This window comes from Spirosoma oryzae, from assembly GCF_003002825.1.
GTDB classification, from domain to species: Bacteria; Bacteroidota; Bacteroidia; order Cytophagales; family Spirosomataceae; genus Spirosoma; species Spirosoma oryzae.
In genome coordinates, this window is sequence record NZ_PVTE01000032.1 from 1 (window position 1) to 56,045 (window position 56,045).

Here is a 56,045-nt window from a genome sequence, read left to right on the forward strand (position 1 = left end):
TGGTCTCAGGGTGTTGAGTCAGGCAGTGGAGCGTTTTTATTTCATCAAACTAGGTTATGGACTCAATCCGAATTAAAACCCCTACAAGATTAGCCTGAAGGGGGAGCATTCCGCAAATGAAATGCACCCCCTTTAGGGGGCTGGGGGGTAGATGAACCGAAGGAAATTTACCTATTATCAGCGCTAAATTAAGAACTTAACGGCCCTGCCCTTTAGGGAATTTAGGGGTAGACCGCAATGACTATGTACTGACCATCTGTTTTCTGTACCGCCCCACACTGCAATGTCCGCTCCTGGCAACTATCCATCCGACGAGCTTCTCTGGGAAGCATTCAAACGGGGCGACCGGCTAGCGTTTCGGCAGATCATTGCGACCTATTATACCTCCCTCTTCCGATTCGGTTCGCGCTACAGCAAAAGCTCCGCCTTCGTTGAAGACTGCCTGCACGACCTGTTCGTGTACCTATGGGACCGGCGGGAGTACGTCGGCCCGACCAACTCCATTCGCAAATACCTGTTCACGTCGTTCCGGCACAAGTTGCTACTGGAACTGCAACGTACGCACCGGCGCGGCTGGGTCGACGAAGAAGAAGCCCAGGACGTCGCACCCGATCAAACCATCGAAGACTTTTTTGTTTACATCGAAACAGAGCAGCTGTCGGCACAAAAGATCAAGTGCCTGATCGATCTGTTACCGCAACGTCAGCAGGAAGCCTTGTATCTGCGCTACTACGAAAGCATGGACATCGACCAGATTGCGCATGTTATGAATATCAATCGACAGTCGGTTTCCAATCATCTGCACAAGGCGCTTTCCTTTTTGCGGGAGAGTTGGTAAGAAAATGTCAAAAAAATCTTGAAAAGGTAGGGTATCAGCGACGAACTGGCTCATTATACCAGTACAGCTGCCCGCAAATAGTCCTTTTCAATGAAATCATTTGACCATTCTGATCTACATGATTTTCTAGGTGACCCGTCTTTTCGCGACTGGGTATACGGACGGGCTACCCCCGACGAGGACGACTGGTGGCAGTTGTACACGATGCGTCACCCGGAAAAAGCAGCCTTGCTGGGACAGGCCCGGGAAACGCTGCTGGCTCTTGAACAAACAACGGTTCTGCCTGATACCGACCGGATCGATAGCGCCATCGACAACATCATGGCGGCTACCGAACCCACGCTGTCGCCGGATTCCGTTGCCCACACAACCTGGCAAACGGGTTGGGCCGTAGCGGCCACACTGCTGCTACTCCTGCTGGCCGGCTGGGGCTGGCACCTCAATCAGCAACGGCCCGTAACGGTTTACAAAGCATTGGTTGCCGATGCTGCGGTTCCGATGCAGGAAGTGCACAACGACGGGCCGAAAAGCCGGCTGGTTTTGCTGGCCGACGGCAGTTCGGTCGTTCTGCAGCCCGACAGCCGGATCAGCTACCCCACCAATTTTACGGCGCAGCGGAATCGCGAGGTATACCTGACCGGCGAAGCTTTTTTTGAAGTCGCCAAGAATCCGCATCGTCCCTTCCTGGTCTATGCGGATAAGCTTATTACCAAAGTGCTGGGCACCAGTTTTACCGTGCGCGCTATGGACAAAGAAGCTGTCGAGGTACTGGTAAAAACGGGTCGGGTGTCGGTGTTCACGCATGATGACGAACAGCGAACCGATAAAGTGGCGTCGCTGCAACTGACAGGGCTGGTATTGGCCCCGAATCAGCAGGTTCATTTCAACCGTGCAGATGGTCATTTGATGCGTACGCTGGTCGACTCACCCGCCCGACTCGACATGGTCATTCAGCGACCGGTCTTCGACTTCAACAATACCCCCGTCAGTGCTGTGTTCGACGCGCTGACTAACGCTTATGGTGTCGAAATCATTTACGATGCCGACGTCATGAAGAACTGCTATCTGACAGCCTCGCTGGACGACGAGCCGCTCTTCGAGAAACTGAACATGATCTGCCGAACGCTCGATGCTCAGTACGAGCAGATGGACGGCAAGCTCATCATTTCCAGCAAAGGTTGCCCCTAAAACTACTTAACACCAACGCGACATCTATGGTATAAAAAAAGAACTAGATCCAATAAAAAAGAGTCAGCCGTGCGCCAACACAACTGACTCCTAAGTAACTCCCCCACAGCTTTCTACCACAAAAGCACCCCCATTGCCGGGGTAAGGGAATTTTTTTGCCGTTCTGAACCGACAATTATTTCAAAAGTATGACAAATCGAATACAAATGCAGCATCGGCTGCTCAGATTCATGCGAATAAGCTGCTCTCTGTTTCTGGTCGTGACGGCCTTCGCCACCGTTGTTCGGGCGAGTGATGGCTACGGTCAGGAATTACTCAATCGGCGTGTCAGCCTCGACCTGACTAACCGGTCGCTGGAACAGGCGATCAGTCAGTTGGGGAAGCAGGCCGATGTGAAGTTCATGTACAACCCACGCATCTTCGGCGCGCAACGGGTGCAGTCGATCGCCATCACCAACGAAAAACTTTCGACCGTACTCGATCGCCTGCTTGCTCCCGCGCAGATCGGCTATGAGATCGATGGGAAAACGATTATCCTGAAACGAGTCGCCACCGCAACCCCCACGGTTGTCAGCCCAAACGGCGAAAAACCCGTCCCGCCCATTACCGTCACGGGCCGGGTTCTCGATGAAAACGGCGTGGGTCTACCCGGCGCGACGGTACTGGTGAAGGGTACGGCGAATCTCGGTACGGCCACTGACGCCGAAGGTCGCTATTCGCTCAATGTTCCCGACGGCAACGGTACGCTGGTTATCTCGTCGATCAGCTATACCGCGCAGGAAGTGCCGATCAATAACCGGACAACTATCCCGGACGTGCGGCTGGTGTCCGACGTCAAATCGCTCAACGAAGTGGTTGTCGTCGGCTACGGTACGCAGCGCAAGAAAGATCTGACGGGCGCAGTGGCCGTGGTCAACGTGGCGGAATTGCAGCAGCAACCAACCGCGCAGATCACCAATCAGTTGCAGGGCCGGGCATCGGGGGTAACCGTGCTGGGTTCAGGACAGCCGGGCGAAGCGCCACAGGTCCGCATCCGGGGGCTGAACACGTTCGGCAACAACCAGCCGCTGTACGTGGTCGACGGCGTACCGACGCAGAATATCAACGACATCAACCCCAACGATGTCGCGTCGATGCAGGTACTGAAAGACGCTGGTTCGGCGTCGATCTACGGATCGCGGGCCGCCAACGGGGTCATCATCATCACGACACGACGCGGTACGGGCAAGGTAAAGGTGCAGTATGATGCCTACTACGGTGTACAGATGCCGAAAGGCGGGAATGTCTGGAACCTGCTGAACCCGCAGGAAACGGCGCAGCTGAAGTTCAACGCGCTACGCAACGCCAACCCGAATGCGGTTATCAACGATCCTCTATACGGCAGCGGAGCAACGCCGACACTTCCCGATTACATCGTACCACAGGGCGCTAAAGAAGGTGACCCATCGGTCGATCCGTCGCGGTACAACGTAAACCCGAACTACACCAGCGCCGAGCAGTACAACGCTTTCTACCGGATTACGCGGGCCAACAAGACGGGCACCGACTGGTTTCACGAGATCTTCAAACCGGCACCGATCACCAGCCATAACCTGGCCGTCAGTGGTGGAGGTCCGCAGGGCAACTACCTGTTCTCGTTCAACTATTTCAACCAGCAGGGTACGCTGATCAATACCTACCTGAAACGGTATACGATTCGCTCGAATAGTCAGTACAATATCCGCGAGAACATCCGGGTGGGTGAAAATCTGGCCTTTTCGGTGACCGATAACCCACGGATCAACGCGCTACAGGAAGGTAGCGCCATCGGTATGGCGTTCCGGGAACAGCCGATTATTCCGGTCTACGACATTGCCGGCAACTACGCGGGTGGCTTCGGCCAGGGACTGGGTAATGCGACGAACCCGGTCGCCGTTCAGCAGCGGACCCGCAACAACAAGGGACTCAGCAACCGGCTCTTCGGAAATATGTACGCCGAAGTCGACTTCCTGAAAGATTTCACGGCGCGCAGTAGTTTCGGAGGTGAACTGTTCATGGGCAACTTCAACACGTTCGCCTATCCGACCTACGAGAACCAGGAAAACACGACGACGAACGCGTACACCGAAAACACGTACAGCGGCAACAACTGGACCTGGACCAACACGGTGCAATACCAGCACAACTTCAACAACACGCACGACCTGAAAGTACTGGTCGGTACGGAAGCGTACCAGAACCGGGGCCGGAACGTGGGGGGCACCACCCAGAACTACTTCTCGTTCGACCCTAATTTCACCAACCTGTCGACGGGTTCGGGAACGCCGACCAACTACAGCAACCGCTATTCCGACGCGCTCTTCTCGCTGATCGGTCGGGTCGATTACAACCTGAAAGACAAGTACCTGTTCGGCGCAACGATCCGGCGCGACGGTTCGTCCCGCTTCCTGAATTACCAGTACGGCTGGTTCCCGGCGGTGAGTGCAGGCTGGCGTATTTCGCAGGAGTCGTTCATGGGTGGCCTGACCTGGCTCAATGACCTGAAAATTCGCGGAGGGTACGGCGTTATGGGTAATCAGCTGAACGTCGATCCGGCGAATGCCTACACGACCTACGGTGGCGACCGGACCTCGTCGTACTACGCTATCACCGGCTCGAATTCGACGAACGCACTGGGCTTCCAGCGGACGCGCATCGGTAACCCGGATGCCCGCTGGGAGAAAAACATCAACGCCAACATCGGTTTCGACGCCAGCCTGTGGAAAGGCAAGCTGGACCTGACGGTCGATTACTACAACAAAGAAGTACGCGATCTGCTGTATACGCTCGAACTGGCCGGTACGGCGGGGCTGGGAACGCCCCCGGCGATCAACATTGCCAAGATGCGTAACCAGGGTCTCGACATCGCAGCGTCCAGCACCGTCGACGTATCGAGCGACCTTCGCCTGACGGGTACGCTGACGTTCACGACCTACAACAACAAGATCGTGTCGCTGGCTGAAGGTGTCGATTACTTCGATCAGGAAGGACGCCGGTTCAACGGGAGCAACATCGTACGGAACGCGGTTGGCCACTCGATCGGGCAGTTCTATGGTTATAAAACGGCGGGCTTCTGGAATTCGCAGGAAGAAATCAACGCAGCGAATTCACAGGCGCAACAGGCCACCGGTAACGCGTCGGCCGTGTACCAGAACGACGTAGCCGTGGGCCGCTTCCGCTATGCCGACGTCAACGGCGATGGCCGTATCACTGACGCCGACCGGACATACCTCGGCAATCCAAACCCGAAATTCAGCTACGGCCTGAACCTGGGCGCGACCTATAAGAAGTTCGATTTCAGCATCTTCTTCTACGGTACGCAGGGGAACGATATCTGGAATAACGTCCGCTGGTGGACCGATTTCAACGCCAACTTCCAGGGGGCCAAAAGCCAGACGGCACTGTATAATTCTTGGACACCCGAAAACCGCGACGCGAAAGCGCCGATTCAGGAAACGGTGGGTTCGTTCAGTTCGGCCAACGTGCCAAACTCGTATTTCGTCGAGAACGGCTCGTACCTGCGGGCGAAAAACGCGCAGATTGGCTACACGCTACCCGCCAGCACGCTGAAACAGGTGGGTATCGACCGGATGCGGGTGTACGTACAGGCAGCTAACCTCTTTACCATCACCAAATACTCCGGTCTCGATCCCGAAATCGGCACGACGGCCAACACCAACAACAGCTCGGGTGGTAGCCTTAACCAGTCCTATTCGACCAGCACGTCGTTCGGTATCGATGAGGGCGTTTACCCCAACCAGCGCCAGTTTCTGTTCGGCCTGAATGTCACATTCTAATGTCAGTATACGGTTTTCGGTATACGGTGTACAGTGCTGGTCGTTGCCTGCCAACTACTGAAAACCGAAAACCGTGTACCGAAAACCTTAAACCAATAGCTAAATGAAACTACCTCATTATATACTGGCGATGCTGGCGTTTACCACGACTGGCTTAACGCTCGACGCTTGTACGAATAGTCTGGACATTCCGGCGCAGGGTGCCCTGAGCGATCAGGTACTAGCTACACAAAGCGGTGTCGATGCGCTGCTGACGGGGGCGTACGCAGCGCTCGACGGACAGTACAACAACGGTTCGGCACTCAACCTGGCCGGGGGTAATGCCTGGGAAGCCTCGCCCAGTAACTGGACCTACGGCAGTATTGCCGGGGGCGACGCCCACAAGGGAAGCGACGGTAGCGACCAACCCGCCATCGACGCGATTGCTAAGTTCACGGCCGATCCTAGCAACGGCTATTTCAACAGCAAATGGCGGACGGTCTACGAAGGCGTCAACCGGGCTAACTCGACCCTACGTCTGCTGGCGGCCGCAACGACGATCTCCGATGCCAACCGAACCAGCTTTGCCGCGCAGGCCCGCTTCCTGCGCGGTCACTACTATTTCGAGTTGAAGAAGATGTTTAACCGGGTGCCCTGGATCGACGAAACCATCGAAACGGCTGCTGCCAGTGCACAACCCAACACCGAAGACATCTGGGCACGCATCGAAGCCGACTTCCAGTATGCCTACGACAACCTGCCCGCTACACAGTCGGACCTGGGCCGGGTCAACAAATGGGCTGCGGCTTCGTATCTGGCCAGAACCTATATGTACGAAAAGAAGTACAGCCAGGCCAAAACGCTGTATGACCTGATTACAACGCAGGGCGTTACGACCAGTGGGCTGAAATACGCGCTGACCAGCCGATTCCACGATAATTTCGACGCGGCTGCGGAGAACAATTCGGAAGCCGTATTTGCGATTCAGATGGTGGCCAACGACGGCACGAACACAATTGCCAGCGCCAATCAGGGCGACATGCTCAACTTCCCGTATGGCAACAGCCCTTTCCGCTGCTGCGGCTTCTTCCAGCCATCGCAGGACCTGGCCAACTCGTACCGTACCGACGCAACGGGCTTGCCCTATGTCGACACGTACAATAGCTACCCCGTGAAAAACGATCAGGGTGTCGCGTCGAATCAGGCGTTTACACCCGACGCCGGCAACCTCGATCCGCGCATCGACTGGACCATCGGCCGGCGGGGACTGCCTTACCTCGACTGGGGGCTACATCCCGGTGCCGACTGGATTCGGAGCCCGGGCCAGACCTACGCGGGTCCGTATTCGCCGAAGAAAAACATCTACATGCAGGCGACACAGGCACAGTATTCCGATCAGCATTCGTGGGCACCGGGTACGGCCATCAACTACAACGTTATCCGCTACGCCGACGTATTGCTGATGGCCGCCGAAGCCGAAGCACAACTGGGTAATCTGGAACAGGCGCAGACCTACGTCAACCTTGTACGGGCACGGGCTGCAAACCCGGTCAACTTCGTCTACCAGTATACCAACAATAGCAACCCACTGGCCGGTAATTCAAGCACGCCAGCGGCCAACTATACGGTAGCGGCTTACCCAACCGGCCGGTTTGCCAGCCTGGGCAAAGACGGTGCGCTACGGGCTGTTTATTTCGAACGAAAGCTCGAACTGGCCATGGAAGGTCACCGCTTCTTTGACCTGGTGCGCTGGGGAACAGCCGAAGCAACGCTGAACAACTACTTCACCTACGAAAGCACGATCACGACCGACATCCGGGGTGGCCGGTTCGTAACGGGTCGCAGCGAGTACTTCCCGATTCCACAGCGTCAGATCGACCTGAGCCGTTCGGGTGGTACTTCATCACTAACGCAAAACCCCGGTTACAATTAAGGTGTAGCCCGGTTGTGTAGCCCAGACCCGCTCCGGCGGCCCGGTCCTGGTCTGGTGGGCGCGACAGCGACCAACAAGGCTGCCGCCTGGCGTAATTGGCCTGACGGCCACCAGACCTAGAGGTCTGGGCTACATTACCGCAACGAGACAGCCACCGTACTGTCTCGTTGCCTTTTTTACACCCTACCCTTCATGACCAAATCATCCGCGCTATCTACCGTCGTCTTACTGTACTGGTTACTGGCAACAGGCTGTCAGTCGGGAAGCGAAACGGCAACGACACTAACCGGCGAACCGGCGATCACCGAAGGCGAAGCACTTGCCAAACAGTACTGCGGTTCCTGCCACCTGCCCGTTTCACCGGCTATGCTCGACAAGACAACCTGGCATAATCAGGTCCTGCCGGCCATGGCACCCAGGCTGGGTATGGAAGTCTGGCAGAAAACGCATTACTACCGGCCTGCAAACGCCAGCATTTCGCAGGCCGACTGGGAAAAACTACAGGCTTATTACGAAACGTTAGCCCCCGACAGTCTGGCTATAGCCTCAACCCAACCGTCGCCCAGCAACGACTGGGCAGTTTTCTCGATGCTGAAACCAGCGCAACCCGCTGTCGATCTCGCCACGACTACGATGGTGGCGTTTGACTCAGCGAATCAGCAGGTCTACTCCAGTAATGAAACCGATGCGGGTTTATATCGTTGGAACAGCAAGCTGACAGCAGAACGACTGCGGACACTTCCCTCCCCCGGCGTGCAGGCGCGTTTCATTGAGAACAAAGGGCAACCCGCCCATCTGGTATTAACCTGCATCGGCACCATGCTGGCTGTCGATCGTTCGGCCGGTGAGTTGCTCGAACTCGACCCAAATAAGTCCAACAGACCCACCGTATTGGGCCAGCAACTCCCCCGCCCCATCGAATCGACACCGGGCGATTTCAACCGCGACGGGCTAACGGACTGGCTCGTCTGTGGGTTCGGCCATGATACAGGGGGTTTGTACCTGCTTCAGCACCGGCCCAACCATCAGTTCAGCAAACAGGTTATTCGAAACGTTGCCGGGGCTACACAGGTCATCACCGGCGATTTCAATCACGACGGCTGGCTCGACTTCATGGCGCTGTTTGCGCATGCCGACGAAGGCATCTGGCTGTTCACCAATGACCGGCAAGGTGGTTTTACCGAACATAATCTGTTGCGCTTTCCGCCCGTCTACGGCTCAACCAGTTTTCAGCTTGTCGACATGAACCGTGATGGACGGCTCGACATTCTGTACACCGCCGGCGACAACAGCGACTACTCCCGCATCCTTAAGCCATACCACGGCATCTACGTCTTCCTGAACGACGGCCACAACCAGTACAAACAGCAGGCGTTTTTGCCACTAAACGGTTGCACAAAGGCAATGGCCGCCGATTTCGACCGGGATGGTGACCTGGACATTGCCGCGATTGCGTTCTTCGCCGACCTGGGTCAATCGTCACCACAGACATTCACCTATTACGAAGGCAAATCAGCAACAACCTTCCAGCCACACCTGATCCCGATTAGTCAGTACGGTCGGTGGATTTGTATGGACGTCAACGACTGGGACCACGACGGCGATCCGGACATTGTACTGGGAAACTTCAGCCGGGGCTTTCTCAATTCGCCCGCCTACCACCCTACCTTCGATAGTCATTTGCCACTGCTGGTCCTGCAAAACAAGACGCGCTAAGTACCCACGGAACCCGCGCTGCCGTTATCTTTACACAGACCGAGCACGGGTTTTCCTATGACCGACCAGCCTCCTATTCCTTTCGTTAAAGGCGTCCCTTTCCTGGGTAGTACATTTGCTTTTCTGCACAACCCACTTGGCTTTCTGCGCCGACTACAGAAACAATACGGCGATCAGCGGTTGGTCCGTATTCAGCTAGGCCGACGGACGGTGACGGTACTGCTAAAGCCCGAAGAAGCCAAGTATGTGCTTCAGGAAAACAACCGCAACTACGGGCGGGGTCGGTCGTATAAGGTGCTGCGCGAATTTCTGGGCGACGGCCTGCTGACAACCGACGGCGACTACTGGCGTCGGCAGCGCCGATTAGCACAGCCGGCTTTTCACCGGCAGAAGCTGGCTGTGCTGGCCGACACCATGATCGACGAAGCCGTCGCCTGGACCGGGCGGCTACAGGCGCAGGATCGTACCCGACCAGTCGACGTATCGACCGTTCTGACCGACGTTACGTTGCGCATCGTTACCAAAACCCTGTTTGGTTCCGGGCTGGGCAACCAGACGGCCAGCCTGTCGCAGGCGCTCAACGAGTTGAATCACATCATTAGCCAGACGGTGCTTAACCCGATACGGTTGCCCAGCTGGTTTCCCTCCCCCGCCAACCAGGCCTACGAGAAAGCGTCGAAACAGGTGAACGACCTGATCACGGGCATTATTCAAACCCGCCGGCAGGATGCTACGCCCCACGACGATCTGCTCGACATGCTACTGCGGGCCACCGACGAAGAAACGGGTGAAGGCATGACCGACGCGCAATTGTTGAGCGAGCTGATTACACTGTTCACGGCGGGCCACGAAACAACGGCAACGTCGATGGCCTGGACACTTTACCTATTGGCAACCCACCCCGACGTCCAAACCCGCGCCCGCACGGAAGCGCAGCAGACGCTCGGCACCCGTACGCGCTTTTCGGCCGACGACCTGCGTACCATGCCATACCTGTCGCAGGTCATCAACGAGTCGTTACGGCTCTACCCGCCGGCCTGGGCCATGAGTCGCCTGTCGCTGGGGCCCGATACGCTGGGCGTTTATTCGTTGGCAGCCGATGAAGGCGTGTTGGTTAGTCCGTACATTCTGCACCACGACCCCGCCAGCTGGCCAAACCCCGACCAGTTCGACCCGGACCGCTTTGCGCCGGAACGGGCTGCCGGGCGGCACAGCTACGCCTTTCTTCCGTTTGGCGGTGGCCCCCGACTCTGTATCGGTAATCAGTTTGCACTCCTGGAAATGACGGCGCTGCTGGGTCAGTTACTAACCATGTTTGACCTGACTTCGGCCGATACCACAGCCGCACAACCAAGCCCGCTCATCACGCTTCGCTCGAAGCAGCCCATTCGGCTTTATCTACGTAATTTGACGATTTAAGCACCCTATACGTCGGCAAATTATACTTTACGAAGAAGTTTGTTTAACCACCGTTCCACGAAAGCGCATAAACAGACGAGTATCAGCCAGTGGGGGAAACGTACGACTGCCGCGCGTGAAACAAAGTTATATTTTTCGAAGACCCCCTTGACATTGTGGTAAGCATACCCAAACTTAGATAGTCCATTGATGTTCTGTTTCAATTCACTTAAAAGGCGACACAATGAGACTAAAAATGCACGCCGTGCGGTTCACGGCAGACCAGAGCCTGTACGATTTTATCCAGGCTAAGCTCAATAAGCTTGACACGTTTCACGATCACATCGTCAGCGGGGAGGTATTTCTCAAACTGGAGGGAGCCGATTCTAACAAGGTAAAAGAAAAGATTATCGAAGTCCGGCTGATGCTGCCGGGTAAAGAGATCTTCGTCAAAGAACACGACAAAAGCTTCGAGTCCGCAACAGATCGGGTACTCGAAGTCCTGAAAGATAAATTGGTTCGCTGTAAAGAAAAACGCAACGACTTTTCGAGTCAGGCGATCGTCGACGAAAAAGCGCGTATGCAGGCGGACGAGGCTGTGGAAGCCGACGAGTACTAGGTTTACGATTTTCGGTGTACAGTTTACGGTGACGCCACTTGTGTCATTCACCCTGAGCCATGTACCGAACCTCACCAAAAGCAGAAAGCCATCCCGAACAGGATGGCTTTCTGCTTTCTAGCGTATTGGCTTACAAGCCAAATGACTCTTTTACCTTATCGACGAAATCAAGTTTCTCCCAGGTAAACAGTTCAACTTCAACCTGCTTGGCGTTGCCGTTCGAACCGAACGTCTTCGTCACAACTTCGTTCTTACGCCCCATGTGGCCATAAGCCGCCGTTTCCGAATAGATCGGGTTCCGCAGCTTCAGCCGTTGCTCGATTGCGTACGGACGCATGTCGAAGATCGCTGCGATTTTCTCCGCGATAGCTCCGTCGTTCATATCGACTTTCGCCGTTCCGTACGTATTGACGTACAGACCGCATGGCTTGGCTACACCGATAGCGTACGATACCTGCACCAATACCTGATCGCACAGACCAGCCGCTACCATGTTTTTCGCAATATGGCGCGTGGCATAGGCCGCCGACCGGTCGACTTTCGAGGGATCTTTGCCCGAGAAAGCACCACCGCCGTGTGCACCTTTACCACCGTACGTATCCACAATGATTTTCCGACCCGTCAGCCCCGTATCGCCGTGCGGTCCACCGATCACGAACTTACCCGTTGGGTTGATATAGTACGTGATGTTCTCGTCGAACAGGCCGTGCAGTTCAGGCTTCAGCTTTGCCTTCACGCGGGGGATAACGATGTTGATAACGTCTTCCCGAATCTTGGCCAGCATCGTTTCGTCGTCGGCGAAATCGTCGTGCTGCGTCGACACGACAATCGTATCGATGCGGATCGGCTGATCGTCGTCAGAATACTCGATCGTCACCTGCGATTTAGCATCCGGCCGCAGGTACGGCATCAGGTCAGACTCGTTGTTACGGATATACGACATCTCCCGCAGAATGGCGTGCGCCAGATCCAGCGGCAGGGGCATGTAGTTGTCGGTTTCGTTGGTAGCGTAACCGAACATCATACCCTGGTCACCAGCGCCCTGCGCGTTAGCCAGCGTTTCGAAATCATTATTTTCTACCTTCCGGTCAACCCCCTGATTGATGTCAGCCGACTGATCATGCAGCGCCGAGAAGACCCCGCAGGAGTTAGCTTCGAACATGTATTCGCTTTTGGTATAGCCAATTTTGCGAATTACCTCGCGAGCAATTTTCTGCACGTCGAGATATGTATCGGTCTTGATTTCACCGGCTAGTACGACCTGTCCAGTCGTTACCAGTGTCTCACAGGCTACCTTACTGGAAGGGTCAAAAGCGAGGAAGTTATCAATCAGCGCGTCGGAAATCTGGTCGGCTACCTTATCGGGGTGCCCTTCAGATACAGACTCGGAAGTGAATAAGTATGGCATTGCGCTTTACAGGCTTGTTTTTAGAGCGCAAAGCTACGCCTTATTTAAAAAGGGCCAAATAAATAACGGCAACGAGTAACCTAAGCTACAAGTCGCGCTGTTGGTGAATACGTTGTGCCTGATCGCGTGCCCGCTTTAGCCGCATCTTTATCGCACTGACGCTTACCTGATGCTCGTCGGCCAGCACACCAATGTCCTTCCCACCCAGGTAGCGCTCCCGTAGAATTCGTTCGTCGCGCCCGGGCAGTTGATTCAGTGTTTGTTCAGCATGGTGCCAACGATCGTCCAGCGACGCACTGTCTGACCCTTGCAGGTGATGGTTTTCATGCAGATCAGCATCGCAGAATAGCGTATGCCGACGCAGGTCGCGCTGCTGCCGAACGGTGAAACAATGGTTACGAGTGAGGGTGTAAAGCCAGGTCGAAAAGCTGGCTTCCTGTCGAAATCCACCCAGCCGTCGGAACACCTTGACGAATACTTCCTGAGTTTGGTCCTGCGCTTCGGTTATGTCTTCCAGATAGCGAATACAGGACTGGTACACCTTGCGGTTGTAACGGCAGTAAAGCTCGGCGAAATCAGTCGGTTCCTGCGACTGCACAAAACGCCTTACCAATTCTTCGTCAGTGAAGTTGTTTTTCATGGTCAATAACGTAGCACCGGTCAGCAAGAAAGACTTACTGACCAACTTGATTCTTTATGGGTTGAATGCAATGCGTACGTTACCGCGTGAGGCATGTAAGGATAAATAACTGCCAGTTAGTTTAACATGAACAAGGGCAACTATTCACCTATCGGGCAACATGAATAGGACTACACTTTACGTATATGGTAACAGCAGTATGGGCTAAAAATAATTCGTCAGTATGTATACTCTTTGTAATCAACCGCTTACTATCAACGGGCAACAAATTTGCGCCGTAGCACCTGTATCATCGCGACCAGAAAAGGACGCGTTGGCATGGTCGTAAACAGTCGTAGTTCGTCCGGAAACGTTGTGTCTTCGTCGAGAAAACGAAACACCCGGACAGGATTACGCGCGTAGATACGGGTAAACAATGCATCGGCGGGATACCGGTTATTTTCCAGCACGTTTAGAAAAATACTGTCGTACAAGGCGAACCGTCGTTTAAGCCACGGTACGCGCCGGACTGGTTTTCCCGTCTTTGCTATGTTGTCGACAAGCTCGCGCAGGTATCGCTGCGTACGACTAAACGTATAGCCAGTTGAGGGTTTGGTGTAGCCACCCGCTGTACCAATCCGGATGATGTGTTCCGACGGCGTTTCGGTCGTCGTTACATCCGACATGGGAATAACGCCGGTTTCTACGTCCGTGATCTGGTACGCCCCTGTGTCGATGTGCTGACTCAGGTAGTGGCGCAGGGCATACTCATATTCATCGCTGCTTAGCAGCCGCTGGTTAAATAGCGTGAATTCGACCAGTGCCCGGTTTTCGTCAAAGGGTAACACGTAGACAAACCGGCAGTCGTCGTGCTGATCGGTCCGAAAATCCATAATTATCGGCACGGCCGGATCAAAACAGGGGCGCTCCGTTTCGACAAACCAGCCTTTGAAATGCTGCAACAGGTTATGGTTTTCGGGCTGATCGAGCGTTAGCTGATACGTACTATCGAACACGTAATCAGCCAGATACGGCTCATCATCGGCAATAACGAATCCACCCTGTGGGGTATCCTTGATGCGATTGATGGTAGCCTGTTTCCGCTCAATGTTTGGAAACTGCGTTAGTTGCTGCTCAACGAAGGTGTAAAAATCGATCCCGCGCAGCATCTTGTACCGATAGTCGCCCATCCCCAGCCGACCTGTGTACCCCGGTCCGTAGAAAGCTGCGGTATCCCAGCACTGAAACAGTATCGGCTCAAACGGACCCGCTCCTTTTTCCCAGAAACACCAGGTTCGGTCGTTCCGATTTTTCTGGTCACGTTCCAGAATAAGTATTGATCGATCCCGTAACAAAGAGCGTGTCAGGTAATAGGCCAGACTCAGGCCCGCCATGCCGCCCCCCGCGATGATGAAGTCGTATTTTTTCATGCACAAAAACAAAAGCCCGGACGCACCGTCCGGGCTTTTGTACGAAATAAGGTTGTGGTTGTCAGGTTTACAAACCGTTACCTAGACATTTACGTGCTTTTCGGCGTGATAACTTGAGCGGACCAGTGGCCCCGACTCTACGTATTTCAGCCCGCGCCGGAGGCCTTCCTCCCGGTACATCGCAAACGTATCGGGGTGAATCCATTCGATCACCTCGTGGTGCATCTTGGTGGGTTGCAGGTATTGGCCCAGCGTCAGCACGTCCAGACCGTTGGCGGCCAGATCGTCCATTGCCTTGAATACTTCGTCGTGCGTTTCGCCCAGCCCCAGCATAATGCCCGATTTGGTCCGCTGTCCATATGCTTTGGTGCGTCGAATCTGTTCCAGACTGCGTTCGTAGCGCGCCTGCGGACGCACACGCCGGTACAACCGCTCGACGGTTTCCATATTGTGCGAAACGACTTCCTGCCCGGCCGAAATCATCCGTTCGAGCGATTCCCAGTTTCCTTTCGTGTCGGGAATAAGCGTTTCGATGGTCGTCGTGGGCGACGCTTCCTTGATGAGCCGTACGGTTTGGTACCAGATTTCGGCACCCCGGTCCTTCAGCTCATCGCGGTTCACCGACGTAATCACCGCGTGCTTGACTTTCATCAGCACAATGGCTTCGGCAACACGCCGGGGCTCATCGGTGTCATATTCATTAGGTCGTCCGGTCGCAACGGCACAGAATGTGCAGCTGCGGGTGCAGACGTTACCCAGTATCATAAACGTAGCCGTACCGGCACCCCAGCATTCGCCCATGTTCGGGCAGTTGCCGCTCTCGCAGATGGTGTGCAGTTTGTGCTCATCGACCAGTTTCCGGACTTTGGCGTACTCCGGCCCGATAGGTAGCTTCACGCGTAGCCAGTCAGGACGTTTTTTTCGCTGTTGTTCGGAGGGTATTACGGGTAATTCGATCATATCTCCTCGTGCCTTTCCACAAAAATTCGTTTTGGCTCCGTAAAGTTCGTTTATGGCGCGTTGAGAAGAAAAGGAGTTTGGGAAGAAAGAGAAAAGACGACAGAAGAAAGATTGATTCTCACCAATGTCTTTCTTCTGTCGTCTTTTCTCTTTCTTCTTACCCTTACTTCCGACTGCCGAAAAACAGGGTGATATAGCCGGAGGTAAAGAATTGTCGGTTACCGTTTTCGCGGTTACCGCCGGGCGTTGTATCGGGAATGATGACGATTTTATTCGGGAACACTTCCGCCAGGAAGCCGATTTCTACGCCCGTCGTATTGTTTCGAAACGCACTCAGTTCAAAACTAAGCGCGGCTTTCACATTCAGCCCAACCGTAAATTTCGATTCACCAAATCCCTGAAAAAAGCCCCCCGGTCCGACAGGTGCCCCCGTCGCGCCCGGCTGCGACAACGACGCGTACGGCACCGACACCTGCCGGTTACCTTCCTGTACGTTGACGTAATAGGGCTTGATGATACCCAGCGTGGGACCGGCGGCTACGATACCGTTTACCGCGATACCCTCGTCGCCCGACCGCTGAAACAGTTTGACCTCCCGGCCGTACTGCCCCCTGACGGCGAACAGGTAGTTTTCCTTTCCTTCGATGTATCGCCCCGACGCGTAACCGCTGCTCGTCGCCAGTTCTTTCGGGTGTTTGACGTTGACGGCTTCGATGCTGAGGTAGCGTGCCTGTGGCAGACCAAACAGGTCGTCGGACAGTTGCTTCGACTGGCGAAACGATACCCCACCCAGAATACCCGAGTTGGTGTTTGTCGTTACGCCGAAGGTAGTCGTCCGCTGGTAATTCTCGTCTTCGGGATCGTTGGTCTGCGCCAGCACCTGGGTACTGCCCAGCCACCAGCTCATCAACAGTATGCCCAGTACCGTATAATGTGTTCGCATCGCTCTCTGATTCAGCACTAAAACTACCTTAATTTCTCTTAATCTCCAGCAAAATTCGACCTGCTCTAGCCTAACCCGATCCTGCTGCTTATGTTTAACGAAAAATAACCGGCGGCATGCCTGTGGCAGTCCCTGTTTATTTGCTATACGAAATACAGCGACTACGCCGATTTACCACTTACACAGTTCGTTTGTTATGCCAACCATTCACATTGAGTATCAGGGCGATCTACGCACCGATTGCGCCCACCTTCAGTCGGGTACGCATATTCTGACCGATGCACCGTCGGACAATCAGGGCCGGGGAGAAGCCTTCTCGCCAACCGATCTGGTCGCTAACGCACTAGGCTCGTGTATTCTGACGACCATGGCCATTTTCGCCCGGCGCGACGGCATTGAGTTGACCGGTAGTTCAGCTGACGTAACGAAGGTGATGAGCAGCGAACCACCCCGGCGCATCGCCCGGATCGAAGTCGGCCTAACCCTTCGAACCACAGGCGCTTTGCCCGACGAAGCAACCCGCACAAAACTGGAGCGTATCGCACACACCTGCCCGGTAGCGATCAGCCTCCATCCCGACATCGAGCAGGCCGTCACCATTCAGTGGGAAGCCCCGGTCGAAGCCTGATCAATACGTTTCCTATACTTTAACGGGTAGGGTCGCTTCTCCGAATTGGACGCGACCCTACCCGTTATACGTTTCAGTTTGTGGCTTTTTCCCGTTTGCGTTCCTTGCGGTGTCTGGCCCAAGACTTAACGTCGGCGGTGAAATTCTCCAGAAAGAATGATGGTCCGACCGATACGTACAAGCCGCTGTAGTTAATCTGGCTTTCGGGAATATCCTTCTTCAGCACAAATCGATAACCCGACAGGAAATAAAGGCCGAACCAGCGCAGTGGCTTGAACCAGCGGACGTACGGAAACTGATACGCCATCGATACGCCAACCCCAACCGGAATGAAAATACCCCGTGCGACTTCTACTTCCCTGTCGGGTTCGGCTACCTCGTAGCGCGAATGTCCATAGCCGATTTCGGTTGGCAGACTGATTTCAAACGGCCCTTTCCGGTACAGATAACGCTCATAAAAGACCGTTGCGATGCGTAGGTGACGCGTTACGGCCGCCGACGTATTCGGCAGCAAACCCGGCTGATCGAGGTGCTGGTTGACAAAATAAAAACCCGCACCGGCCTTGAAGCTAGCAGCCCGCCCACTTTCAAGGGCACTCCGTTTGTGCTTGGCCGGAAAGAGAAAGCCCGCCCGAACGCCGTACACGCTGACAGGGGTCAGCTTGTCGTTTTCGTTACGGGTATCGTTGAAGAAAAAGAAGCGCTGATCCGTCGACGCCGTGAACGTAAGCGACGATGGCGTTTCGGTCTGGGTTGAGTCCCGACCGTCGGTAAGCTTGGTTTTTTTCAGGATGCCCGCTTGTCCCTGCGCCCATCCTGTCGACCATATACCCAACCAACAGCCCAGAAAAAGGAGAAGTAATTGCCATGCAGTGCCCTTCATCGATTTATCGTTAATGATGACATAACGCCCCTGCCTGTCAATGGTTATGAATGCGCTCGTTCAGGCAGGCAGAGTCCGTTCGTTGCCAGTCGTTCTACCAGGCGGTAGCAAAAGTCGTACGAACCTAACCTTTCATCGTACAGCCCGTTGAGTGGCTAGCACAAAACCACGCAACGACATGGCAACGAAAACCAGTCAATCGGCAACGTCAGCCGATAAACCAAAATCGAGCAGCGCGAAGAAGAAACCGGACGCTAACTACGACAAACCGGATCTGCGCGAAAAACTCAAGGAAGAAATCAAAGCGGGTGATAAGGGGGGGAAGCCCGGCCAATGGAGTGCCCGTAAAGCGCAGCTACTGACGCACGAATACGAGAAAGCCGGCGGTGGCTACCTCGACGAGAAGCGCACCGAAGCGCAACAGCATCTGGAAAAATGGACCGACGAAGACTGGCAAACCTCCGACGGAAAACCCGCTGATCGCGACGGAGGAACCACACGCTATCTCCCCAAGGAAGCTTGGGACGAGCTATCGCCCGCCGAGAAAAAAGCGACGAACGCGAAAAAACAGGCGGGCTCTAAAGAAGGCAAGCAGTTTGTCGATAATACAGCGAAGGCGAAAAAAGCCCGGCAGAAAGCGCAGGAATAGTAACGGCTACGTGTGGTTAGCGTAAGCCGCTAACTGTTAGCCTTAAATGGTTTTCGAACTCGTTCAGGTCTGTACCGGCACAAGATCATTTACCTATTGGCGACGTACGGTGGGGCGGTGATTGAAACGCTGCTGTACACATCCGAATCGTACTGAACAGCACAATTCGGCAGGCGTTTTTGGGGCCGGGCAGGTTTGTCCGGCCTTTTTCTATACCGTGGAAAATGACTAGTGCGCCGATAGCCCGCCGGGTAAACGTATACCGATAAATCAATACAGTTCGCAAGCATAGTCATATGGACGATACCGAGAGAAAATATAAGTAGAAAAAGTTCGGACGCTTGCTTTGGGTCATACTACCTGTGAGAAATCTGTGTCCCGAAAGCCCTATTCTGCCTATACAGCCGAGGAATTGGCCCTCGACGACCTATTCGTCCGTTGGGTGAAGCACCCGTCCGACGAGGAGGTTGCGACGCATTGGCAGCAATGGCTCGCACGCAATCCGGCCTGTTGCTCAAGGGTTGATGCCGCGCGCCAGTTCATTCTCAATGCGTCGCGAGCGGGGGCAGCCGGTCTGTCCAGCGACGAGGTCAACTCCGTCTGGGGCCGCATTCGGGAATCCCTACAGACCATGGAAGACGTTCGTCCGCTCCAGCCGAACGATCGGGCCATGGTTGGCTGGTGGTATTTCGGCCGGACGGTAGCGGCAACGCTGGGCGTAATTCTACTCATTAGCTGGGCACTCTGGATGCAGTACGGTCCGCATCAACCAATGGAGGTTGTCAGCACCACCGGTGGAGCCGCCCGTCAGGTACAGTTGCCCGACGGATCGCTGGTAACGTTGTATGGAAATAGCCAGCTTCGGTACGACCGGCAGGGGTTCACCAACTGCTATTCCGACGATACACCCCGCGCCGTATGGCTCGACGGGGAAGCCGATTTTACGGTAGCGCACCGGCCGGGAACGGCTGCCGACCAGCAGTTTCGGGTGCATACGCCCAGCCTGACGGTCGAAGCCACCGGTACGGTTTTTCACATTCGCCACTGCCCCAAAGGTACTAAGGTAGCCCTTACGTCAGGCGCGGTCAATCTGCTTGTCAGCCGCCATAAACCCATACAGTTACGGCCGGGACAAACCATCGAGGTTGTCGCCGGACTCGTTCGCTCGTTGCCTTAACCAGTGTTCTATTCCTAAACCCTGTTTCTAATGCCTAAATTGTCTACTTGTCTCCGGTCGAGACCGATTCCGCGACCGTGGTTATCTGTACTGGGGCTCTCGGCCCTCACGTTGCTGGGGACACCGGCGTTCAGCGCCATCCCTACTCCGCACCTGACCATCGATAATCCGACGCAGGAACGCATCGTCACCGGTCGCGTACTGTCGGCCGACGATAATAGTGCGCTGCCCGGCGTTACGGTTACGGTCAAAGGAACAACGCGCGGGACAACGACCGACGCCGATGGACGCTACCGTATTCCCATTACGAGTGGTAATGCCGTACTGGTTTTCTCGTCGGTAGGTTTCCGGGCGGAGGAAGTTACGGTCGGCAGTAAATCGACCATCGACCTGCGCATGAACGCCGACGACAAGTCGTTGAATGAAGTTGTCGTTGTCGGGTATGGTACCCAGAAAAAAAGTCAGACGACGGGTGCGATTGGGTCGGTCAGTGCCAAGCAGATCACGGAAATGCCGATTACCAATCTTGGGCAGGCTCTACAGGGCCGTGTTGCCGGGGTCGACGTGGCGCAGTCGGGTAGTAAGCCGGGCAGTGTTCCGACGATCCGTATTCGGGGACGTCGTTCGTTCAACGCCGGCAACGACCCGCTGTACGTAGTCGACGGAATTCCGCTCGCGACGCCGTACGAAGATTTCAACCCCAACGACATTGCGTCGATGGAAGTCCTGAAAGACGCAACGGCAACGGCCATCTATGGGGCACGGGGTGCCAATGGCGTCGTCATTATTTCGACCAAACGCGGCCCGGTAAACGGCAAAACGACGATCAGCTACGATGGTTACATGGGCTTCTCTGATCCGCTCGACAAAGTCAAACTATTCAGCGGAACGGAGTTTGCGGAGTACGTTCGCGAAGCCTACCGGGCTACGGGCCTGTACAAAGACGCCAACGGTAACGCGGTTCCGACGGGCGTTTCCGATGCCTATGCCGACTCGAAAGTCGCGGTACTGGGTGGCGACCCGGCCGTAGCTGCCGGTATTGCAGCTGGCCGGAACACGGATTATCAGTCGCTATTACTGCGGCAGGGAATCCAGCAGAGCCATTCGATCGGTGTGCAGGGTGGTACCGAGAAAACGCAGTTTTACATCTCGGCGGGCTATTTCAAAGATAACGGCATCATCGCCGGGCTGGATTACACCCGTTATTCGATTCGGGCCAATGTTGACCACGAAATCAACCGGATTTTCAAAGTTGGAATAGCTTCCTATGGTATGTACAGTCTGCGGAACGGAGCCAATCGTAACCCCTACACCGCTGCGCTGAATGCGAATCCGCTGGGTCGCCCCTACGACGACAACGGCAATCTGATTTTCTCGCCAACCAATGACGCGCTGCTGACAAACCCGCTGGCTGAGATCGTACCCGGTGCGCAGGTTGACGAGACAAAGCGGTATCATATTTTCAACCGGCTGTACGCCGAAGCCAAAATCATCGATGGTCTGACGTACCGGCTAAATTTCGGTCCTGATTTCGTCATCAACCGGGCGGGGCGGTTTATTGGCTCGGCAACGAACGACCGCAAACTCGGCGATCCGGTAGCATCGACCAACAACTCGTTCCAGTTCAACTACACACTGGAAAATATTGTCAGCTATAACAAGCAGTTCGGCAGTCATAATATCGGCGTTACGGCCCTGCAATCGATTCAGCGCGACAATTTCGAAAGCAGCGCAATTAACGTGCAGGGCATTCCGGCAGAGTCGCAGCAGTTTTACAATGCGGGTAATGCCAGTCTGGTACTGGGTGTCGGCAGTAACCTTGTTCAATGGACGATCAACTCGTACATGGGCCGGGTCAACTACGACTACAAAGACAAGTATCTGGTGACGGCCACCCTGCGCCGGGACGGGTCGAGCCGCTTCGGGGAGAATACGAAGTACGGGAACTTCCCCGGTATCGCACTGGGCTGGAACATCGCCAACGAGAACTTCATGAAAGGGGTAACCTGGGTCGACATGCTGAAGCTGCGGGCCAGCCGGGGCTCTGTTGGTAACCAGGGGGTATCGCCGTACCAGACGCAGGGTTTGCTGGGCCGCACGGTCTATGCATGGGGCAACACCCCCGCCTACGGCTACCGGCCCAACACCATTGGTAATGCCGATCTGCGCTGGGAAAGCTCTACGACAACCAACGTCGGTCTGGATTTCAGTCTGTGGCGGGGTCGGGTATCGGGGTCGCTCGAACTCTACCAGACCAATACGACCGACCTGCTGCTGTCCGATCAGCTACCGACATCAACGGGTTTCAACGCGGTTACGCGCAATGTCGGCGAAACTCGTAACAAGGGTATTGAGATTGGGGTGACGACGATCAACATGAACACCAAAGATGGCTTCAAGTGGTCGACGGACGTGCAGTTCTTCCGAAATACCGAAGCGATTGTATCGCTCTACAACGGTGCCGTCGACGACGTGGGCAACAAGTGGTTCATCGGTAAGCCACTGACCGCATATTTCGATTACAAGAAAGCCGGTATCTGGCAAACCAACGAAGCGGATGCCGCCAAGTCGTACCAGAGTTCAGTAGGTCAGATCAAGGTACAGGACACCAACGGCGACGGCAAGATTACGGCTGACGACCGCGTGTTTCTGGGCTCGGATATTCCAACCTGGAGTGGCGGGATTACCAACCGGTTCACCTACAAAAATTTCGACCTCTCGTTCTTCGTCTACGCCCGCATCGGTCAGACCATCCTGAGTGGCTTCCATCGCGACAACAACGCACTGGCCGGACGCTATGAGCAGATCAAAGTTGATTACTGGACGCCAAACAACCCAACCAACGAGTTCCCGCAACCCAAGTCGACGCAGGAGAGTCCGGTTTACGGTTCGTCACTGTATTATTTCGACGGTTCGTTCGTGAAAGTACGGAACATCAACTTCGGCTACACCTTCCCTTCGTCGCTGACCAGCAAGTGGCGCATTCAGTCGCTGCGGGTTTTCACCAGCATCCAGCAGCCATTTATTTTCTCGACCTATCGCTCGAAGTATAATGGCGTCGACCCCGAAACGACCGACGGTACGATCAGCAATGGTGTAACCCCGGCGGTCCGCCTGACGACGTTTGGTCTGAACGTTAAATTCTAAACCCACTCAGTATAATCTGCCAATGCACTGCGGTGGCCGGCGGGCTATACACTTGACACGAACAACCATGAAATTACCATCATACAACGCATTGCGCGTGCTGGCCCTGACGGCCCTGCTGTTCAGCGGGCAGGGCTGTAAAAACGTGCTGGATGAGCAGGTTATCTCCAGTATCGGCAACGATTACATGAATACGCCGAAAGGATTTGAAGACGCCACCCGTGCGGCTTACTCATCGTTGCGGACCTTTTACGGCACCCAGCGCGGCTTGACCCTGACCGAGTTTGGCACTGACATTTACAAGACCGGTGCCGACGGCGGTTACAAGGGCTTTCATTACTACGACACCCAGATGAACAGCTTTGTCGACTACCTGCAACAAACGTGGGAAGAGTTGTACAAAGGCGTAAACACCTGCAACGCCGTCATCGGCCGGGCTGCCAATATCAGTGGCCTTTCCGATGCGACTAAAAAGCTGCGGGTTGCGGAAGCCAAATTCCTCCGGGCGCATTATTATTTCATCATGACTCAGCAATGGGGCGGTATCGATCTGCGACTGACCGAAACGCTGGGGCCAACCAAGGTAACCAGCCGCGCCACGGAAGCCGATATGTACAAGGCGATCATTGCCGATCTGGAAGCGGCTTTGCCCGATCTGGACCCCAAGATTCGCTCGTCAGATTATGGTCGGGCGACGAAAGCTGCGGCCGAACACCTGCTGGCCCGTGTGTACCTGACGAAAGCAACCTCATCGGCGAAAGCATCGGACGATTACGCCAAGGCGGCAACCTACGCGCAGAGCGTGATCAACAATTACGGGTTCAAGCTGGTGTCCGACTTTGCCAATGTATTCGCGCAGGGTGCCGGCGAGATCAGCGACGAAGTCATTTTCGCCGTACAGTACACATCAGATCCGCTCACAAATATCAACTCGCTCAATTCGGTCAACGGGAACGGGAACGAACTACACCTGCTGTTCGGCATGCAGTACGACGTACAGGCGGGTATGGTACGCGACACCGAAAACGACCGACCTTTCAAACGGTTGATGCCCACGACCTATCTGCTCGAAACGGTATTTAAAGACCGGACAAACGATTCGCGCTACAAAAAGACGTTTAAGGATACCTGGTACAGTAACAACCCCGGTACGTTCAATACGGCTTTCGACAATTCGAAGAAGACCGTCACGTTCAAAACCGGCGACACGGCTATTTACATTCCCGGTGTGGAATGGACCCTGGCCCAGCGCGCTGCCAAACCGTATCAGGTACTGGTCCCGAGTGCGTACACACAGGCGCTCTTTCCAACGCTGCGAAAATTCCTCGACCCACTCCGGCCTGACAAAACGTATGAGCAGGGTAGCCGCGATTACCTGGCCTTCCGCCTGGCCGAGACGTACCTGATTCTGGCGGAAGCGCAGTTGAAGCTGGGCAAAACGTCCGATGCCACCAATGCGATCAACGTAGTTCGCCGGCGGGCAGCATACTCGGGTAAAGAAGCGGCCATGACCATCACCGATGCGCAGATGGACATGAACATGATTTACGAAGAACGCGCCCGCGAATTTGCCGGTGAGCAAATGCGCTGGTTCGACCTGAAGCGCTGGGGCAATCTTGTCGAGCGGGTAAAACTGTATAACCCCGACGGCGCACCCAATATTCAGTCGTACCACAACCTGCGCCCGATTCCGCAAACCCAGATCGACCGCACGGAAAAGAACGCCGACGGTAGTGCGGGTTTCGCCCAGAATCCAGGATTTTGACGAATGACAGAATGATTGAGTGATTGAATGGGCTGGCGCGACACATTCAATCACTCAATCATTCTGTCACGCTATAAGTAGATCACTTCCCATTTTGCCTTTTATCCAGTACCGTCAGAGACGCTGTCTATACTGGCTACTTCCTACTCCTTTTCTTTATGCATGAGACTGTAAACAGACGACAGTTTCTACACTCGGCCGGTCTGTCGGCTCTGGCACTCAGCGTCGGAGCCGATGTACTGGCCGATTCGTTTAGAAACACCACCGGCCTGTCGGGCCTGAAGATTGCCTATTCGGCCATCACCTGGGGCGGCAACGATGCCAAAGCCATCGACGATCTGTCGGCGCTGGGCTACCACGGCGTTCAGTTGCGGGCTAACACGTTCGGTCCCTACAAGGCGAAACCGTCGGAGCTGAAAGCGCTGCTCGATCAGCACAATCTCAAACTCGCCATGTTTTCGAGCGGCAACGTCGAGATCGATCCGGCGAAAGAGCAGAGCACCATCGACACGCACGTGGCCCACGCCAGTTTCGTCAAAGCCCTCGGCGGGTCGGCCATTCAGCTGACTAACGCAGCCCGCCCCAAAGACCGGCTTCCAACGCCGGATGAGCTGAAACGACTGGCAGCGGTGATGAACGAGATCGGCAAGCAAACGGCGGCAATGGGCATTCAGACGGCCTACCACAACCACATGCATCAGCTTGGCGAAACGCCGGACGAAGTCGATACGATCGTGCAGGCGATGAACCCGAAGTACGTAAAGCTACTGCTCGACATTGCCCACTACAAACAGGGCGGTGGCGAACCCGAAAAAGCCGTGAAGCAGTACAAAGACATCATTTACGCGCTACATTTGAAGGATACGATGTCGCCCCGACCGGACAAGCCCGACGATAAGAATGCCTACAAGTTCGTTGAACTGGGCCGGGGCAATGTCAACGTTCCGGCCGTGATGAAAGCCCTGAGCGACATCAATTTCAAAGGCTGGGGCATCGTCGAACTCGACGGCGTCCCCGAAACCGACAAGTCGCCCGAGCAGTGCGCCGAAATCAACAAGGAATACCTGACGAAAACGTTGAAATTGAAACTGTAATGTAGCCCAGACCTCTAGGTCTGGAGGCCGTCAGGCCAACCCACCTAGATGGCAGTATATTGGTCGCTTCGCGCCCTCCAGACCTAGAGGTCTGGGCTACACAAACTAATAAAAATGAAATCCCTCCTTTCCATTACCCTGCTGGCGGGCGTACTGGCGTTTACCGCCCCCGTCGAGCCCAACACACTCACCCCAGCCGAGAAAAAAGACGGCTGGAAACTGCTGTTTGACGGCAAAACGACCAACGGCTGGCGCGGTGCCTATGCCAAAACGTTCCCACAAAAAGGCTGGTCGGTCGACAACGGTATGCTGACCATTCAACAGTCGGACGGCTCGGAGTCGCACAGTTTCGGCGACATCGTAACGGACGGCGAGTACAGCGATTTTGATCTGATGTTCGACTTCAAACTGACCGAAGGGGCCAACAGTGGTGTCAAATACTTTGTCGTTGAAAACTACCCGAAACCTGCCGGGTCGGCTTTCGGTCTGGAGTTTCAGGTGCTGGACGATGACAAACACCCCGATGCCAAGAAAGGCCGCGACGGTAACCGGACGGTTGGCTCACTGTATGATCTGATTCCGGCTCAAAGCAAACAGGCACACGCAATCGGCGACTGGAATACGGGCCGGGTAGTGTCGAAAGGCAAGCACGTCGACCACTACCTGAACGGTACGAAAGTCGTTTCGTACGATCGGGGGAGCGACGAGTTTCGGAAGCTGGTAGCCATGAGCAAGTACAACGCTCCGGAATACAATACCAACGGTCGGTTCGGCGAAGCCCCCAAAGGCCACATTCTCCTGCAGGACCACGGCAACCGGGTCTACTACCGCAACGTAAAAATCAAAACCCTGTAGATCAGAACGGTAAATACGAGCGTCGTTCTTCTTTATCCGATTACCTGACGCATTCGTTTACGCACACATTATGGAAGATCGTCGCAGTTTTATAAAAAAATCAGCCGCAGGGCTGAGCCTGGCCGGACTGGGCATGAGCTTTTCGGCCAGCAGCTACGCCCGCATCCTGGGCTCTAACGACCGGGTACGGGTCGGTATCATCGGCTTCTCCGACCGGTTCCGGCAATCGCTGGCCCCCGCGTTCATGGCCAATGCCAAAGACACCAACTTCGCCTTCGTCGGTGTGTCCGACATCTGGAGCCGCCGTCGCGACGAAGCCGAGCAGTTTCTGAAAGGAAAAGGCTGGAACGACAGCGCCTTTTTCAAAGCCCGCAACAATGACGAGCTGCTGGATCGCAAGGATGTCGACGCGGTTATCATCAGCACGGCCGATTTTCAGCACGCCCTTCACTGCGTCGATGCGGTTGAATCGGGTCGCGACGTATACGTTGAAAAGCCGTTCGCCGAATCGCTGGACGACGCCCGTAAGGCGGTGAAAGCGGTCGAGAAATCGAAAAAGATCGTGCAGGTCGGTTCGCAGCGCCGGTCGGCCCCCAACTACCACGAAGCCAACGATTTCATCCGGTCGGGTAAGTTCGGCGACATCTCTATGGTCGAGATGACCTGGAACGTCAATCAGCCCGGTCGCTGGCGTCGGCCCAAGCTGGTGAGCGAAATCCGGAAAGAAGATACCGACTGGGATCGCTACCAGCTTAACCGGCCCAAAGCCGCCTGGGACCCCCGCAAATACCTCGAATACCGCTTGTTCTACCCCTATTCGTCGGGTATTCCGGGGCAGTGGATGTCGCACCAGATCGACACGGTCCACTGGTTCAGCGGTCTGGAACACCCCCGTTCGGTGGTAGCCAACGGTGGCGTTTACGTCTGGAAAGACGGCCGCGTCAACCCGGATACGTTTACCGCTGTGTTCGATTACGGCCCGGACAACGACAAGTCGAAAGGCTTTCAGGTACTGTACTCGTCGCGGATGCACAACGAAGCGGGTGGTACCAAAGAGTATTACTACTCGAACGGCGGGATGATTAACCTCGACACCAACAAGGTATCGCCGGAAGGTGGTCTGACGGAGCGCTTTGCCAAAGAAATGGATATGAAGCCAAACCTGCTGCCGACGATGTCGCTGGGTGAAGGCGCGAAAGTTGAAACCTCAGCCAACACCGGTGGCGACCCAATGACAACGCTGCACATGCGCAACTGGATGGATTGCGTACGGAGCCGCAAAGAGCCGAACGCACCTGCCCGCGCCGGTTTCAATCACTCGGTCGCCAACATCATGGCAACGACGGCCCTGCACACCGGCAAGCGCGTCACCTGGGATTCAACCAAGCAAGACATGATCGTAACCTAGGTTTTTATGGACAGGATTACAGGATTGACAGGATGTTTTTCTTTACATATCATCCTGTCAATCCTGTAATCCTGTCCAATACCTTACCCGCGTACCAGCCATGCCCCGACCTGACAGTCGAGGCATTTCTTTTTTAGGCAGTATTCGTTGTGTAGTTCGATAGCCGCCTGCGAGTCGAAGGCCGTTCGGATACCCAGACCGAGGTCGTCCCATTGCTGAGTGAGGTGATTTTGCTCGGCCGGAAGTTCTTCCAGTAACGCAATAGCCCGGTCGATGTAGGCGGGTTGCCCCCGGTGGTGCGCATAAGCCGCCAGCAGGGGTACCACCGTGTTGACAACGATGTTCACCGCCGACGTTTCGCCCAGTGACGCACTCACCCGCTCGGCCGACGGCCCAAACCGGTAGTGCGACTGCCAATACGCAGACGGACTTTGTTGCAGCGCCTTCAGCAGTATACCGACGTCAGCCGCCCCAACGAACAGCGAAAACAAACTCGCCTGACTCGTCACCAGTCGGGCAAACTGCGCCAGCCGGAGGGTCGGAAAGCTGGCCGGGCGCATCCGACCCCACTTCCAGGCATGGTTGGCCAGCTCACTACCCGACAGTTGGTACTTGGCCGCTAAAAAACGGTATTCACGCTGTAGCGTCAGCACGTATTCGTCCGGGGGGGCATCGGTGAGCAACCCCGCCGTGCCGAACAGCATAGCTTCTGCCTGCGTGATCGAGTCGCGGTGTTTCAGCAATGCTCGCAACGGCACCGCCCGGCTCAGTTGCGCCATTGGCTCGGCATTGGTTTTGAATCCCATGTTAGCCGCCAACAGTCGATACGCTACCTCTTCCCAATCGCCATTGGTCTGGTCGGCAATGGTCTGCACGGTGGCCGCTTTTCGTTCGAGCCGTTGCAGCATCGCCTTGTCGAGCATGGCCGTCACACGCAGCGGCTGTACGGTTCGGAACTGCCCCCCACAAGCAATGGGCGTTTTCTCCTCGGCCAGCAGCGCGTAGCGATCGACGAGATCACGGCTGGTGATGGGGCCAAGTTCGAGCGTTGGCATGGGCGTTCCGTCGGCCCGGTCGACACGGCGACCGGTAGCGGGTCGGTCGTCCTGCCAGACCACATGCAGAATGACATTGTCGTAAGCCCGGTCGTGCTGATGGCGATGTGCCAGCCAGTCGCTGGTTTTCAGGTGCATCTCAACCGTTCCCGCCCATTCGACTTCATTAATCAGCAGGCGGGCATTGGTAAAATCCGGTCCGGCGTTGCTATTCCGAAAACCGGGCGACACGACCCGAAGTCGTTCCCCATCGGTAGTAACTAACTGCGTGGTGCTGACATACTGATACTGCCAGAGAAAATAAAGAAACGACTCGGTCACGACCTTGATGATGAGGGTGGATAGACTACAGGCTTGTTTTTCAGACGCGAGTACTCAAAACTATTGGAAAAACCGACACAGCCATTCCTCATCCAACTATCTTGCCACGCACAACCCTTGCAGCGCTATATGGCTACTTTTGCGAATCAGGTCGTCTGGATTACGGGTGCTTCGTCGGGCATTGGCGAAGCGGTCGCGGTGATGCTGGCCCAGGCTGGTGCCAGACTCGTCCTGTCGGCCCGCCGAACCGAGGAATTGCAGCGCGTCGCAGTACGTACGGGACTGTCGACGGAAAACGTGCTGATAGTACCGATGGACGTCACGCAACCAAACGACCTGTCGGCACTGGTCGAGCAGGTACAGGCTACATTCGGGCGCATCGACTACCTGTTTCTGAATGCAGGCATCACCCAGCGTAGCACCGTCGCCGACGCCAGCATGGTCGATTATCACCGGCTCATGGACGTCAATTTCTTCGGTGTCGTCGCCCTCACCAAAGCCGTTCTGCCGGTTATGCTGGCACAGGGTAGCGGCCACTTCGTCGTCACCAGTAGCGTAGCGGGGAAGTTGGGAACGAAACAGCGATCGGGGTACTGTGCCAGTAAACACGCGCTGCATGGTTTCTTCGATGCGCTCCGGGCCGAGACTGCCGACGCCGGTCTGTTCGTTACCATTGTCTGTCCCGGCTACATCGATACCCCCATTTCCCTGCACGCGCTGGGCGCTGGCGGCCAACTGCACGGTAAGCTCGATGCCAATCAGCAAAAGGGCATGGCCCCAACCGACTTTGCCCGACAATGGATGCGGGCCGTACTGAATCGAAAAGAAGAAGTATACATCGGCGGACTGGAAAAATATGGCATTTACCTTAAGCGATTCCTGCCGGGTTTACTGTCCCGCATCATCCGCAACCGACCGGGGGAGTGAATGAGAAGAAAGAGAATAGACAAACGAAGAAAGAGGTAAGACGAAAGACTGGGTTGCACCGGCATCTTTTAGCTTACCTCTTTCTTCGTTTATCTTTCTGACAACGTTACTTCTTCGCTACGGCACGCTGCGTCATGTAATCGACAGTCAGGTGCGAAAGTGCTTTCATACCCAGGACAAAGCCACCTTCGTCAATCTTGAAATCCGGCGTATGGTGTGGAGCGGCTTCTGATGCCTTCTCTCCTTTTGCCATACCACCCAGGAAGAAAAAGAAGCCGGGTACTTTCTGCTGGTAGAAGGAGAAGTCCTCAGCACCCGTCTGCGCTGGTGTAATCTGCACGTTCTTTTTACCCGCCACCGCTTCCAGTGTCGGCAGCATCCGATCGGTCAGGGCCGGATCATTGTAGGTAACCGGATACATAATATCGATTTTAACGTCGGCCTTCGCCCCGGCACTTTCGGCAATGTTGGTAGCGATTTCATTGATCCGGCGGTGCACCAGTTTCTGCGCGTCGGGGCTGAACGTACGGATTGTCCCGATCATGTTCGCTTCTTCGGGAATGATGTTCTGCCGGATACCGCTGTGCAGCGCGCCCACCGTTACGACGGCAGCATTGTCGGTCAGCGTAACGTTCCGGCTCACGATCGTTTGCAGCCCCATTACGATCTGGGAAGCCGTCACGATCGGATCGACGCCCGACCACGGCGCGGCACCGTGCGTCTGCTTACCATGTACTTTGATAGCGTACTGATCAACAGCCGCCATGGTCGCGCCGGGCCGGTATTTAATCGTACCGACCTCCGTTTGCGAGTTGATGTGCAGGCCGAAAATCGCATCGACCGTCGGGTTTTGCAGCACACCTTCTTTCACCATCAGTTCCGCGCCCCCTTCTTCACCAGCGGGTGCGCCTTCTTCGGCTGGCTGGAAAATAAACTTCACCGTTCCCGGCAGGTCATTTTTCACCGATGCCAGTACCTCCGCAACCCCCATCAGGATAGCAACGTGTGAGTCGTGGCCGCAGGCATGCATGACCCCCGTCTGCTGCCCATTGTACTCGGTTCGGGCTTCTGACTTGAAAGGCACATCGACCCGCTCGGTAACGGGTAGCCCGTCCATGTCGGCGCGCAACGCAACGACAGGTCCCGGCTTACCGCCTTTCAACAAACCAACGACCCCCGTCTTACCAACGCCCGTTTTCACCTCGATCCCCAGCGACTGCAAGTGAGCAGCGATTTTGCCGGCGGTCTGAAACTCACGGTTACCGAGTTCCGGATGCTGGTGAAAATCACGACGCCAGCCAACGACCTTTTTTTCGAGCCCTTCTGCCGTTTTATCCATCCGCGCGTTCAGCGATGATGGCTGCGCAATAGCCGCCCCAGCAACTAGACTACTAACAACGATTGTACTAACTCCAGCTAGATTTACGCGCATTGCTTTTCCTTTTTTGGTCTTTTAAATCAGAATAATTGGCAATTTAATCCCTAATCGAAATATAGTATTTGTTAAAAGCGCGTTAAGACATAATTTTGTTGCCTAATTTTCCTACAGTAACTCAACTTCATTTTTTTCAATTCTATTTCAATAAATCCTATGCGAAAACTTCTATTCGGAAGTTGGCTACTTTCCCTGTTCTTCTGCCTGTCGGTCATGGCGCAGGATGCAACGGTAAGTGGCCGGGTCACTTCATCAGACGACGGCTCCGCCCTACCCGGTGTGAGCGTACAGGTAAAAGGTACAACACGGGGCACTACCACAGATGCAAACGGACGCTACAGCATCACGGCTTCCCCGCGCAGTACGCTGGTATTCAGTTTCATCGGTTTCACCAACCAGGAAGTTCCTGTTGGAAACCGGACGAATGTTACGGTTACGCTCGAAAGTTCAGCTAACGCGCTCAACGAAGTAGTGGTAACGGGTTATGGTGGTACGGTAAACCGACGTGAGTTCACCGGTGCCAGTTCGAAAGTAAGCGGAAACACCATCGCTACACTGCCAGTAGGTAGCTTCGACAAGGCACTAGCGGGTCGGGCTGCGGGTGTACAGGTAACGTCGGCCAGTGGCGTACCAGGCGGTGCCGTTCAGATCCGTATTCGGGGCGTTGGCTCAATTTCGGCCGGTAGCGATCCACTCTATGTCGTTGACGGCATACAGCTCAATAACTCGAACAGTTCGTCGTTCACCAGCAGTAACCCGCTTGCGTTTCTCAACCCGAGCGACATCGAAAACATTGAGATTCTGAAGGATGCTGCAGCCGCTTCGATCTACGGGTCGCAAGCCGCTAACGGGGTCGTGCTGATCACAACCAAGCGAGGAAAAGCGGGTAAGACACAGGTTTCACTGAACTACTACAAAGGCCTGTCAGATCCAATCAAAAAGCTTAACGTATTAAATACGCAGGAATGGATTGGATTGCGTACGCAGGCACTCATCAACGCTGGCACATCGGCTGATGCGGCCCGGTCGACCGTATTGTCGACGCTACGCCAGCCCACTACGCTGAGCGACGCTGAGATCGCGGCTCTGCCTACCTACGACTGGCAGGATGCCGTTTATCGACGTGGCAATACCGACAATTACGAACTGAGCCTGAACGGGGGTAATGAAAAAACCCGTTTTTACGTGTCGGGGTCGTATTTCACGCAGGATGCCAACATTGTCAACGTAAATTTCCGCCGGGGTACGCTGAACACAACGTTGACTCATCAGATCTCTAACAAGCTGACGCTGGAAGAAACCATCAAGCTGTCAACGACGACTTCCAACGGTCAGTTTGGTAGCCCGAGTGGCGGGTCTTTCCTGGGGGCTGCGGCTTTCTCATCTCCACTGATTCTGCCTAGCGTTCCCATTTACAATGCTGATGGTTCGTACTACGGTACACCAGCTCAGGGCGGCATTCCGGGTATCCTGAACCAGAACATCCTACAGGTTAGCGAGTTGAACACTATTAGGGCCAACACCAACCAGTTTAACGGTGGTATCGCCCTGAACTATAAGATCACCGATAATCTGACGCTTCGCCCATTCGTCAGTCTTGATTACCGGGCTATCCGGGGTAAATACTTTTCTGACCCCCGGACGGCTGATGGGTTCAACGTGCGCGGGCGGATTCAGGATCAGTTCAACGAAAATAAAAACTTCCTGACCAACCTGACGCTGAACTACAACCAAACGTTTGCCGAAAAGCATACTGTTAGTGCATTGTTGGGGGCAGAATACCGGTCCGATATCAACGAGAACCTGGGCACGAATACCATCAACGTACCGACGCCTGATTTTCAGTATGCCAGTGCAGGTGCCCTTCCCCAAAGCATTTCGGGGGGCTGGACGGGCTATCGCAAGGCGTCGGTTTTTGCGAACCTAAAGTACAATTTTGCTAGTAAGTATGACCTGAGCCTGATTGCCCGCTACGACGGATCGAGTCGCTTCGGGTCTAATTATCGCTATGGTCTGTTCCCCTCTATTTCGGGAGCTTGGCTCATTTCGGAAGAGCCATTCCTGAAAGGCAAAAGCTTGGTTAGCGATCTGAAACTACGAGCTTCCTATGGTACGACGGGTAATGACCAGCTAGGCTCGCTGTTTGGACTGGCTAACTTTCCTGGTCTGGGTCTCTACAGCGCAGGCTACGACTACAATGGAGCGGCCGGCTTTGCACCAACACAGCTTGCTAACCCCGATTTGAAGTGGGAAACCAATACGACGGTTAACTTAGGCCTTGACTTTGGCTTTCTCCAGAATCGGCTGACAGGTTCGGTTGACGTATTCAACCGAACATCGACCGACCTACTGCTGGCTTTCAACCTGCCCGTCACCAGTGGCTACGGTAGTATCTCGCGCAACGCCGGGTCTGTTCAGAATAAAGGACTTGAGGTTGAACTGAACTCAACCAACGTACAGGCGCAACGTTTCAAGTGGACGTCGTCATTCAACATCACGTTCATCGAAAATAAAGTTACCAAGCTGTACGATGGTATTGCTCCGCTGCAAAACCCCGATAGTGCCATCACGGTTGGGTACACGGACTTCTATGGCGTGGGTCGCACAGCGATTCTGGGTCGGCCACTACAGGCACAGTACCAGATTCAGTACGCTGGTGTCAACCCGGCAACGGGTCGCCCGATGTTCTATGACTATGCCGGTAACATCACCTACACACCAACTTCACCCCGCGACTTAAAGTACCTGGGTACTGAACTGCCGAAATTCTATGGCGGTTTTACGAACAACTTCACCTACGGTGGTCTGTCGCTCGATGTGTTCTTCCAATACGATTACGGCCGGCGTTCGTTCAACAGCCAGACGTCGTTCCTAACTGAACTGGCGGGCCGTAACTTCAACGCCTTGAAAGACGTTTACGACCGGCGCTGGCAAAACCCCGGCGACATTACCGATGTGCCCCGCACTATCAACGGTAATGCCGAAACACGTGGTATCAGCTCGCTCAGCGGATCGCGTACACTGGAAGATGCATCGTATCTGCGCTTAAAGCAGGTCACACTGTCGTATGACGTTCCAGCGGCTTTCTCCAGTCGCGTAAAAGTTAGCAAAGCCCGGGTGTACCTTCAGGCGGCTAACCTGCTCACTTGGACAAACTGGACGAGTTACGACCCTGAATTCCTGAACCTAGGTTCGGGCAACTCGGGACTTGTACCAAACTCGCGTACCTACACGGCTGGTATCAACCTGACATTCTAAGATTTCTCAGATTTCAACATGAATACGTTCATAAAAATATCGGTTGCCAGTGTGTTGATGGGAACGACTGTCCTACTCGCATCGTGTAGCAACCTACTCGACGTTACTCCGCGTTCGAGCGCTTCATCCGAAACCGCCCTGACAACAGCCGAAGGTCTTGATGCGGCCCTGAATGGTATCTACGACCGTCTGCAATCAACGGTCTTGTACGGTCGGGATTTCCTCGCGTTGTCGGAAGCCTTGTCCGACAACGCTCAGGCAACTAACAAATCGGGCCGTCTAAACAACGAATCCCGCAACATTGCGCAGGCTTCGTTTACTAACTGGGGAACCAGCTACCTCGCGATCAACCAGGCGAATCTGATAATCGGTGCTACTGCGAACGCAACCTTCTTGTCGGACACGGCGCAGAAAAACCGGATTATGGGCCGAGCTTATTTTCTACGAGCACTGCTTTACCACGATCTGATGCGGGCATATGCCTACGATCCAGGTGTTGAAATTGCTCAGTACAACCGGGGTGGTGTCCCGCTCGTCACGACGGGTGTAAGCGGTCAGGATCAAATTACATTCCCGGCTCGGGCCAGCATTGCTGACGTCTACAAGCAAATCTATTCGGATCTGCAAACAGCTATCCCGTTGCTATCGGCGACTAATATTCCGGCATACGGAAGCCGCCCGGCGGCACAGGTACTGCTCTCGCGTGTGGCTTTGTATAACAAAGACTATGCTACCGCAGTGCAATACGCAACACAGGCTATTGCACCCAGCAACCCGGCCCTGGCCGTTCCGCTGCTGGCCAACAGTTCATACATCAGCGGCTGGCGTGCACCAAACCATCCTGAGTCATTGCTGGAGATCGTATACACGACGCCTGAAAATATTGGGGTGAACACCTCACTTCAGACTACCTATACGACGCTGGTACGATCAGGTGATCGCAGCACGACAGGTGGCTTTGGCGACTTGGTACCGTCAACGGCTTTCCTGAATGATCTGGAAGCTGAAAAGTCGTCGACTGGCGCGGTGCTAGACATTCGCCGTCAGCTGTACGAATTAGGCACGACAGGCCGGGGACCAGCGTTCATCGAATGCACCAAATTTCTGGGAAAGAACGGAATCATTAACCTGGACAACGTACCCGCTATCCGTATCTCGGAAGCGTACCTGAATCGCGCGGAAGCAAACGCAATGCTGGGTAACAATACAGCTGCCCTTTCTGATTTGAATACCATTCGGACACGGGCGGGCCTGCCAGCTAGTACGCTCACCGATAACACGGCTATTCTGACTGAAATTCTACGTCAACGCCGACTAGAGTACGGCTTTGAAGGACACCGCTGGTTTGATCTGAAACGTCGCGGTCAGGATGTCGTCAAAGTACAAGGAAATGTTCCTTACACAGATTACCGCATCCTAGCAAACATTCCTTCGAGTGAGTTTGCGACAAACAAAAACCTACGGCAGAATTTCGGCTACTAAGCCTTCTCACAGACTATGAAAAAAAGACCTGTTTTTCTGGTACTGCTGGCTCTACTGGCGCTGGCAGCCTGCAACAATAACTTAGACAAGGTATTTGACGGTATCACCCGAATCGAGTTCAACGAGGCAATTCTGCGGACCAACGCTGTCGGTCGTACGTATTCCGTCACCTCACTACCGAATAGCACTACTGGTGGTGCTACTACAACAGCACAACTTAATCTGGTAGGGCAGCAACGATCCACGGAATCGACCGTTCGCGTGTTAGTCGACCCGAATGGCACTACAGCTTCGGCAAGCAGCTACACGCTGTCGAATGGCGGCAACGTTACAATTCCGGCGAATTCAAGCTTTGGTTCATTGACGATGACGGTTGGTCGCGCAACGAGTTCAACAGCAGCTACTGGTACCGTAGTACTTGTTATCGACAGCACAAGCGCCGATTTCACGCCAAGTCAGAACTACAAGCGGCTGGGTTACTCGTTCCGGCAATAGAACGCGATACTTTCGCTGAATTACCAAGTGCCAGGGGCCTGACTATTACAGTCAGGCCCCTGCTATTTCCAGACCACCCAGTGATCTCGTCAACAATGAAACCGAAATCATAAAAAAGATATACGTGTACGTCAACTCGCCGTGAGCAGTCTATTTTCCACCTTGATTGAGACTAGTCAGACGCTTTCAAACCTTAACCGAGGTGTAATGGCTATCTGGTTACTGGCGTCACTGCGCAGCCTGCACTGGCGCAGAACAGAACGGTAGGCCGGAGACGACGGCTCCGCTCGTTGTAAGCGCACGAATAGAGGTACCTCACAAGGGCCAGCTACAGACCCCGGCTATATCTGGCCGATTTCAGCCTCGGAACTGGCGCGGGATAACCTCATGGTGGATAACTAGTCAGCTGGTTGACCTCGTACAGAAAAGCTACCCGCAAGGTAGCTTTTCTGTATTCTGACTAAATCGGCACCGGGCTACTCCCGGCAAAGGTGTACCTTTCTCGCCGTTTTAACCTGACCCGCTCCCATGAAGCCCGGCGATACCCATAGCTACGAGTACCAGTTTTCTCAGGACGAAGTTCGCCGGTTTGCCGAGCTGACCGGCGACGACAATCCGCTCCATCTCGACCCGGATTTTGCGGCACAGACGCCGTTTAAACGCCCGATTATGCACGGTATGTTAAGCGCCAGCGTATTCGCCAAAGTGTTCGGGCGCGACTTCGGCGGATCGGGTGGCGTTCATATGTCACAGCTGCTGGAGTTCGTACGACCCATGTACCCGGACACCCGGTACGAGGCTCGTTTCCGTTGCGAATCCATCGATACCCGGCGGCATACGGCCGAAATCAGTTGCACGGTCGTTGACCCGACAACGGGCAAAACCACCCTCCGAGGTACGGGCATCGTGTTTCACAAAGACATGTTCAGCGAGTAAGCTAACTACTGGCGAAGCCGGACAAATGCGAAGTGACAACCTTCGATGCAGCGCGGGGACAAGCGGAGCGTATCGTTGCGGATGCGCATGGTCATGGGCAAGCCCACGATCGCTTTCTCCCCGTTGAACAACGACAGCTGCTTTCCACGTTGCGTCGAATCGATACGATAGGTACGGGCCGTCGCAAAAAGCTGATCTTCGGTATTCACTAACCGAAGCGTACCATCCGGCAGGAAATCCACCTGCTGCACAGGCGTTTTAGGAATTGGTTCGATGATGTAGCCAGCGCCGGGCGAGTACCCTCGTTCGACATAGTGCCACGAGCCGATCAATCTGTCGCCGGTCGCTACTGGCGTTTGCGCCGTTTGGCAGGATACCCCAATCAGGGTTAGCAGTAACAAACTGTTCCGTTTCATAAGCTTTGCTGTTAATCTGCATTCATCGACCCTGCATCTGGCGTGAAGGTTGTAGCCGGCTTGCCAACCTACTAGAAAGTAGTCGTGTTAGCTGTCGACAGCGTTTACCAGGTAGCGACTGTTGTCCGCAAACACACGAGGTATCAATCATCTGCGTTATATATGGGTTTATACCACAGGGTGGTGTACCCAACTGAGTAGCTATTTTATGAAACGACCCATTCAGGTACTCGTTTACCTGCTTTTGCTACCGTCCAGTTTGCTGGCACAGTCGAAAATCGACGCGACTGACTGGCCTTACCTGGACCCGACGCTCGATTCGGTAGCAGGCATCAGCCTCGACAAAGCGTACAGGCTGCTTCGTGGCCGACAGTCGGTACCCGTAACGGTAGGCGTGCTCGACTCCGGCGTCGACCTTGAGCACCCTGACCTGCGGAACGTACTATGGACCAATCCCAGTGAGCAACCGGGCAATGGCGTCGATGATGACCATAACGGCTACGTCGATGATCTGCACGGCTGGAATTTCATGGGCGCGCCCGACGGCACCACTTACGAGTACGATCAGCCAGAGATTACGCAGACCTACCTGCTGTTGCGCGGCACGTACGACAACGCCAACCGGGCTACGCTTTCGCCAACGCAACAGCGGCAGTACGACACCTATCAGCAGGCAAAAAAACTATTCCTGCCCCGTTACAAAGCTGCCCTGCCGCAACTGCTGGCGTTCAGCGATACGACCCGCTTCTGGCAAACGGCCAATCGACTGCACTCACTCCTCCCCGATTCAGCCACGTCACAGGCTGCGATTCGGTCGGCCGACGTCGGCACCGATTCCGTAGCCGTAGCGATCCGGCAGGCGTTGGCGCGGGCGTACCAGCCGCAGTACGGCCCGTTCACCAACTACCTGCAACTGATTCATCAGCACTTCGATCGTTTCGTACTAATTGCTGGTGATGAAGGGCTTATCGCTTACAATCCGGCTTACAATGCCCGCCGGTCGGTGGGTGACAACCCGGCTGATTTATCCGAGCGATATTACGGCAACCCGGCCATTGTGATCGGCAATTCAGCAGAATTAGGGCTGCACGGCAGTCACGTAGCAGGTATCATCGGCGCTAGTCGTGGCAACGGTATCGGTATCGACGGAGTAGCCGACAATGTTCGGATCATGTCGGTGGCTGTGGTCCCGGCCAATGGCGACGAACGCGACAAAGACATCGCCAACGGTATTCGGTACGCGGTCGACAACGGGGCTAAAGTGCTCAACATGAGTTTTGGTAAGCGTTTGTCCCCGTTCAAAGAACAGGTCGATGCAGCTATTCGGTACGCCCTCGACCACGACGTAATCATTGTCCATGCCGCCGGCAACAATGGTGAAGACCTCGACAAAACAACGAATTTCCCGTCGGCCGTTGATGAACAGGGTCGGCGCGCGCCCAATGTACTGACGGTGGGCAATAGCACGCGTTACCTCAACAACCGCCTGGCCGCAGCCTCGTCAAACTACAGCATGCGGCAAGTCGACCTGTTTGCGCCGGGCACCGACATCAACTCGACCGTACCGCACAATCGCTACGCCGTCTTTTCGGGAACCAGCATGGCCGCTCCGCACGTAGCCGGTGTAGCCGCGCTCCTGAGAGCCTATTTTCCGCAGTTGACGGCCGTACAGGTTTGCGACATTCTGCGCGAGAGTGCTTACCGCCCCGCACTGGTCGTAAACCGCCCCGGCCGTTCGGGTGACCTGACCCCATTCAGCAACCTGAGTCAGACGGGCGGGTTACTCAACGCGGCAGCCGCCGTCCAACTCGCGATCGATCGTACCCGATAGCCCTGAGTGCCCGTACGCTCAGGCAACGACCGTTTGCTCGAATACACGCAGTACCCATTCGCTTATCCGCTAAACTTACACAATCGGTTTATGAATCAGTTCTGGCGACTAACGCTATCATCGTTAACGCTTACCCTATCGTCGCTCGCGTTGGCGCAGGGACAAACAGCCCCGCCCAATCGGCAGCAGGATTTGTACGATCGTTATTATGGCGTCGACCCAAGGCGGCCTGCCGCAAAACCACCGACCAAGGCAGCTAGGGTACCCCGGCAACGGCCCAGGGTTGTGCAGCCGCTGGTTGAGGCAGACAGGCCCATGGTCGCAGTCAGTCAGCCGACTGCCTACAGAACTACGAACGTACAGATCGGTGCACGAGGTGGCGTGTTGACGCCCGTACTGCTCGACAAGAACGCGTCGTTCTCGGCCGGGACCGATTTTGTAGGTGGGGTAATGCTGGTGCTGGGGAGCGGCTGGATTCAGTTTCAACCCGAAGTCAATTACAGCCGGACCGCCTTCCGAAGCCGGTTTCTGGGAACAGGGGTCAGACGGGCGGCAACCGATCAGGTCGTAGTACCGATGCTGGCCCGCTTTTCGTTGGGTCACGCAGCCGGCAACCAGGTCTATGCGCTCGTCGGTCCGTACAGTGCGTACGGAACGAGCACCAGCCTGAATGGTCAGAAAGTGCGGTTCGACCCGGACGAACAGCGGTTAAGCTATGGCGCAGCAGCTGGTGTCGGCGTAGCCATCCGAACGGGACCGGGGCACATCAACCTGGAACTACGTGGTCGATACCAGCTATCAGCTACGAATCAGGCGGCATTCGAAAGCCGCCCGAGTTCAATTTACACGGAAGCAACGCTGAGTTATTTGTATCCACTCGGTCGTCGCTAACTATACGTAATTCTCTCATAGAGTGGGTTTTAAAATGGCGATGGCTGTCTGGCTACCGCCATTTTTGTTTCCCTGCCGCTACTGCACGTATTGCATCGACTTCGTCCACAGCCATTCGGCATTGGCATCGGTAACGTCACGATTTGCCGTCCGTTTCGGCCGACTATCCGCGAAATAGCCGCCGTTGTTCGACGCACCAATCGCCTTCAGCGGGGCCGATGCCAGAAATACCGACGTCTGCGCGCCTTTGTCCGGCGATCGCATCAGCGGAGCCGCCAGTTTGAGCGCCTGTCCGATAAAGCCGGGCGTGTCGCTGCCAAAGCTGGTTCGCACTACCCCCGGATGCACTGAATACGCGGTGATACCTGTACCGGCCAGCTGTTTCGCCAGCGCTTTCGTAAATAGCACATTGGCCAGCTTGTCGTCACCGTACGCGGCCCAGGTCGACATGGTGTCGATATGCCGGAAGAAGCGCGATTTACTACCGAAGGCATGAGCGGCCGATGACAGGTTGATGATGCGAACGTCGCCTGTTTTAGTCGCCGTCTGCTGCATCAGGTCTAGCAGCGCGTGGGTCAGCACAAAGTGCCCGACGTGACTGGCGAAGAAAGATAACTCCGTTCCGTCCGACGCAAACTCGATAGTAGCTGGGGTATAACCCGCGTTGTTTATCAGTACGTCGATCCGGTCGAAGCGCTGCCGGATCTCGGTAGCCGCCTGCCGCACCGACTCCAGGTTTGCCAGATCAGTTGTAATCAGATCGACCTGTACGTCAGGATTAGCGGCTTTCACGGCAGCCAGGGCTGTCTGCCCCTTTCTCTCGTTGCGGCATAATAACACAACGTCGAATGATCGCGTAGCCAGGGCTTTCGCCGTTGCCAGCCCGATGCCTGAGTTCGCCCCTGTAATTATGGCCCGTTTTGTTCCCATGGTAGTATTCGTATGTTTCACAGCAGTGGTCAATCCTGCCTTGTATAGACGCATGAACCAAGAGCAAGGTTTTCAACAACCAAAAATCGCCGGTTTCAGGCCGGCGATTCGTTTGTCAAAATAAGAGCTTCCAACTGTTGAAGAACAGGTCCTGACCGGGCTGACCCGACCAGTGTTTACTTTCTTCCATCGGCTCATCGAGCGTGCTTTCTTTCTGGCGCACAATGGCTGATACGCCTTCTTCGGCCAGTGACCGGCAGATGTTCCGTATGCTCTGATCGCATGGCCCTGCCAGCATACTAATCGTTTTGTTTTCCTGTTTCATGGTCGTTTACTGGTTTAGTTGTTTGCACATGCAAAAAAAAATCGTACTGTGGTGATCGATACCGTTGCCCGTTACTCGTCGCCTGTCAGGGATTTAGCTGCCTGAAAGACCTGCTTGGTTAGCTGACAAACATTTGTCTCGCCGATAGCCGCTGCATATCGCTGCCCAACCCGATTCCAGGCGTCGTTGATGTCCGCCTGCAAAGCCTCACCCGCAGGTGTCGGTAAAATGAGCGTTTTCTTTCCTTCCGACTCGCGCCGGACAAGCTGTTTCTGCTCCAGTTTTTCAACCAGGCGGGTAATCGTCGAGGGCGTCAGGTACAACGTATCACTCAACGCTGATGGTGTAATGCCGGGCTGACTGATGACCTCCGACAGCAGGTAAGCGTGCGAATAAGACAGACCAACCCGGCCAAACTCTTCGTCGCCGATAGCGGTGATCGCCCGCGCCAGTGCATTTGCTGAAAACAGCAGACAGGCACTGAACCGCGTTCCATTCTTTTCGCCACTCCCTGCTTTACACTCACTTACTACGTCCATTGCCGTATTTGTTGTTTGCGTACTACAAAGGTACAGATCATATTTGTATGTGCAAGCAAAAATTATGGAAGAAAGAAAAAAGAGGTGAGATGAAAGATTGGTATCCAACCCTTCCTTCATCTCACCTCTTTTTTCTTTCTTCTACTATCTTTTCTCTAATGTCTTTATTCTTTCGTCTTTTCTCTTTCTTCTCACTTCAACGGCAAATGCACCTCCGCCATCATGCAGCGGGCCGAGCCGCCCCCGTTTCCCTCGATAACGTGCAGGTCGAAATGGACAGGGTTGGCGTATTCGCCGAGCAGGCTGATCTGCTGCGGAGTGAGCGACTCGAAGGCCTGGGTCGACATGACCAGCAATTTGTTGCCTTGCCGGGCTTTCACTTGCAGCACATTACCGGCGAAATGGGTCATCTGCTCCATCGTGATGTCGACCACGCGCTTACCCAATGACTCCAGTTCCTGCCGCACCATCAGCCGCTCGTCGGGGTCAGCGATGGCCGACAGACAGACGATAGCGAACGTATCGCCAATCGACATCAGCACGTTGGTGTGGTAAATGGGCGTGCCATTGGCATCGACCGCGTGGAAGGCGATGGTTCTGTAACCCGTCTGCTTACCGAACTCAGCCAGCACATCCGCATCCGTACGGGGCGACAGACAGGCAAAGGCAACCCGGTTCATCCGATCGAGGACCAGACTGCCCGTACCTTCTAGAAACTTACCCTCCTGCTCGAAATGCGTCAGGTCAACGACACGGGCGACATGGTATTTTTTGGCCAGTTCATCGATGATGTCCTGACGCCGTTCGGCCCGGCGATTTTCGGCCTGCATCGGATACAGGACCACCGTTCCGCTGGCGTGAAACGATACCCAATTGTTCGGAAAAAGTGAATCGGGCGTGTGCGGTTCGTCGGTATCGTCGTAGACCAGCACGTCTACGCCACTCGCTTTCAGTTGCTGCACCATATCATCGAACTCCTGCCGGGCGTCGGCCTGAGCCGCATTGCTGGTCCGGGCCGCCATTTCACTATCCTGAAAAGCATTGGACGCAGCCGTCTGCTGGTTGAACCCGAACCGAACCGGGCGAATCATGAGAATGGTAGACGTTGCCTGTGATTGCATATGGGAATAAACAAGTGGTCAATGAAGCCGGAAACCACACGTATTCAACTGGCTTCCGGCTTAAAAGTACGCAAAAAGAAAACGCCATTGTCAGCGCTCTCCGGCGTAGTCACTAGATAGCGTCCCGGAGTAGCGGCAGGCTCATGCAATGCGACCCACCCCGCGCCCGGCTCAGTTCGGCGGAGGGCAACATGATAAACGTTTTTTCGATCGTATCGGGCGACGATTCACCCCGGTCGAAGCGTTGCAGCAGCTCGGCCGCGCCAACCACGTCAAAGCCCGCTTCCCGGAACGCTTCAGCCGTTTTGTCGTTGCGATCGTAGCCTACCACGACGCCGTCTTTCAGCGCCAGCAGGTTACATGAATCCGTCCACTGTTCGCGCGCACCAAATGGAAATTCATCGTTACCCGAATAAATGAACCGGATCGGTTCCGTCGCGCCCAGATCCTTCTGGCTGATACTGACCAGCAAATCTTCGAGGTTCTCAATCTCGACGGGTTTCTGCTCCTGCCCTTTCGTGAACTGAAGAATTTTCAGTTCTTCCGACAGATCTTTAGCCGCGAAGAAGTGAAGCACGTCGCGTTTGCGGGTTTCGTCGCCGGTACGGCCCAGTGAGCGCAGCAGCACCCACGTATTGCGGCTCACCTGCGTAAACACCGTGTCAATGTGCATGTAATCCCGCTTCTTCGGAATCTTGATGATCGTCACCGTATCGACCAGATTCCGGTCGAACACCAGCTGCATCACCTGCTGAGCCGCGTAAAGCGTTGTCCGCTCGCTCACACCCACCAGCAGATGACGGGGTGCAATCATCATCACGTCGCCCCCTTCCAGCGTCGAGCGGGTCAGGTCACGATTCAGATCAGCGTCGGGCAGCAGAAAGGCGTGTTCGTTATCGGGTATCTCGATGATCTTATCGCGATACGGGGCAAACAGCGGGTGGTTGAAAAAGATGTACTGGGCCAGCAAAGCCTCGCGCGTCCGGGCCGATTTGGCGGGTTTGTTCAGTAGCACGTGGTCGCCGATAACGATACCAATGTCGCGGGTAAAGATGAAATTGGGCAGCGGAGCAAACAGCATCGTACGGTCGGTCAGCGAGCCCGAAATCATCACCTTGGCCAGTTCGACCGGATCTAATTCCAGCAGCGTCTGTTGTGTCTGAAACGACGTGCGCTCGATTCCGCAGATAGCCGCAATCAGTCGGGTCCGGATCGTATCGTCGGTCAGAATATCCGACAGCAGCCATTGAATATCGATCACGTTCGTCGACCGGAAGTAATCGGGGCTGTCGGGTTTAAAGAACGAACGGTTGTTGTCGCCCAGCGAATTGACCCGGCCGCGCACCGTGTCAGGCTCCAGAAAATACAACAATAGTTTAACGTAGTAATCGTACTCGTCCCGGCGCATCATGTCCAGATGCACGATGTCTTCGAAAAGCCAGTCCTGAGCTTTCGAGGGGATGACTTTACCAAGCCCCCGATCGGGGCTGTGAATCAGCAATCGGCGCAGTCGGCCAATTTCTGACGAAACATTGACGGCAAAAGCCGCTGAATCAGCCAAATATAAGGTGTTCAGCGAATTCCTTTCTGTGGTTTGCTGTTGTTCGTACATACGCAATCCGGTCACTACTAGTAAGCCGACCGGGCGGGTAATGTACGCTTTTTTGATCGATCCACACGCTGCGCTGCTTTGTCCCGATGGCAACCAACCACCTCGCTTACCCACTAATTTCAGCCAGCTAGCTGGAGGTGTTCTAAATAGCGGAACGGCCGTCAACTTTTAAGACCCCTATTTTGTTGTCTTAAAAAGGCAGATACCGTTTCGTCTGCTAACTTTGCGGCTTTGTTTGGCCGTCACGCTACAACCTATTATGTTATCCATCAGCAATTTACAGGCCGTCATCGGCGAAAAGCAGATATTAAGAGGGCTCGACCTGGAGGTAAAAGCCGGTGAGGTTCACGCAATTATGGGTCCTAACGGAGCCGGGAAGAGCACACTGGCGTCGGTACTGGCGGGTCGGGAAGACTACGAGGTAACGGGTGGCAGCGTATTGTTCGACGGTAAGGACCTGCTGGATATGGCTCCCGAAGAGCGGGCAGCCGAGGGTATTTTTCTGGCTTTCCAGTATCCGGTTGAGATTCCGGGCGTCAGCACGACGAACTTCCTGAAAACGGCCATGAACGAGATCCGGAAATACCGGGGTGAGCAACCACTCGACGCCGTGCAGTTTCTGAAGCTGATGAAGGAAAAGATGCAGTTGGTCAACATCGACCAGTCGCTGCTGAGCCGCTCGCTGAACGAAGGCTTTTCGGGCGGGGAGAAAAAGCGGAACGAAATCTTCCAGATGGCAATGCTCGAACCGAAGCTGGCCATTCTGGACGAAACCGATTCCGGACTCGATATCGATGCCCTGCGCATCGTGGCCGAAGGTGTCAACAAACTGCGATCGCCGGAGCGCGCTACCATCGTCGTCACGCACTACCAGCGCCTGCTCGACTACATCGTCCCGGATTTTGTCCACGTACTGTACAAGGGGCGGATTGTTAAATCAGGCCCGAAAGAACTCGCTTACGAACTAGAAGAAAAAGGATACGACTGGATCAAGGCGGAAGTGGCCTAAATCCGTTCCGTAGTGACTCGACCCCAACATTCCAACCGCTACGACGGGCCGTTTCAAACTACCAACAAATGACTCCGACTTACGAATCATATACTGATTTCAAAAACCAGCTGCTGACCGCCTTCCGGGAGGGTGAGGAGCGCCTGAACGGCGAAAGCAAAACTGCCCTGCACCAGGTTCGGCGGCAGGCACTGACTGCGTTCGATCAGCTCGGCTTTCCAACCATCCGGCACGAGGAGTGGAAATACTCCAACGTGAACAGCCTGATCAAGCAGCGTTTCACCATCGACGGGACGTCGACACTGACTGCCGACGAACTGTCGTCGCTGGAGATTCCGAATCTGGAAGGTAACGTACTGTACTTCGTCAATGGTCATTATCAGGCTGAGATGTCGCACATCGTTAGCCCGGCCGATCAGGTGCAGATTGGTAGTCTTGCCGATAGTATCAAAGCTGATCCAGATGGCGTTGGGGCTCACTTTGCCCGATACGCCGATTACAAAGACAGCGCGTTTACGGCACTGAACACGGCGCTGGCTACGGATGGTGTCGTCATTCGGGTTCCGGCCAACGCACAGGTCGAGCAACCCATTATTCTGCGGTTCATCAGCGACGCCCGTGTCAACAACGTAGCATCGCAGCCGCGTAACCTGATTCTGGTCGGTAAAAACGCCGAGGTGACCGTAACCGAGTCGTTCCGCACGCTGGGCGACAACAGTAGTTTCGTCAATATCGTAACCGAGATTTCGCTGGACCGCGACGCCCGGATGCAGTACTACAAGGTGCAGGACGAAACCAATCAGGCGTATCACATCGGTACGACGCAGGTTCATCAGACGGATAATAGCCACTTCTACGCGGCTACCGTCACGCTGAACGGCAACTTCGTTCGCAACAACCTGAACATCGTGCTGAATGGTCAATACGCCGAAGCGTTTATGTACGGGTTGTACATGCCAAACGGCCGTCAGCACGTCGACAACCACACGCTTGTCGATCACGCCATGCCGAATTCGTACAGCAACGAATTGTACAAAGGTATTCTGGACGACAGCGGTACCGGCGTATTCAACGGCAAGATTTTCGTTCGGCCCGACGCGCAGAAAACCAATGCGTATCAATCCTGCAAAAACGTTGTACTGTCGCCCAACGCGACGATGAACACCAAGCCGCAGCTTGAAATCTACGCTGACGACGTGAAGTGTTCGCACGGTACAACGACGGGACAGCTGAACGACGAAGCCCTGTTCTACATGCGGTCGCGGGGTATTCCAAAAGACGAAGCCCGGACGCTTCTGCTGTATGCCTTCGCGCAGGATGTACTGAGTCAGATCAAGATTCAGCCAATCCGCGACTATCTGGAAGGTGTCATAACGGCCAAGCTGACGAAGTAACAGTAACTATTCTTTGGCATTCCGACGTCAGGAGGAATCTTCAGTAGCTAGTAGCACTTTACTGCTTTTGCCGAAGGTTCCTCCTAACGTCGGAACGACAAAATCGGGGATTGACGAGACTTCGTTAATCCCCGATTTTTTTGCACCTTTCCCGCGCTCAGCCTGTTGTTTATACAGTAACACCAGACAGTCTCATGCAAACGGCTATTGCCCCGTCTCTCGATATTCAGCAAATCCGGCAGGATTTTCCCATACTCGATCAGCAGATCAACAATCGGCCGCTGGTCTATTTTGATAATGCCGCTACGACGCAGAAACCCCGCGCCGTGATCGATGCGCTTACGAATTATTACGAGGGGTACAATGCCAATATTCACCGGGGTATTCATCACCTGGCGGAGCAGGCAACGGCCGCTTTCGAAGCGTCACGCCGGGCCATGCAGTCGTTTCTGAACGCTGCACACTGGCAGGAGATTATCTTTACCTACGGCACCACCGATGGTATCAACCTGGTGGCGCAGGCTTATGGCCGTCGCTTCCTCAACGCGGGCGACGAGATCATTATCTCGGGCATGGAGCACCACTCCAACATCGTACCCTGGCAAATGCTCTGCGAAGAGCGCGGCTGCGTCCTGAAAGTGATCCCGGTCGATGAGCAGGGCGACCTGATTCTTGACGAGTACGACGCACTGCTGTCGGAGCAAACAAAGCTGGTCTCCGTCGTTCACGCGTCGAACTCACTGGGTACGGTCAATCCGGTTAAAACGATCATCGAGAAAGCCCACGCTGCGGGTGCCGTTGTGCTGATTGATGGTGCCCAGTCGTCGTCGCACTTACCCGTCGATGTGCAGGCCCTCGACGCTGATTTCTTTGTCTGCTCGGCGCACAAATTCTACGGCCCAACGGGTATGGGTGTGCTATACGGCAAAACAGCGTTGCTTGAAGCCATGTCGCCCTACCGGGGTGGTGGCGAGATGATCCGTGAGGTGACGTTCGAAAAAACGACTTACAACGATATTCCGTACAAGTTTGAAGCAGGTACGCCCAACATAGCCGACGTCGTAGCTGTGAAAGCGGCTGTCGACTACATCGGTCAGCTGAGTAAGGAAGCCATTGCTGCGCACGAACTGGAGTTGCTCCACTACGCAACGGAGCAACTGAGCGAGATCGATGGGCTGCGGATTATTGGTCAGGCGAAGGAAAAGATTGGCGTCGTATCGTTTGTCATGGATGGCATTCACCACCAGGATATGGGTGTTATCCTCGATCAGCAGGGTATCGCCGTACGGACGGGTCACCACTGCACCATGCCGTTGATGCATCGCTTTGGCATTGCCGGAACTACACGGGCGTCCTTTGCCGTTTACAACACCAAAGACGAGATTGACCGGCTCGTTCAGGGTATCCGCCGGGTTCAGAAAATGATGCTGTAAGGATTTAAACGGCTTGAGTTATGCATACAGGTGAAATCTTACTGGACAAAAATCAGGTATTAGCTGCGCTCGGTGAGTTGCCAGACAGAGTTTCTTCTGAAGAGTTGATAGAGCGTATTCTTTTTATCAAAATGATAGAGAGCCGACTGCTCGAAACTGCTGAGGTCTCAAACGAACAGGTCATGCAAATGCTGCGTGACACTAGACAGAAAAAAGTGGCCGAAGTAAATCGTAATGCATGATTAGCTGGAAAGAATCAGCGCAAGAAGAGGTTCGCGTTATTTATGAATATTTATTTGACCAGTCCGCTGCTGTGGCTGATGATTGGTCAGATCAACTGGCACGTAAGCTCACGCTAGTGGAGCAGTTTCCTGAAATGGGGCGCATCGTACCGGACTATTATATTTCGTTTATTCGTGAAATTTTTGCGGGTAGCTAGCGGGTTGTTTACAGTACACAGGATAACAAGGTAACGATCCTTGCCGTGCGCCCGATGGGCAGACCGCTTGGCAAGCTATAGTAATGACAATCAACGAGAAACAGGACGAGATAATCGACGAATTTGATCTGTTTGACGATCAGCTCGACAAGACGCAATACATTATCGACATTGGCAAGAAACTACCGCCAATGCCGGAGTCAGCCAAAACCGACGAGAACCGAATTATGGGTTGTCAGTCGAAAGTATGGCTTGACGCTGAATTACAGGGCGATACCATTCGTTTTTACGGCGACAGTGAGCCGACAGCCCAGGTTTCGAAAGGGCTTATCAGTCTGCTGATTCGGGTTTTATCCGACCAAAAGCCGGAGGATATTGCTAATGCAGATCTTTATTTCATTCCCCGCGTCGGCATGGGTAATCTGATCACATCGCTGCGGGCGGGTGGTCTGGCGTCCATGATCGAGCGCATGAAAGCCTACGGCCGGGCGTATTCGGCCAATTCTGTGCAGTGATGACTGACGAAGAACTGAAGGAACAGGTCGTACTGGCGCTGAAAAGCGTCTACGATCCCGAAATCCCGGTCGATGTATACGAACTGGGTTTGATTTACGACATCAAGGTATTCCCCGTTAACAACGTGTATATCCTGATGACGCTGACATCGCCCTCCTGCCCGTCGGCCGGTACGATTCCCAGCGAGATTGAAGAGAAAGTTCGTGAGATTCAGGGTGTCAACGATGTGAGCGTAGAGCTTACCTTCGACCCGCCCTATTCTACCGAACTCATGTCCGAAGTCGCGAAGCTGGAATTGGGATTTATGTAACCCAGACCTCCTGGTCTGGTAGCCGTTAGGCTAATTTATACCAACGCTTTAGCCGCCGGCGCGGCTACCAGACCAGGAGGTCTGGGCTACACATTACAACTAATTAATCATTATGTATCCTCCTCATTTGCTTGTCCCGATGCGGGAAGACCTGACGAGCGTCGGGTTTCAGGAACTGACTACGCCAGCCGAAGTGGATTCGGCCATGACCGATCAGAAAGGTACGGCGCTTGTCATCGTAAACTCGGTTTGCGGGTGCGCAGCGGGTGCGGCTCGTCCGGGCGTGAAAGCAGCCGTAGCGGCTTCACCGGTTAAGCCCGATCAGTTGCTGACGGTATTTGCCGGTGGCGATCCGGAAGCAACAGCCCGTATGCGGGAATACCTGCTGCCTTATCCACCATCATCGCCCTCGATTGCCTTGTTCAAAGACGGTGAGCTGGTTCATTTCGTTGAACGGCATCACATCGAAGGTCGGTCGGCACAGATGATCGCTCAACACCTGGTTATGGTGCTCGACGAGTTCTGCACGCCCGCAACGGCTTAATTTTGTCTCAGACAGCGTCCCTGCTGTCGTGATGCTGTGTATAATTGAGTCAGTCCGCTAAGCCATGCTGTTTAGCGGACTGACTTTTTTTATCCTTCCGATACAAGCGACAGGACGCAGAACACATCCACGATCCATAGGCCAGGCGGTACTTCGCTGGATTTACCTACGGCCAGCTTGATGACCGTCCACGATAGGAAGCCCCAGATTAATCCCTGTGTAATCGAGTAACTAAACGGCACCAGTACAAGCGCCAGAAAGGCGGGGATGGCATCATCGAGTTTTTCCCAGTTGATGCGCACCACGGGTGTCATCATAAATGCGCCGACCAACACCACCGCCGGAGCCGTAGCAATCGCCGGAACGGCAGACAGCAGGGGCGACAGGAACAGAAACGGTAAAAAGCAGCAACCCGCCACTATTGCCGTCAGGCCGGTACGCCCACCCTGCGCAATCCCCACCGCCGACTCGACATAGGCCGTTCCTGAACTGGTACCCAACACACCGGCCAACGTCGTCGCTACCGCGTCCGTTAGCATCGACTGACGAAGATTGCGCGGTTCACCATCTTCCGCCATCAGGCCACCGGCTTCGGCTACCCCTACGAACGTCGACAGGCTGTCGAACAGATCGGTAAAGGCAAACGCGAAGATGACCGGTGCTACCGACCAACGCAGCGAACCCCACAAATCCAGCTTACCGATCAACGAGAAATCGGGGGCGGCAATTACTGACGACAGATTGACAAGTGTTTTCTGCCCGTAATTGATAGCTGATGCATCGCCCCAGTACCGCCCAATGGGCCAGGCCAATAGCGTCGTCAGTGCGATACCGATAATGATAGCCCCGGTGACGTTTCGCACCACCAGCACGCTGGTCAGGAGTAACCCAATCACAAACGTCAGTACAATGGGATCACTAATGCGTGCGGCCCCAACGAGCGTTGCGGGATTACCAATCACGAAATGAGCACTCTCAAAGCCGGTCAGCGTAATAAACAGGCCAATACCCGCCGATACCGCATAGCGAAGCGGCTGAGGAATGACGCGTACCAGCGCCGATCGAATGTTAAAAATGGAGAGCGCCAGAAAGATGATTCCTGCCCAGAACACGGCCCCCAAAGCGACCTCTGGCGCAAGCCCTATACCCTTGACCGCTGTGAACGTAAAAAACGCATTCAACCCCATGCCGGGCGCAACGACGATCGGATTACGGGCGTACAACCCCATCATAATACTACAAAAAAACGCGAGCAGTACCGTAGCCGTCAACACGCCACTGAACGGTAGCCCCGCCTGACTTAGAATCGTCGGGTTGACGACAATGATGTACATCGTCGCCAGAAAGGTAGAGATACCGGCAAGCACTTCCGTCCGGCGGGTCGTTGTTGTCATAGTCGTAACCGTTGTATTCGTCACAAACTACGCAGTATTCGGTTGATTCCGATATGGGTGTAGCCTGGACCTCCAGGTCCGGGTGGGTGCAGAGCGACCTAAATGGCTACCGCCTGACGTAGTTACCTTGGCGGTTATTCTGAAAATTAAACGTACGGAATCGTTGTCATCCGCCTTACGTGATTGGCCTGACGGCCTCCAGACCGGGACCGGGTCGCCGGAGCGGGTCCAGGCTACAGCTACCGTCGTTGATTCAGGCGAAGTTTGCGCCGACGGTTTGCTACGCCGGGGGGCTCGTCGGTGACGGCAGCCGGGGCGGGGTTGGATGCCTTATCGGGAAGGGCTGGGTCGCTCGAAGGGCCGCGCTGCTCGGCGGTCACTTCAGCCGGTCTGGGGGGGCGCTCCCAGTCGGCCGACAGATCGCGGCTCAACTGTGCCGTTCCCCGGCGCGTTACCAGCCGAACCTGCGCGGCCAGCGGCTGTATACTGAGGGACAGGCCCAAAACGAGCGCGACGTATGTATTTGACATGGGCAAAAGATGGCGTAATTTTGCGGTTCGTTTTTCCCAGATATGCAACTTGAACCGTCTCCGGGTCAGTCGGCCCGCTACCACATTCAGGGCGTCGATGTACTTAGTCTGGCCGATCAGTTTGATCTGCCGCTGTACGTATACGATGCTAACAAAATTATCGAAAAAATCGGTGAACTCCGGTCGGCGTTCAGTGGCGTAAATCTGCGTATCAAGTATGCCGCCAAGGCCCTAACCAACGTATCGATTTTGAAACTGATGCGGCAGCAGGGCGTTGAGATGGATTCGGTCTCGATCAACGAAGCCCGCATGGGTATACTGGCGGGGTACACGCCGGAGCAGATCATGTTTACCCCCAGTGGCGTATCGTTTTCGGAAGTTCAGGAAGCCATCGAACTGGGCGTTCAGCTTAACGTCGACAGCCTGTCGCTGCTCGAATGGGTGGGTCAAACCTACGGCAGCAGCGTCCCCGTCAGCATTCGGATCAACCCACACATCAGCGAAGGGGGCAACCTGAAAATCTCGACTGGTCATGCCGATTCCAAGTTTGGCATCTCGGTTGAACAGCGGGTCGATATTCGTCGGCTTGTCGAGCAGTACCACATCACCGTCGTTGGCCTGCACGTACACACGGGCTCGGATTTTAAAAACGCCAGTGCGTTTCTCGACGGAGCCGCCGTGCTGTTCAACATGGCTACTGACTTTACGGACCTCCGTTTCATCGACTTCGGCAGCGGTTTCAAAGTTGCCTACAAGGCGGGCGACCATGTGACGGATATTGCTGATCTGGGGCAGAAAGTAAGCGCGGCTTTTCAGTCGTTTTGCGAACGATACGGTCGTGACCTCGAACTGTGGTTCGAGCCGGGTAAATTCCTGGTCAGCGAATGCGGGCACATGCTGGTTCGGACAAACATCGTCAAGGAAAATCCGACACGGACATTTGCTGCCGTCGATTCGGGCCTGAACCACCTGATTCGGCCAATGATGTACGACTCGTGGCACGACATTCGGAACGTATCGAACCCGGAAGGTCCGGAAAAGCTGTATACCGTGGTCGGCTACATTTGCGAAACGGATACGTTTGCCACCGACCGGCCATTACCCGAAGTACGGCCTGGTGACGTATTGTCGTTTGAAAATGCCGGTGCGTACGGATTCAGTATGGCCTCAACCTACAACGCTCGCTTCCGACCGGCTGAAGTGCTGATCTACGATGGTGCGCCGTACCTGATCCGTCAACGCGACACCTTCGACGATCTGCTTCGCGGTCAGGTCGACGTACCCGTATTGAACACAGAAGAAGTTACACACTTATAACGTTTACAGTATTCGGTCTACAGAGCACGGCGGGCCGCGCATTGCTACCATTTATTGTCAGCGTAGCCTTGCTACCGAAGCCTGTAAACCGTATACCCAAAACCAATAAACCAAGCAATGGGACGCGCGTTTGAATACCGGAAAGCCCGGAAAATGAAACGGTGGGGCCAAATGGCTAAGACCTTTACCCGCATCGGAAAAGATATCGTGATGGCCGTGAAAAGCGGGGGCCCTGACCCCGACTCTAACGGACGGCTGCGGGCCATCATTCAGAATGCCAAGGCGGCAAACATGCCGAAAGAGAACGTTGACCGGGCTATCAAGAAAGCGTCTTCTAAAGAGCAGGAAGACTATAAGGAAATCGTTTACGAAGCTTACGCACCACATGGCATTGCGCTGGTCATCGAAACGGCGACCGACAACCATAACCGTACCGTTGCCAACGTTCGCAGCTACCTCAACAAACTGGGTGGTAGCCTGGGTACGCAAGGAATGCTCGATTTCATGTTCGACCGAAAATCCGTATTTCGTATCCCGGCCGACGGTATCGATCAGGAAGAGCTGGAACTGGAATTGATCGACGTGGGTGGTGATGAAATTGAGTTCGATGAGGAAGCGAATCAGTTTGTCATCTACGGCGAGTTTACGGCTTTCGGCTCCATTCAAAAGTTTCTGGAAGAGAAAGGCTATGAGATCAAACAGGCTGAATTCGAGCGCATTCCGAATGATTACAAGGAATTGACGGACGAAGAGGTTGCCGATGTGGAGAAGCTAATCGAACGCATCGAAGAAGACGACGACGTGCAGATGGTTTACCATAACATGAAGTAGGCAGGCTGGCCCTCTGTGCAGTATAACCATACAGACACAGAAGATTTCCCTCCCTGGGCGCTGTCTTCCGGACAAACTCATTCAAAAACAAAGGCCACTGCTGAGCAGTGGCCTTTGTTTTTGAATGATGTGATTAGCGCATACTGACTCCTTCGCGCAATATCTGTACGTAGCCTTTGAAGACCTGCGCGGGCGCACCCCGGTCCAGCACCGCGTAGCGCACCGTCGCCTGGTAGTAGTACAAGCCGCTGGGCAACTCCGTGCCGTCGCTCGACCGACCGTCCCAGTTCAGACTCCCCGTC

The 56,045-nt window shown here is 54.7% G+C and carries 48 protein-coding genes; 32 read left to right on the forward strand and 16 right to left on the reverse strand.

The annotated features are described in order from the left end of the window. Nucleotides 1-283: 283 nt before the first annotated feature. The 7 genes from CLV58_RS24390 to CLV58_RS24420 all read left to right on the forward strand — a co-directional run bounded on the left by CLV58_RS24390 (nucleotide 284) and on the right by CLV58_RS24420 (nucleotide 11,486). The gene (locus CLV58_RS24390) at nucleotides 284-838 is read left to right on the forward strand and encodes an RNA polymerase sigma factor (RefSeq protein WP_106140455.1); all 555 of its coding nucleotides are present in this window, start codon (nucleotides 284-286) and stop codon (nucleotides 836-838) included. Nucleotides 839-928: 90 nt separating this feature from the next. Beyond that, nucleotides 929-2,026, forward strand: coding sequence for a FecR family protein (locus tag CLV58_RS24395; RefSeq protein ID WP_106140456.1), 1,098 nt, complete (start codon nucleotides 929-931; stop codon nucleotides 2,024-2,026). A 188-nt stretch (nucleotides 2,027-2,214) separates the two neighbouring features. After that, nucleotides 2,215-5,841: a TonB-dependent receptor gene (locus tag CLV58_RS24400; RefSeq protein WP_245882452.1), complete on the forward strand. Its 3,627-nt coding sequence runs from the start codon at nucleotides 2,215-2,217 to the stop codon at nucleotides 5,839-5,841. A gap of 103 nt (nucleotides 5,842-5,944) precedes the next feature. Beyond that, nucleotides 5,945-7,753: a RagB/SusD family nutrient uptake outer membrane protein gene (locus tag CLV58_RS24405; RefSeq protein WP_106140458.1), complete on the forward strand. Its 1,809-nt coding sequence runs from the start codon at nucleotides 5,945-5,947 to the stop codon at nucleotides 7,751-7,753. 192 nt (nucleotides 7,754-7,945) lie between these two features. Then, nucleotides 7,946-9,469 (forward strand): FG-GAP repeat domain-containing protein, encoded by a 1,524-nt coding sequence (locus CLV58_RS24410; protein ID WP_106140459.1) that lies wholly within the window; start codon nucleotides 7,946-7,948, stop codon nucleotides 9,467-9,469. A 57-nt stretch (nucleotides 9,470-9,526) separates the two neighbouring features. Then, a complete protein-coding gene (locus CLV58_RS24415) occupies nucleotides 9,527-10,888 on the forward strand; it encodes a cytochrome P450 (RefSeq protein ID WP_106140460.1) in 1,362 nt (453 codons plus the stop codon). A gap of 223 nt (nucleotides 10,889-11,111) precedes the next feature. Continuing rightward, nucleotides 11,112-11,486: an HPF/RaiA family ribosome-associated protein gene (locus tag CLV58_RS24420; RefSeq protein WP_106140461.1), complete on the forward strand. Its 375-nt coding sequence runs from the start codon at nucleotides 11,112-11,114 to the stop codon at nucleotides 11,484-11,486. A 130-nt stretch (nucleotides 11,487-11,616) separates the two neighbouring features. On the opposite strand, the gene metK is transcribed toward CLV58_RS24420, so the two are convergent. From metK to CLV58_RS24445, 5 genes are all read right to left on the reverse strand, one after another. Continuing rightward, nucleotides 11,617-12,894, reverse strand: coding sequence for a methionine adenosyltransferase (metK, locus tag CLV58_RS24425; protein ID WP_106140462.1), 1,278 nt, complete (start codon nucleotides 12,892-12,894; stop codon nucleotides 11,617-11,619). A gap of 85 nt (nucleotides 12,895-12,979) precedes the next feature. Then, nucleotides 12,980-13,534 carry an RNA polymerase sigma factor gene (locus CLV58_RS24430; RefSeq protein WP_146141535.1) on the reverse strand — a complete coding sequence of 185 codons (555 nt, stop codon included), beginning with the start codon at nucleotides 13,532-13,534 and terminating at the stop codon, nucleotides 12,980-12,982. A gap of 254 nt (nucleotides 13,535-13,788) precedes the next feature. Further along, nucleotides 13,789-14,943, reverse strand: coding sequence for a lycopene cyclase family protein (locus tag CLV58_RS24435; RefSeq protein ID WP_106140464.1), 1,155 nt, complete (start codon nucleotides 14,941-14,943; stop codon nucleotides 13,789-13,791). 81 nt (nucleotides 14,944-15,024) lie between these two features. Beyond that, nucleotides 15,025-15,903 (reverse strand): lipoyl synthase, encoded by an 879-nt coding sequence (gene lipA, locus CLV58_RS24440; RefSeq protein WP_106140465.1) that lies wholly within the window; start codon nucleotides 15,901-15,903, stop codon nucleotides 15,025-15,027. 163 nt (nucleotides 15,904-16,066) lie between these two features. Then, on the reverse strand, nucleotides 16,067-16,846 hold the full coding sequence (locus tag CLV58_RS24445) for a hypothetical protein (RefSeq protein ID WP_106140466.1): 780 nt from the start codon (nucleotides 16,844-16,846) through the stop codon (nucleotides 16,067-16,069). 196 nt (nucleotides 16,847-17,042) lie between these two features. Here CLV58_RS24445 and CLV58_RS24450 point away from each other — a divergent pair, with 196 nt between their 5' ends. After that, on the forward strand, nucleotides 17,043-17,474 hold the full coding sequence (locus CLV58_RS24450; protein WP_106140467.1) for an OsmC family protein: 432 nt from the start codon (nucleotides 17,043-17,045) through the stop codon (nucleotides 17,472-17,474). Between the two features lie 73 nt (nucleotides 17,475-17,547). Here CLV58_RS24450 and CLV58_RS24455 read toward each other — a convergent pair whose 3' ends face one another. Next, complete coding sequence (locus tag CLV58_RS24455; protein WP_245882453.1) at nucleotides 17,548-18,357, reverse strand: hypothetical protein; 810 nt, start codon at nucleotides 18,355-18,357, stop codon at nucleotides 17,548-17,550. Between the two features lie 178 nt (nucleotides 18,358-18,535). Here CLV58_RS24455 and CLV58_RS24460 point away from each other — a divergent pair, with 178 nt between their 5' ends. From CLV58_RS24460 to CLV58_RS24490, 7 genes are all read left to right on the forward strand, one after another. Then, a complete protein-coding gene (locus CLV58_RS24460; RefSeq protein ID WP_106140468.1) occupies nucleotides 18,536-19,006 on the forward strand; it encodes a hypothetical protein in 471 nt (156 codons plus the stop codon). Nucleotides 19,007-19,379: 373 nt separating this feature from the next. Beyond that, complete coding sequence (locus tag CLV58_RS24465; RefSeq protein WP_106140469.1) at nucleotides 19,380-20,183, forward strand: FecR family protein; 804 nt, start codon at nucleotides 19,380-19,382, stop codon at nucleotides 20,181-20,183. 30 nt (nucleotides 20,184-20,213) lie between these two features. Next, the gene (locus CLV58_RS24470) at nucleotides 20,214-23,330 is read left to right on the forward strand and encodes a SusC/RagA family TonB-linked outer membrane protein (RefSeq protein ID WP_106140470.1); all 3,117 of its coding nucleotides are present in this window, start codon (nucleotides 20,214-20,216) and stop codon (nucleotides 23,328-23,330) included. Nucleotides 23,331-23,397: 67 nt separating this feature from the next. Then, nucleotides 23,398-25,095: a RagB/SusD family nutrient uptake outer membrane protein gene (locus CLV58_RS24475; protein WP_106140471.1), complete on the forward strand. Its 1,698-nt coding sequence runs from the start codon at nucleotides 23,398-23,400 to the stop codon at nucleotides 25,093-25,095. 158 nt (nucleotides 25,096-25,253) lie between these two features. Further along, nucleotides 25,254-26,189 (forward strand): sugar phosphate isomerase/epimerase family protein, encoded by a 936-nt coding sequence (locus CLV58_RS24480; RefSeq protein WP_106140472.1) that lies wholly within the window; start codon nucleotides 25,254-25,256, stop codon nucleotides 26,187-26,189. A 114-nt stretch (nucleotides 26,190-26,303) separates the two neighbouring features. After that, nucleotides 26,304-27,044: a 3-keto-disaccharide hydrolase gene (locus CLV58_RS24485; RefSeq protein ID WP_106140473.1), complete on the forward strand. Its 741-nt coding sequence runs from the start codon at nucleotides 26,304-26,306 to the stop codon at nucleotides 27,042-27,044. 70 nt (nucleotides 27,045-27,114) lie between these two features. Next, nucleotides 27,115-28,452, forward strand: a complete 1,338-nt coding sequence (locus tag CLV58_RS24490) for a Gfo/Idh/MocA family protein (protein ID WP_106140474.1) — start codon at nucleotides 27,115-27,117, stop codon at nucleotides 28,450-28,452. An 83-nt stretch (nucleotides 28,453-28,535) separates the two neighbouring features. On the opposite strand, the gene CLV58_RS24495 is transcribed toward CLV58_RS24490, so the two are convergent. Beyond that, the gene (locus CLV58_RS24495; RefSeq protein ID WP_106140475.1) at nucleotides 28,536-29,828 is read right to left on the reverse strand and encodes a DUF2851 family protein; all 1,293 of its coding nucleotides are present in this window, start codon (nucleotides 29,826-29,828) and stop codon (nucleotides 28,536-28,538) included. Nucleotides 29,829-29,957: 129 nt separating this feature from the next. Here CLV58_RS24495 and CLV58_RS24500 point away from each other — a divergent pair, with 129 nt between their 5' ends. After that, entirely contained in the window at nucleotides 29,958-30,755 is a 798-nt protein-coding gene (locus CLV58_RS24500; RefSeq protein WP_106140476.1) for an SDR family oxidoreductase, read from the forward strand. A 106-nt stretch (nucleotides 30,756-30,861) separates the two neighbouring features. Here CLV58_RS24500 and CLV58_RS24505 read toward each other — a convergent pair whose 3' ends face one another. Then, a complete protein-coding gene (locus CLV58_RS24505; protein ID WP_106140477.1) occupies nucleotides 30,862-32,187 on the reverse strand; it encodes an amidohydrolase in 1,326 nt (441 codons plus the stop codon). 159 nt (nucleotides 32,188-32,346) lie between these two features. Between CLV58_RS24505 and CLV58_RS24510 the strand changes: the two genes are divergently transcribed. The 4 genes from CLV58_RS24510 to CLV58_RS24525 all read left to right on the forward strand — a co-directional run bounded on the left by CLV58_RS24510 (nucleotide 32,347) and on the right by CLV58_RS24525 (nucleotide 38,361). After that, complete coding sequence (locus CLV58_RS24510) at nucleotides 32,347-35,448, forward strand: SusC/RagA family TonB-linked outer membrane protein (protein ID WP_106140478.1); 3,102 nt, start codon at nucleotides 32,347-32,349, stop codon at nucleotides 35,446-35,448. Nucleotides 35,449-35,466: 18 nt separating this feature from the next. Beyond that, complete coding sequence (locus CLV58_RS24515) at nucleotides 35,467-36,930, forward strand: RagB/SusD family nutrient uptake outer membrane protein (protein ID WP_106140479.1); 1,464 nt, start codon at nucleotides 35,467-35,469, stop codon at nucleotides 36,928-36,930. A gap of 15 nt (nucleotides 36,931-36,945) precedes the next feature. Further along, nucleotides 36,946-37,425: a hypothetical protein gene (locus CLV58_RS24520; RefSeq protein ID WP_106140480.1), complete on the forward strand. Its 480-nt coding sequence runs from the start codon at nucleotides 36,946-36,948 to the stop codon at nucleotides 37,423-37,425. Between the two features lie 528 nt (nucleotides 37,426-37,953). After that, nucleotides 37,954-38,361 (forward strand): MaoC family dehydratase, encoded by a 408-nt coding sequence (locus CLV58_RS24525; protein WP_106140481.1) that lies wholly within the window; start codon nucleotides 37,954-37,956, stop codon nucleotides 38,359-38,361. 5 nt (nucleotides 38,362-38,366) lie between these two features. Here the strand turns inward: CLV58_RS24525 and CLV58_RS24530 are convergent, their stop codons facing one another. After that, a complete protein-coding gene (locus tag CLV58_RS24530; protein WP_106140482.1) occupies nucleotides 38,367-38,777 on the reverse strand; it encodes a hypothetical protein in 411 nt (136 codons plus the stop codon). Between the two features lie 208 nt (nucleotides 38,778-38,985). On the opposite strand from CLV58_RS24530, the gene CLV58_RS24535 reads away from it, so the two are divergent. Both CLV58_RS24535 and CLV58_RS24540 read left to right on the forward strand, forming a co-directional pair. Then, the gene (locus CLV58_RS24535; RefSeq protein ID WP_106140483.1) at nucleotides 38,986-40,608 is read left to right on the forward strand and encodes a S8 family serine peptidase; all 1,623 of its coding nucleotides are present in this window, start codon (nucleotides 38,986-38,988) and stop codon (nucleotides 40,606-40,608) included. Nucleotides 40,609-40,614: 6 nt separating this feature from the next. Then, nucleotides 40,615-41,499 carry a porin family protein gene (locus CLV58_RS24540; RefSeq protein ID WP_146141536.1) on the forward strand — a complete coding sequence of 295 codons (885 nt, stop codon included), beginning with the start codon at nucleotides 40,615-40,617 and terminating at the stop codon, nucleotides 41,497-41,499. 78 nt (nucleotides 41,500-41,577) lie between these two features. Here the strand turns inward: CLV58_RS24540 and CLV58_RS24545 are convergent, their stop codons facing one another. The 5 genes from CLV58_RS24545 to CLV58_RS24565 all read right to left on the reverse strand — a co-directional run bounded on the left by CLV58_RS24545 (nucleotide 41,578) and on the right by CLV58_RS24565 (nucleotide 46,026). Continuing rightward, on the reverse strand, nucleotides 41,578-42,429 hold the full coding sequence (locus CLV58_RS24545) for an SDR family NAD(P)-dependent oxidoreductase (RefSeq protein WP_106140485.1): 852 nt from the start codon (nucleotides 42,427-42,429) through the stop codon (nucleotides 41,578-41,580). Nucleotides 42,430-42,544: 115 nt separating this feature from the next. Beyond that, a complete protein-coding gene (locus tag CLV58_RS24550) occupies nucleotides 42,545-42,754 on the reverse strand; it encodes a hypothetical protein (protein ID WP_106140486.1) in 210 nt (69 codons plus the stop codon). 71 nt (nucleotides 42,755-42,825) lie between these two features. Then, nucleotides 42,826-43,293: a MarR family winged helix-turn-helix transcriptional regulator gene (locus tag CLV58_RS24555; RefSeq protein WP_106140487.1), complete on the reverse strand. Its 468-nt coding sequence runs from the start codon at nucleotides 43,291-43,293 to the stop codon at nucleotides 42,826-42,828. 191 nt (nucleotides 43,294-43,484) lie between these two features. After that, entirely contained in the window at nucleotides 43,485-44,414 is a 930-nt protein-coding gene (gene ctlX, locus CLV58_RS24560) for a citrulline utilization hydrolase CtlX (protein ID WP_106140488.1), read from the reverse strand. Between the two features lie 112 nt (nucleotides 44,415-44,526). Further along, nucleotides 44,527-46,026 carry an arginine deiminase family protein gene (locus CLV58_RS24565; RefSeq protein WP_106140489.1) on the reverse strand — a complete coding sequence of 500 codons (1,500 nt, stop codon included), beginning with the start codon at nucleotides 46,024-46,026 and terminating at the stop codon, nucleotides 44,527-44,529. Between the two features lie 259 nt (nucleotides 46,027-46,285). On the opposite strand from CLV58_RS24565, the gene sufC reads away from it, so the two are divergent. From sufC to CLV58_RS24605, 8 genes are all read left to right on the forward strand, one after another. Next, nucleotides 46,286-47,035, forward strand: a complete 750-nt coding sequence (sufC, locus tag CLV58_RS24570; protein WP_106140490.1) for a Fe-S cluster assembly ATPase SufC — start codon at nucleotides 46,286-46,288, stop codon at nucleotides 47,033-47,035. Nucleotides 47,036-47,103: 68 nt separating this feature from the next. After that, nucleotides 47,104-48,429: a Fe-S cluster assembly protein SufD gene (sufD, locus tag CLV58_RS24575; RefSeq protein WP_106140491.1), complete on the forward strand. Its 1,326-nt coding sequence runs from the start codon at nucleotides 47,104-47,106 to the stop codon at nucleotides 48,427-48,429. Nucleotides 48,430-48,623: 194 nt separating this feature from the next. Then, nucleotides 48,624-49,862, forward strand: a complete 1,239-nt coding sequence (locus CLV58_RS24580) for a cysteine desulfurase (protein ID WP_106140492.1) — start codon at nucleotides 48,624-48,626, stop codon at nucleotides 49,860-49,862. Nucleotides 49,863-49,882: 20 nt separating this feature from the next. Continuing rightward, complete coding sequence (locus tag CLV58_RS24585) at nucleotides 49,883-50,104, forward strand: hypothetical protein (RefSeq protein WP_106140493.1); 222 nt, start codon at nucleotides 49,883-49,885, stop codon at nucleotides 50,102-50,104. Continuing rightward, nucleotides 50,101-50,301 carry a type II toxin-antitoxin system RelE/ParE family toxin gene (locus tag CLV58_RS24590; RefSeq protein ID WP_245882455.1) on the forward strand — a complete coding sequence of 67 codons (201 nt, stop codon included), beginning with the start codon at nucleotides 50,101-50,103 and terminating at the stop codon, nucleotides 50,299-50,301. Before CLV58_RS24585 ends, CLV58_RS24590 begins: the two co-directional genes overlap by 4 nt. A gap of 83 nt (nucleotides 50,302-50,384) precedes the next feature. Then, nucleotides 50,385-50,816, forward strand: coding sequence for a SufE family protein (locus tag CLV58_RS24595; RefSeq protein WP_106140494.1), 432 nt, complete (start codon nucleotides 50,385-50,387; stop codon nucleotides 50,814-50,816). Further along, nucleotides 50,816-51,127 carry a DUF59 domain-containing protein gene (locus CLV58_RS24600; RefSeq protein ID WP_106140495.1) on the forward strand — a complete coding sequence of 104 codons (312 nt, stop codon included), beginning with the start codon at nucleotides 50,816-50,818 and terminating at the stop codon, nucleotides 51,125-51,127. Before CLV58_RS24595 ends, CLV58_RS24600 begins: the two co-directional genes overlap by 1 nt. 112 nt (nucleotides 51,128-51,239) lie before the next feature. Beyond that, a complete protein-coding gene (locus CLV58_RS24605; protein WP_106140496.1) occupies nucleotides 51,240-51,671 on the forward strand; it encodes a BrxA/BrxB family bacilliredoxin in 432 nt (143 codons plus the stop codon). 89 nt (nucleotides 51,672-51,760) lie between these two features. On the opposite strand, the gene CLV58_RS24610 is transcribed toward CLV58_RS24605, so the two are convergent. Together CLV58_RS24610 and CLV58_RS24615 are read right to left on the reverse strand one after the other, a co-directional pair. Beyond that, entirely contained in the window at nucleotides 51,761-53,065 is a 1,305-nt protein-coding gene (locus CLV58_RS24610; protein WP_106140497.1) for an NCS2 family permease, read from the reverse strand. Between the two features lie 239 nt (nucleotides 53,066-53,304). Then, nucleotides 53,305-53,595: a hypothetical protein gene (locus tag CLV58_RS24615; protein ID WP_106140498.1), complete on the reverse strand. Its 291-nt coding sequence runs from the start codon at nucleotides 53,593-53,595 to the stop codon at nucleotides 53,305-53,307. Between the two features lie 42 nt (nucleotides 53,596-53,637). Here CLV58_RS24615 and lysA point away from each other — a divergent pair, with 42 nt between their 5' ends. After that, nucleotides 53,638-54,912, forward strand: a complete 1,275-nt coding sequence (gene lysA / locus CLV58_RS24620; RefSeq protein ID WP_106140499.1) for a diaminopimelate decarboxylase — start codon at nucleotides 53,638-53,640, stop codon at nucleotides 54,910-54,912. A 117-nt stretch (nucleotides 54,913-55,029) separates the two neighbouring features. After that, complete coding sequence (locus CLV58_RS24625; RefSeq protein ID WP_106140500.1) at nucleotides 55,030-55,743, forward strand: YebC/PmpR family DNA-binding transcriptional regulator; 714 nt, start codon at nucleotides 55,030-55,032, stop codon at nucleotides 55,741-55,743. Nucleotides 55,744-56,045 lie beyond the last annotated feature (302 nt).

What these genes read in the sequence shown, in the direction of transcription:
- CLV58_RS24390 (WP_106140455.1), top strand. Translation starts at nt 284, where the DNA reads ATGTCCGCTCCTGGCAACTATCCATCCGACGAGCTTCTCTGGGAAGCA.
- CLV58_RS24395 (WP_106140456.1), top strand. Translation starts at nt 929, where the DNA reads ATGAAATCATTTGACCATTCTGATCTACATGATTTTCTAGGTGACCCG.
- CLV58_RS24400 (WP_245882452.1), top strand. Translation starts at nt 2,215, where the DNA reads ATGACAAATCGAATACAAATGCAGCATCGGCTGCTCAGATTCATGCGA.
- CLV58_RS24405 (WP_106140458.1), top strand. Translation starts at nt 5,945, where the DNA reads ATGAAACTACCTCATTATATACTGGCGATGCTGGCGTTTACCACGACT.
- CLV58_RS24410 (WP_106140459.1), top strand. Translation starts at nt 7,946, where the DNA reads ATGACCAAATCATCCGCGCTATCTACCGTCGTCTTACTGTACTGGTTA.
- CLV58_RS24415 (WP_106140460.1), top strand. Translation starts at nt 9,527, where the DNA reads ATGACCGACCAGCCTCCTATTCCTTTCGTTAAAGGCGTCCCTTTCCTG.
- CLV58_RS24420 (WP_106140461.1), top strand. Translation starts at nt 11,112, where the DNA reads ATGAGACTAAAAATGCACGCCGTGCGGTTCACGGCAGACCAGAGCCTG.
- metK (WP_106140462.1), bottom strand. Translation starts at nt 12,894, where the DNA reads ATGCCATACTTATTCACTTCCGAGTCTGTATCTGAAGGGCACCCCGAT.
- CLV58_RS24430 (WP_146141535.1), bottom strand. Translation starts at nt 13,534, where the DNA reads ATGAAAAACAACTTCACTGACGAAGAATTGGTAAGGCGTTTTGTGCAG.
- CLV58_RS24435 (WP_106140464.1), bottom strand. Translation starts at nt 14,943, where the DNA reads ATGAAAAAATACGACTTCATCATCGCGGGGGGCGGCATGGCGGGCCTG.
- lipA (WP_106140465.1), bottom strand. Translation starts at nt 15,903, where the DNA reads ATGATCGAATTACCCGTAATACCCTCCGAACAACAGCGAAAAAAACGT.
- CLV58_RS24445 (WP_106140466.1), bottom strand. Translation starts at nt 16,846, where the DNA reads ATGCGAACACATTATACGGTACTGGGCATACTGTTGATGAGCTGGTGG.
- CLV58_RS24450 (WP_106140467.1), top strand. Translation starts at nt 17,043, where the DNA reads ATGCCAACCATTCACATTGAGTATCAGGGCGATCTACGCACCGATTGC.
- CLV58_RS24455 (WP_245882453.1), bottom strand. Translation starts at nt 18,357, where the DNA reads ATGAAGGGCACTGCATGGCAATTACTTCTCCTTTTTCTGGGCTGTTGG.
- CLV58_RS24460 (WP_106140468.1), top strand. Translation starts at nt 18,536, where the DNA reads ATGGCAACGAAAACCAGTCAATCGGCAACGTCAGCCGATAAACCAAAA.
- CLV58_RS24470 (WP_106140470.1), top strand. Translation starts at nt 20,214, where the DNA reads ATGCCTAAATTGTCTACTTGTCTCCGGTCGAGACCGATTCCGCGACCG.
- CLV58_RS24475 (WP_106140471.1), top strand. Translation starts at nt 23,398, where the DNA reads ATGAAATTACCATCATACAACGCATTGCGCGTGCTGGCCCTGACGGCC.
- CLV58_RS24480 (WP_106140472.1), top strand. Translation starts at nt 25,254, where the DNA reads ATGCATGAGACTGTAAACAGACGACAGTTTCTACACTCGGCCGGTCTG.
- CLV58_RS24485 (WP_106140473.1), top strand. Translation starts at nt 26,304, where the DNA reads ATGAAATCCCTCCTTTCCATTACCCTGCTGGCGGGCGTACTGGCGTTT.
- CLV58_RS24490 (WP_106140474.1), top strand. Translation starts at nt 27,115, where the DNA reads ATGGAAGATCGTCGCAGTTTTATAAAAAAATCAGCCGCAGGGCTGAGC.
- CLV58_RS24500 (WP_106140476.1), top strand. Translation starts at nt 29,958, where the DNA reads ATGGCTACTTTTGCGAATCAGGTCGTCTGGATTACGGGTGCTTCGTCG.
- CLV58_RS24505 (WP_106140477.1), bottom strand. Translation starts at nt 32,187, where the DNA reads ATGCGCGTAAATCTAGCTGGAGTTAGTACAATCGTTGTTAGTAGTCTA.
- CLV58_RS24510 (WP_106140478.1), top strand. Translation starts at nt 32,347, where the DNA reads ATGCGAAAACTTCTATTCGGAAGTTGGCTACTTTCCCTGTTCTTCTGC.
- CLV58_RS24515 (WP_106140479.1), top strand. Translation starts at nt 35,467, where the DNA reads ATGAATACGTTCATAAAAATATCGGTTGCCAGTGTGTTGATGGGAACG.
- CLV58_RS24520 (WP_106140480.1), top strand. Translation starts at nt 36,946, where the DNA reads ATGAAAAAAAGACCTGTTTTTCTGGTACTGCTGGCTCTACTGGCGCTG.
- CLV58_RS24525 (WP_106140481.1), top strand. Translation starts at nt 37,954, where the DNA reads ATGAAGCCCGGCGATACCCATAGCTACGAGTACCAGTTTTCTCAGGAC.
- CLV58_RS24530 (WP_106140482.1), bottom strand. Translation starts at nt 38,777, where the DNA reads ATGAAACGGAACAGTTTGTTACTGCTAACCCTGATTGGGGTATCCTGC.
- CLV58_RS24535 (WP_106140483.1), top strand. Translation starts at nt 38,986, where the DNA reads ATGAAACGACCCATTCAGGTACTCGTTTACCTGCTTTTGCTACCGTCC.
- CLV58_RS24545 (WP_106140485.1), bottom strand. Translation starts at nt 42,429, where the DNA reads ATGGGAACAAAACGGGCCATAATTACAGGGGCGAACTCAGGCATCGGG.
- CLV58_RS24550 (WP_106140486.1), bottom strand. Translation starts at nt 42,754, where the DNA reads ATGAAACAGGAAAACAAAACGATTAGTATGCTGGCAGGGCCATGCGAT.
- CLV58_RS24555 (WP_106140487.1), bottom strand. Translation starts at nt 43,293, where the DNA reads ATGGACGTAGTAAGTGAGTGTAAAGCAGGGAGTGGCGAAAAGAATGGA.
- ctlX (WP_106140488.1), bottom strand. Translation starts at nt 44,414, where the DNA reads ATGCAATCACAGGCAACGTCTACCATTCTCATGATTCGCCCGGTTCGG.
- CLV58_RS24565 (WP_106140489.1), bottom strand. Translation starts at nt 46,026, where the DNA reads ATGTACGAACAACAGCAAACCACAGAAAGGAATTCGCTGAACACCTTA.
- sufC (WP_106140490.1), top strand. Translation starts at nt 46,286, where the DNA reads ATGTTATCCATCAGCAATTTACAGGCCGTCATCGGCGAAAAGCAGATA.
- sufD (WP_106140491.1), top strand. Translation starts at nt 47,104, where the DNA reads ATGACTCCGACTTACGAATCATATACTGATTTCAAAAACCAGCTGCTG.
- CLV58_RS24580 (WP_106140492.1), top strand. Translation starts at nt 48,624, where the DNA reads ATGCAAACGGCTATTGCCCCGTCTCTCGATATTCAGCAAATCCGGCAG.
- CLV58_RS24585 (WP_106140493.1), top strand. Translation starts at nt 49,883, where the DNA reads ATGCATACAGGTGAAATCTTACTGGACAAAAATCAGGTATTAGCTGCG.
- CLV58_RS24590 (WP_245882455.1), top strand. Translation starts at nt 50,101, where the DNA reads ATGATTAGCTGGAAAGAATCAGCGCAAGAAGAGGTTCGCGTTATTTAT.
- CLV58_RS24595 (WP_106140494.1), top strand. Translation starts at nt 50,385, where the DNA reads ATGACAATCAACGAGAAACAGGACGAGATAATCGACGAATTTGATCTG.
- CLV58_RS24600 (WP_106140495.1), top strand. Translation starts at nt 50,816, where the DNA reads ATGACTGACGAAGAACTGAAGGAACAGGTCGTACTGGCGCTGAAAAGC.
- CLV58_RS24605 (WP_106140496.1), top strand. Translation starts at nt 51,240, where the DNA reads ATGTATCCTCCTCATTTGCTTGTCCCGATGCGGGAAGACCTGACGAGC.
- CLV58_RS24610 (WP_106140497.1), bottom strand. Translation starts at nt 53,065, where the DNA reads ATGACAACAACGACCCGCCGGACGGAAGTGCTTGCCGGTATCTCTACC.
- CLV58_RS24615 (WP_106140498.1), bottom strand. Translation starts at nt 53,595, where the DNA reads ATGTCAAATACATACGTCGCGCTCGTTTTGGGCCTGTCCCTCAGTATA.
- lysA (WP_106140499.1), top strand. Translation starts at nt 53,638, where the DNA reads ATGCAACTTGAACCGTCTCCGGGTCAGTCGGCCCGCTACCACATTCAG.
- CLV58_RS24625 (WP_106140500.1), top strand. Translation starts at nt 55,030, where the DNA reads ATGGGACGCGCGTTTGAATACCGGAAAGCCCGGAAAATGAAACGGTGG.